General features: G+C 60.7%; 51 protein-coding genes (2 of these 51 cut by a window edge). 12 read left to right on the top strand and 39 right to left on the bottom strand.

Annotated features, from left to right (window positions below):
• From GJT30_15125 to GJT30_15175, 11 genes are all read right to left on the bottom strand, one after another.
• Positions 1-30 carry the beginning of a response regulator gene (locus GJT30_15125; protein MSM40946.1) on the bottom strand. Its footprint begins 1161 nt before the window's first position, so 30 of the gene's 1191 nt are visible here — the first part of the coding sequence; the start codon lies at positions 28-30; its stop codon lies off the left edge, out of view.
• Positions 31-149: 119 nt separating this feature from the next.
• On the bottom strand, positions 150-1331 hold the full coding sequence (locus GJT30_15130) for a serine hydrolase (GenBank protein ID MSM40947.1): 1182 nt from the start codon (positions 1329-1331) through the stop codon (positions 150-152).
• Between the two features lie 36 nt (positions 1332-1367).
• Entirely contained in the window at positions 1368-1778 is a 411-nt protein-coding gene (locus tag GJT30_15135; GenBank protein MSM40948.1) for a DUF2914 domain-containing protein, read from the bottom strand.
• Between the two features lie 48 nt (positions 1779-1826).
• Complete coding sequence (argJ, locus tag GJT30_15140) at positions 1827-3008, bottom strand: bifunctional glutamate N-acetyltransferase/amino-acid acetyltransferase ArgJ (protein ID MSM40949.1); 1182 nt, start codon at positions 3006-3008, stop codon at positions 1827-1829.
• A gap of 30 nt (positions 3009-3038) precedes the next feature.
• Positions 3039-5744, bottom strand: a complete 2706-nt coding sequence (gene secA / locus GJT30_15145; GenBank protein MSM40950.1) for a preprotein translocase subunit SecA — start codon at positions 5742-5744, stop codon at positions 3039-3041.
• A gap of 201 nt (positions 5745-5945) precedes the next feature.
• A complete protein-coding gene (locus GJT30_15150) occupies positions 5946-6806 on the bottom strand; it encodes a cytochrome C (protein ID MSM40951.1) in 861 nt (286 codons plus the stop codon).
• 500 nt (positions 6807-7306) lie between these two features.
• Positions 7307-7786 carry a hydrogenase maturation protease gene (locus GJT30_15155; protein ID MSM40952.1) on the bottom strand — a complete coding sequence of 160 codons (480 nt, stop codon included), beginning with the start codon at positions 7784-7786 and terminating at the stop codon, positions 7307-7309.
• A 9-nt stretch (positions 7787-7795) separates the two neighbouring features.
• Positions 7796-9496 carry a hydrogenase 2 large subunit gene (locus tag GJT30_15160; GenBank protein MSM40953.1) on the bottom strand — a complete coding sequence of 567 codons (1701 nt, stop codon included), beginning with the start codon at positions 9494-9496 and terminating at the stop codon, positions 7796-7798.
• Positions 9497-9554: 58 nt separating this feature from the next.
• Positions 9555-10865 carry a Ni/Fe-hydrogenase cytochrome b subunit gene (gene hybB / locus GJT30_15165; GenBank protein ID MSM40954.1) on the bottom strand — a complete coding sequence of 437 codons (1311 nt, stop codon included), beginning with the start codon at positions 10863-10865 and terminating at the stop codon, positions 9555-9557.
• Positions 10750-11832 (bottom strand): hydrogenase 2 operon protein HybA, encoded by a 1083-nt coding sequence (gene hybA / locus GJT30_15170; GenBank protein ID MSM40955.1) that lies wholly within the window; start codon positions 11830-11832, stop codon positions 10750-10752. The genes hybB and hybA overlap by 116 nt, the downstream gene beginning before the upstream one ends.
• A gap of 1 nt (position 11833) precedes the next feature.
• Positions 11834-12988 carry a hydrogenase small subunit gene (locus GJT30_15175; protein ID MSM40956.1) on the bottom strand — a complete coding sequence of 385 codons (1155 nt, stop codon included), beginning with the start codon at positions 12986-12988 and terminating at the stop codon, positions 11834-11836.
• Between the two features lie 652 nt (positions 12989-13640).
• Here GJT30_15175 and GJT30_15180 point away from each other — a divergent pair.
• Entirely contained in the window at positions 13641-14261 is a 621-nt protein-coding gene (locus tag GJT30_15180; GenBank protein MSM40957.1) for a LysE family translocator, read from the top strand.
• Between the two features lie 6 nt (positions 14262-14267).
• On the opposite strand, the gene GJT30_15185 is transcribed toward GJT30_15180, so the two are convergent.
• From GJT30_15185 to GJT30_15230, 10 genes are all read right to left on the bottom strand, one after another.
• Positions 14268-14975 carry a cyclic nucleotide-binding domain-containing protein gene (locus GJT30_15185; GenBank protein ID MSM40958.1) on the bottom strand — a complete coding sequence of 236 codons (708 nt, stop codon included), beginning with the start codon at positions 14973-14975 and terminating at the stop codon, positions 14268-14270.
• Positions 14976-15105: 130 nt separating this feature from the next.
• Positions 15106-15978, bottom strand: a complete 873-nt coding sequence (locus GJT30_15190; protein ID MSM40959.1) for an EamA family transporter — start codon at positions 15976-15978, stop codon at positions 15106-15108.
• 85 nt (positions 15979-16063) lie between these two features.
• Positions 16064-16864, bottom strand: a complete 801-nt coding sequence (locus GJT30_15195; GenBank protein MSM40960.1) for a methyltransferase domain-containing protein — start codon at positions 16862-16864, stop codon at positions 16064-16066.
• Positions 16865-16944: 80 nt separating this feature from the next.
• Entirely contained in the window at positions 16945-18228 is a 1284-nt protein-coding gene (locus tag GJT30_15200; protein ID MSM40961.1) for an HDOD domain-containing protein, read from the bottom strand.
• Between the two features lie 147 nt (positions 18229-18375).
• The gene (locus tag GJT30_15205) at positions 18376-18732 is read right to left on the bottom strand and encodes a hypothetical protein (GenBank protein MSM40962.1); all 357 of its coding nucleotides are present in this window, start codon (positions 18730-18732) and stop codon (positions 18376-18378) included.
• 46 nt (positions 18733-18778) lie between these two features.
• Positions 18779-19195 carry a tRNA (N6-threonylcarbamoyladenosine(37)-N6)-methyltransferase TrmO gene (tsaA, locus tag GJT30_15210; GenBank protein MSM40963.1) on the bottom strand — a complete coding sequence of 139 codons (417 nt, stop codon included), beginning with the start codon at positions 19193-19195 and terminating at the stop codon, positions 18779-18781.
• Between the two features lie 80 nt (positions 19196-19275).
• The gene (locus GJT30_15215; protein MSM40964.1) at positions 19276-19749 is read right to left on the bottom strand and encodes a rubrerythrin family protein; all 474 of its coding nucleotides are present in this window, start codon (positions 19747-19749) and stop codon (positions 19276-19278) included.
• 52 nt (positions 19750-19801) lie between these two features.
• Positions 19802-20239, bottom strand: coding sequence for a nucleoside deaminase (locus GJT30_15220; protein ID MSM40965.1), 438 nt, complete (start codon positions 20237-20239; stop codon positions 19802-19804).
• A gap of 164 nt (positions 20240-20403) precedes the next feature.
• The gene (locus GJT30_15225; protein MSM40966.1) at positions 20404-21711 is read right to left on the bottom strand and encodes a permease; all 1308 of its coding nucleotides are present in this window, start codon (positions 21709-21711) and stop codon (positions 20404-20406) included.
• Positions 21708-23300 (bottom strand): amidohydrolase family protein, encoded by a 1593-nt coding sequence (locus GJT30_15230; GenBank protein MSM40967.1) that lies wholly within the window; start codon positions 23298-23300, stop codon positions 21708-21710. The genes GJT30_15225 and GJT30_15230 overlap by 4 nt, the downstream gene beginning before the upstream one ends.
• 1046 nt (positions 23301-24346) lie before the next feature.
• Between GJT30_15230 and GJT30_15235 the strand changes: the two genes are divergently transcribed.
• The 4 genes from GJT30_15235 to GJT30_15250 all read left to right on the top strand — a co-directional run bounded on the left by GJT30_15235 (position 24347) and on the right by GJT30_15250 (position 27202).
• Positions 24347-24946, top strand: a complete 600-nt coding sequence (locus GJT30_15235; GenBank protein MSM40968.1) for a PEP-CTERM sorting domain-containing protein — start codon at positions 24347-24349, stop codon at positions 24944-24946.
• Positions 24947-25233: 287 nt separating this feature from the next.
• The gene (locus GJT30_15240; protein ID MSM40969.1) at positions 25234-25686 is read left to right on the top strand and encodes a MarR family transcriptional regulator; all 453 of its coding nucleotides are present in this window, start codon (positions 25234-25236) and stop codon (positions 25684-25686) included.
• 63 nt (positions 25687-25749) lie between these two features.
• On the top strand, positions 25750-26340 hold the full coding sequence (locus GJT30_15245) for a protein yceI precursor (GenBank protein ID MSM40970.1): 591 nt from the start codon (positions 25750-25752) through the stop codon (positions 26338-26340).
• Positions 26341-26425: 85 nt separating this feature from the next.
• The gene (locus GJT30_15250) at positions 26426-27202 is read left to right on the top strand and encodes a dioxygenase (protein ID MSM40971.1); all 777 of its coding nucleotides are present in this window, start codon (positions 26426-26428) and stop codon (positions 27200-27202) included.
• A gap of 66 nt (positions 27203-27268) precedes the next feature.
• On the opposite strand, the gene GJT30_15255 is transcribed toward GJT30_15250, so the two are convergent.
• The 3 genes from GJT30_15255 to GJT30_15265 all read right to left on the bottom strand — a co-directional run bounded on the left by GJT30_15255 (position 27269) and on the right by GJT30_15265 (position 29560).
• Positions 27269-28564, bottom strand: coding sequence for a type II toxin-antitoxin system HipA family toxin (locus GJT30_15255; protein MSM40972.1), 1296 nt, complete (start codon positions 28562-28564; stop codon positions 27269-27271).
• Positions 28551-28880, bottom strand: a complete 330-nt coding sequence (locus GJT30_15260) for a helix-turn-helix domain-containing protein (protein ID MSM40973.1) — start codon at positions 28878-28880, stop codon at positions 28551-28553. The genes GJT30_15255 and GJT30_15260 overlap by 14 nt, the downstream gene beginning before the upstream one ends.
• 188 nt (positions 28881-29068) lie before the next feature.
• Positions 29069-29560, bottom strand: a complete 492-nt coding sequence (locus tag GJT30_15265) for a thioesterase family protein (protein MSM40974.1) — start codon at positions 29558-29560, stop codon at positions 29069-29071.
• A gap of 354 nt (positions 29561-29914) precedes the next feature.
• Between GJT30_15265 and GJT30_15270 the strand changes: the two genes are divergently transcribed.
• Positions 29915-30670: a hypothetical protein gene (locus GJT30_15270; protein ID MSM40975.1), complete on the top strand. Its 756-nt coding sequence runs from the start codon at positions 29915-29917 to the stop codon at positions 30668-30670.
• A 74-nt stretch (positions 30671-30744) separates the two neighbouring features.
• Here GJT30_15270 and GJT30_15275 read toward each other — a convergent pair whose 3' ends face one another.
• The 7 genes from GJT30_15275 to GJT30_15305 all read right to left on the bottom strand — a co-directional run bounded on the left by GJT30_15275 (position 30745) and on the right by GJT30_15305 (position 41939).
• Positions 30745-31044, bottom strand: a complete 300-nt coding sequence (locus tag GJT30_15275) for a type II toxin-antitoxin system RelE/ParE family toxin (protein MSM40976.1) — start codon at positions 31042-31044, stop codon at positions 30745-30747.
• Positions 31045-31048: 4 nt separating this feature from the next.
• Entirely contained in the window at positions 31049-31324 is a 276-nt protein-coding gene (locus GJT30_15280; protein MSM40977.1) for a type II toxin-antitoxin system prevent-host-death family antitoxin, read from the bottom strand.
• A 188-nt stretch (positions 31325-31512) separates the two neighbouring features.
• On the bottom strand, positions 31513-33102 hold the full coding sequence (locus tag GJT30_15285; protein ID MSM40978.1) for a glucose-6-phosphate isomerase: 1590 nt from the start codon (positions 33100-33102) through the stop codon (positions 31513-31515).
• A gap of 151 nt (positions 33103-33253) precedes the next feature.
• Positions 33254-33967, bottom strand: a complete 714-nt coding sequence (locus GJT30_15290) for an outer membrane lipoprotein LolB (GenBank protein ID MSM40979.1) — start codon at positions 33965-33967, stop codon at positions 33254-33256.
• Between the two features lie 19 nt (positions 33968-33986).
• Positions 33987-36626 (bottom strand): phosphoenolpyruvate synthase, encoded by a 2640-nt coding sequence (locus GJT30_15295; GenBank protein MSM40980.1) that lies wholly within the window; start codon positions 36624-36626, stop codon positions 33987-33989.
• A complete protein-coding gene (locus GJT30_15300) occupies positions 36575-38470 on the bottom strand; it encodes a hypothetical protein (protein MSM40981.1) in 1896 nt (631 codons plus the stop codon). The genes GJT30_15295 and GJT30_15300 overlap by 52 nt, the downstream gene beginning before the upstream one ends.
• Complete coding sequence (locus GJT30_15305; protein ID MSM40982.1) at positions 38457-41939, bottom strand: alpha-amylase; 3483 nt, start codon at positions 41937-41939, stop codon at positions 38457-38459. The genes GJT30_15300 and GJT30_15305 overlap by 14 nt, the downstream gene beginning before the upstream one ends.
• A 276-nt stretch (positions 41940-42215) precedes the next feature.
• On the opposite strand from GJT30_15305, the gene GJT30_15310 reads away from it, so the two are divergent.
• The 4 genes from GJT30_15310 (at position 42216) to GJT30_15325 (ending at position 46246) form a co-directional block, all read left to right on the top strand.
• Complete coding sequence (locus GJT30_15310) at positions 42216-43634, top strand: radical SAM protein (GenBank protein MSM40983.1); 1419 nt, start codon at positions 42216-42218, stop codon at positions 43632-43634.
• A gap of 4 nt (positions 43635-43638) precedes the next feature.
• A complete protein-coding gene (locus GJT30_15315; GenBank protein MSM40984.1) occupies positions 43639-44226 on the top strand; it encodes an acyloxyacyl hydrolase in 588 nt (195 codons plus the stop codon).
• Positions 44227-44374: 148 nt separating this feature from the next.
• A complete protein-coding gene (locus tag GJT30_15320; GenBank protein MSM40985.1) occupies positions 44375-45058 on the top strand; it encodes an outer membrane beta-barrel protein in 684 nt (227 codons plus the stop codon).
• 660 nt (positions 45059-45718) lie between these two features.
• Entirely contained in the window at positions 45719-46246 is a 528-nt protein-coding gene (locus GJT30_15325) for a hypothetical protein (protein ID MSM40986.1), read from the top strand.
• Positions 46247-46407: 161 nt separating this feature from the next.
• Here GJT30_15325 and GJT30_15330 read toward each other — a convergent pair whose 3' ends face one another.
• Both GJT30_15330 and GJT30_15335 read right to left on the bottom strand, forming a co-directional pair.
• Positions 46408-47610, bottom strand: a complete 1203-nt coding sequence (locus tag GJT30_15330; protein ID MSM40987.1) for a type II toxin-antitoxin system HipA family toxin — start codon at positions 47608-47610, stop codon at positions 46408-46410.
• Entirely contained in the window at positions 47607-47846 is a 240-nt protein-coding gene (locus tag GJT30_15335) for a helix-turn-helix domain-containing protein (protein MSM40988.1), read from the bottom strand. The genes GJT30_15330 and GJT30_15335 overlap by 4 nt, the downstream gene beginning before the upstream one ends.
• A gap of 228 nt (positions 47847-48074) precedes the next feature.
• On the opposite strand from GJT30_15335, the gene GJT30_15340 reads away from it, so the two are divergent.
• Together GJT30_15340 and GJT30_15345 are read left to right on the top strand one after the other, a co-directional pair.
• Entirely contained in the window at positions 48075-48638 is a 564-nt protein-coding gene (locus GJT30_15340) for a DUF4410 domain-containing protein (protein MSM40989.1), read from the top strand.
• A gap of 266 nt (positions 48639-48904) precedes the next feature.
• Positions 48905-49987 (top strand): c-type cytochrome, encoded by a 1083-nt coding sequence (locus GJT30_15345; protein MSM40990.1) that lies wholly within the window; start codon positions 48905-48907, stop codon positions 49985-49987.
• Positions 49988-50217: 230 nt separating this feature from the next.
• Here the strand turns inward: GJT30_15345 and GJT30_15350 are convergent, their stop codons facing one another.
• The 6 genes from GJT30_15350 to GJT30_15375 form a co-directional block, all read right to left on the bottom strand.
• Positions 50218-50475: a hypothetical protein gene (locus GJT30_15350; GenBank protein ID MSM40991.1), complete on the bottom strand. Its 258-nt coding sequence runs from the start codon at positions 50473-50475 to the stop codon at positions 50218-50220.
• Between the two features lie 16 nt (positions 50476-50491).
• Positions 50492-51913 (bottom strand): radical SAM protein, encoded by a 1422-nt coding sequence (locus tag GJT30_15355; protein ID MSM40992.1) that lies wholly within the window; start codon positions 51911-51913, stop codon positions 50492-50494.
• Positions 51914-52172: 259 nt separating this feature from the next.
• Complete coding sequence (locus tag GJT30_15360) at positions 52173-53465, bottom strand: radical SAM protein (GenBank protein ID MSM40993.1); 1293 nt, start codon at positions 53463-53465, stop codon at positions 52173-52175.
• A gap of 31 nt (positions 53466-53496) precedes the next feature.
• Positions 53497-56007 (bottom strand): MMPL family transporter, encoded by a 2511-nt coding sequence (locus GJT30_15365; GenBank protein ID MSM40994.1) that lies wholly within the window; start codon positions 56005-56007, stop codon positions 53497-53499.
• A gap of 211 nt (positions 56008-56218) precedes the next feature.
• Positions 56219-56836 carry an outer membrane lipoprotein carrier protein LolA gene (locus tag GJT30_15370; GenBank protein MSM40995.1) on the bottom strand — a complete coding sequence of 206 codons (618 nt, stop codon included), beginning with the start codon at positions 56834-56836 and terminating at the stop codon, positions 56219-56221.
• A 2-nt stretch (positions 56837-56838) separates the two neighbouring features.
• Positions 56839-56876: the final stretch of a hydroxymyristoyl-ACP dehydratase gene (locus GJT30_15375; GenBank protein MSM40996.1), read on the bottom strand. Its footprint extends 349 nt past the window's final position; the window shows 38 of its 387 coding nt (coding positions 350-387); its start codon lies beyond the right edge, outside the window; it ends in the stop codon at positions 56839-56841.

Below are 56876 nucleotides of genomic sequence, written 5' to 3' on the forward strand. Positions count from 1 at the left end.
GTCATCGGCGAGGAGCAGTCTGATGCCCATTTCTTCCTCCACGGGCGGGAACGCCGACGGGGCGGCGGCCCGGAAAGCGCTTTTATGGCTGGATAATCGCGTGAAACGTTACCATGCAAGCGGCCAAGTGTCAAGTTTATTAGCGTTTTTCAACGCCCGGCAGTCACCGACTGGAGCAGCTCTGCAAGCGCTCGCTGGGGGGCGAGCTGTGCCGCGACAATGGTCGACAGATCACTCCGCAAACGGCTCAGTTCACGGGGATGCCGGTAATCGATCCGGGCAGTAAGCAGCACCACGAACACGTCGGCATTGGGATCGAGCCAGAGCGACGAGCCTGAATAACCGGTATGCCCGAAGGAGGTCTCGGAAAATCCGGTGCCCCGCGGCGCCGAGTAGGGAGATGCTATGTCCCAGCCAAGACCCCGAACCACATCGCCGCCACGAGCGAAATAGGGGGCGGTCATCTGCTCCACTGCCCGGGGGGAAAGCACCTGTTTCCCCTCCAGGTCGCCCTGGTTCAAGATCATCATGCAAAACCGTGCGAGATCGCCCGCACTGCTGAACAGTCCGGCATGGCCGGCCACCCCTCCCAGCTGGCGGGACAGATAATCCTGCACCTGCCCCGTCATCATGGTCCGCTCCCCGGTCAAGGTGGAAGAACAGCGAAGTGCCCGCTCCTGATCGGGATTGAACAGGGTATCCCGCATCCCCAGGGGGGCATAGAAATGCTGTGCGGCATACTGGTCGAGAGGAAGCCCGCTTACCCGCCGGACAATCTCCCCCAGGAGGATAAAATTGATGTCGGCATAGCGGAACCGGCTCCCCACCACCCCTTTCGGCTTCTGGCCGGCAGCGCCTGCTATGGCGCTCTGCATCGGCGCTGCGGAGCTCAAGGAAAAATCATCCAGGCCCGAGGTATGGGTCAGCAGGTTCCAGATCAGGAGATCCTTCCGGCCGGAAAACTCGGGGAGCCATTTCCCCACCTGATCGACCAGCGAGAGACGTCCTTCTTCAGCCAGCTTGAGTATTGACGGCGTAGTGGCTACCACCTTGGTCAGCGACGCAATATCGAAGAGACTCTCCACGGCCATCGGGCCGGCGCTCTGCTCCGTCGAAAGCCGCCCATAGGCCTTTTCAAACAGTACGCCCCTGCGAGTCCCTACCAGCACGACGCCACCGGCTATCAACCCCCTGGAAATCCCCTCCTCCATGAGGCGGTCGACCTGTTCGGATCTGAATGCCTGGATATTCAGGGCATTGCCGTTGCAGGCCCCAGGCACGAGCAGGATAAGCAGCACCAGACAGCATATGTGAGTAAGATATTTTTTCATGGTTGCGGTGCAAAAAAGGGGGCTGCCGCCCCCTTGTCAATTCATCCTGAATGTTACCGCCTTCAGCAGCTTGCCTTCGGCATCGAGGGCCTCCACACGCCACTCGCCGGACCACCCTTTTTCTATTGCCTTGCGGCTGTATGTCCGCCAGCGTTTTCCCTTGACCGGCAGCTCATATTCGGCGACCTTCTGGTTGTCGCGGTACCAGACATGCTTGATGGTGGTCTCGCCATCTTCCTCGGCAGTCGTGCGCGTAAAACAGAACAGCTGCTTCACCGAAGCCGATGAGATCCGGTGTACCGAATCGATGGGATTGCCGCGGACGATCTTGGTGGTGACCGCCATCTCGGTAATCCTCACATTTCCGTTTTCCGCATACCCCATTGCCACGCTAAAGGCGATAATAAGAAATATGCTCAAAACAGTTACTACGGAGAAACGCTTCATGCCCCCCCCGTACCATATTGCCGAATTCGTTTTTGTGACGAGCGACACCTAGGTTCTATAATCTGCGTTGATCTTCACATAGTCATAGGAAAAATCGCTGGTGTAGACCATAGCGCACCCTGCTCCCAGACCGAGATCAATAGTAACGCGGAATTCGGGCTTATGCAACACTGCCGAGCCGCGCGCCTCGGCATCGCCGCCGACAAAGAGGCCGCCGCTGACCATCTGGACGTCATCGAACGAGAGTGCAACCCGCGACTGGTCCACTTCCGCGCCGGAATACCCGACAGCCGCCAGAATCCTGCCCCAGTTGGCATCCTGTCCGAAAAACGCCGTTTTGACCAGCGGTGAGTTGGCAACCGCCATGCCTGCCAGGCGTGCATCCTTGTGATTCGCAGCGCCACGCACGTCAATAGTTACCAGTTTCGTTGCCCCTTCGCCATCCTTGACGATCGCCTTGGCCAGTTCCAGTGTGACCTCGCCAAGCAGGCGACGGAACATTGCAGCATCAGCATCCGCTCCGGACAAGGGGGGATTGCCTGCCAGGCCGTTTGCCATGATCAGAGCAGTGTCATTGGTGGAGGTGTCCCCGTCCACGGTGATGCAGTTGAACGAGACATCGACCGCTGCGCGAAATGCCTCCTGCAGCCAAGACTGCTCCACGGCAGCGTCGGTAACCAGGAAGGAGAGCATGGTTGCCATGTCGGGCCGGATCATCCCGGCCCCCTTGGCAACACCGGCGATGGTATAGGGAACGCCACCGGCCATTCCCTTGCGCACGGCAAGCTTGGCAAAGGTGTCGGTGGTCATGATGGCCTTGGCCACGTCTTCCAGCGAGCTGTGGCCAAGCCCTTCCAGCAGTGCGGGAACGGCATTCCTCACCCGTTCCATGGGCATCTGCACCCCGATAACTCCCGTGGACGAAGGGATGACAGCCGCTTCGTCGATGCCGAGCCCTGCAGCGACCAGCCGGGCCGTCTCCAGGGCGCTCTCCATGCCGGGCTGACCGGTGCAGGCGTTGGCATTACCGCTGTTTACCACCACAGCCCGGCAGGTGCCGCCAGCCACCCGTTCCATCCCGAGCAGCACCGGAGCCGCCTTGACCTTGTTATTGGTAAATACTGCCGCACAGGCCGCGGGAACCTGGGAAAAGATCAGCGCGAGATCCTTCCGTCCCGGTTTCTTGACGGCCGCTTCCACGACAGAGAATGTGAATCCTTTAGGCTCCATGGATGCCTCCATTAACACAACCGCAACCTCTTACTGCCCGCAGCAGCGCTTGAATTTCTTGCCGCTGCCGCAGGGACAGGGATCGTTGCGACCGGCGGTCTTCTGGCTCTTGACCGGCTGCTGCTGGACCGGCTCGGTGCTCGCCAGGTTGTAGACCATCTTCTGCCGCTTCTGGTGCTCCTCTTCCAGTCGCTCCACTTCCTCTTCCAGGTCATCCTCGCGGGCGAGCTGAATCCAGAAGATCTTCTCCACCGCCTCGGCCCGGATACGGATGATCATCTCCATGAAGAGATTGAAAGCCTCTCTCTTGTATTCGTTTTTCGGGTCTTTCTGGCCGTAGCCGCGCAGCCCGATCCCTTCCTTCAGATGGTCGATGGAAAGGAGGTGGTCCTTCCAGAGCTGGTCGATGGTCTGGAGCATGACCCACTTGATCAGGTGGTCCATCAACTCGTCGCCGAAGTTGCCCAGCTTCTCGTTGAAGCGGTTCAGCACCTCTTCCTTGAGCAGGGTCCGGAAGTTGTCCGGGGTCAGACGGGCAATGGTCTCTTCCGGCAGGTCGAGCTGCAGGTTGAAGGTCTTGTAAACGGTCTCGGTCAACCCCGGCCAGTCCCACTCGTGAGCCGGCACCTTGTCGATGGCAAATTCGTTCACCACGTCGCCGATGGACTCTTCCAGCATGTCCAGGAAGATGTTGCGGATGTCCTCGCCGGCCAGGATCTCCTTGCGCTGGGTGTAGATCACCTCGCGCTGCTTGTTCATGACATCGTCATAATCGATGAGATGCTTGCGGATCTCGAAGTTGTGCGCCTCCACCTTCTTCTGGGCATTCTCGATGGCCCGGCTGATCATGCCGTGGGTGATCGCCTCCCCCTCTTCGATCTTCAACAGGTCCATGATCTTGGAAACCCGCTCTGAGCCGAAGATCCTGAGCAGATCGTCCTCCAGCGACAGGTAGAACCGGGACGAACCGGGGTCCCCCTGCCGGCCGGAACGGCCGCGGAGCTGATTGTCGATCCGGCGCGACTCGTGCCGCTCGGTCCCGAGGATGTGCAGACCCCCCAGACTGACTACTTCTTCGTGCTCCTTGGCCCACCCTTCGCGGAACTGGGCAAGCATCGCCTGGTACTGTTCGTCGGTAGCGTCCGGGTTTGCCCTGAGCCAGTTCTTGGCCAGCCCTTCCGGGTTGCCACCGAGCACGATGTCGGTACCGCGGCCCGCCATGTTGGTGGCGATGGTCACCATCCCCTTGCGGCCCGCCTGGGCGACGATCTCGGCCTCCCGCTCGTGCTGCTTGGCATTGAGGACGTTGTGGGGGATCCCCTGCCTCTTCAGCAGTTCGGCAAGCACCTCGGACTTCTCGATGGAGATAGTGCCCACCAGCACCGGCTGCCCCTTGGCATGGAGCTCCTTGATTTCTTCGATGACCGCCTCGAACTTCTCCTTTTCGGTCTTGTAGACCACATCCGGAAAGTCGGGACGGAGCAGCGGCCGGTTCGTGGGGATGACCGTCACGTCCAGCTTGTAGATCTTGTGGAACTCCTCGGCCTCGGTATCGGCGGTACCGGTCATGCCGGAAAGCTTCTCGTACATGCGGAAGTAGTTCTGGAAGGTGATGGTGGCCAGGGTCTGGTTCTCGTTCTCGATCTTCACCCCTTCCTTGGCCTCGATGGCCTGGTGGAGGCCGTCGGACCAGCGCCGGCCCGGCATGAGCCGCCCGGTGAACTCGTCGACGATCATCACCTCGCCATCCTTCACCACGTAATCCACGTCCCGCTTGAACATGGCATGGGCACGCAACGCCTGGTTGACGTGGTGGAGGATCTCGATGTTGCGCGGGTCGTAGAGGTTGTCGATCTTCAAAAGCTTTTCGACCTTGAGGACCCCTTCCTCGGTAAGAGTGGCGGACTTGGCCTTCTCGTCGACGGTAAAGTCGCCGGTATAGGCCTTCCGCTTGCCGGAGAGGGTATTGGCCTCGACCTCCTTCACCTCACCCTTCACCAGCTTGGGGATGATCCGGTCGATGATGTAGTATTTGTCCGTGGACTCCTCGGTGGGACCGGAGATGATCAGCGGGGTCCGTGCCTCGTCGATCAGGATGGAGTCAACCTCGTCGACGATGGCAAAATGGAACGGCCGCTGGACGTACTCCTCCAGGGCGAACTTCATGTTGTCCCGCAGGTAGTCGAAACCGAACTCGTTGTTGGTGCCGTAGGTGATGTCCGCGGCATAGGATGCGCGACGCTGGTCGTCGTCCAGGCCATGGACAATGATCCCGACGGAGAGCCCGAGAAAGGTGTAGATCTGCCCCATCCACTCGGCATCGCGCTTGGCCAGGTAGTCGTTGACCGTTACCACGTGGACGCCGCGACCGGTCAGCCCGTTCAGGTAGGCTGGCAGGGTCGCAACCAGGGTCTTGCCTTCACCGGTCTTCATCTCGGCGATCTTCCCCTGGTGCAGCACCATCCCGCCGATGAGCTGGACATCGAAGTGCCGCATCCCCAGCACCCTCTTCCCTGCCTCGCGGCAGACCGCAAAGGCTTCGGGGAGAAGCGCGTCGACATGCTCGCCACGGGCGTACCGCTCCTTGAACTCAACGGTCTTATTGCGCAACTGCTCGTCGGAAAGCTTGGAGATGGCCGGTTCCATGGCATTGATCTTTTCCACCACGGGCCACATCCGCTTCAGTTCACGCTCGTTCTTGCTCCCGACGAACTTCTTTATGAGTGCACCAAACATCGACGGTTCTCCTGTAAAGAGGTAATGAATGTAACAGTGCACGCTACCACAAAGCATATTTTTGCTCAACCGAAAAGGGCGTTACAGCCGATCCCGCCGCCATCTTCCGTCCCGGCATGATCGCAGGCGCACAAAAAAAGGACCCCCGAATTTCGGGGGTCCTTGATTGCTACAGCCCTGCGTCAGTCTACAGACGGCTTGCTACTTCTTCGCTCCTACCGGCAGGTCGTGGACGTTGATATGGCAGGTCAGGCAGTTCGGGTAACGGTCCAGAATACCCTTGGCGTGCGGTGCCGGGTGGCACTCGGTGCACTTGGGCACGTACTTGTGCTTGCCATGGTGGCAGACGGCGCAGTTGACCTTGCCGTGCTTGCTGGGGGTCTTCTTCCAATCGCCGAAGGCCTTCTTGTGGCACGAACCGCAGGTAACGGCAGGGGTATCCTTCTCATAGGTGATCTGCAGCGGCCGGTGCACCGGGTGACACTTGGTGCAGGTATCGAGCTTCTGCCCCTCGTGATGCGGCTTGTGGCAGTTGAAGCAGGAGGGGATATAGCCGTGAGAGGTGTGGCACTTGGTGCAGGCAACCTTGGTATGCTTGCTCTGGAACTTGGTGAGCTGCTCCTGCGGACCGGGGTGGCACTGGACACAGGCACCGGTCAGCTTGGTGGTGATGGCGATCTTCTTCGGTGCGTGGGGGTTACTGTGGCAGCCGGCGCAATCCGTCACCTTCGGGCCGTGCGGGTCGGTGTGGCAGTTGGCGCACTTGGGCATGATCGCGTCGTAGTTCCCCTTCTTGGGGTTGTAGACGTGAAATGCGGTGTGGCATTTCTGGCAGTCGAAACGGTGCTTGCCACCATTGTCCTTGAGATTCGCGTACAGGCTCGGGTGGCACTGGCCGCACTGGCTGGCGGTCAGTGGCTGCGGCGTAGAGGCATACATCTCGGGCGCTACCGGAATCTGCACCTTCAGCTTGCCGGTCCCCTGGGCAGCGAATGCCGATCCGGCAATAACGCAGAGGGCCACCATGATCGCCGCAATGATCTGTCTTTTTGTTCCTCTCATCAAACCCTTCCTCCTCTCAGAAAATAATGTAACGCTCCATGGCTGAGCCCGGTGCGTACCATTCATCCCATTTACGAAACAGGTACTTGGCCCTGGAAGGGCTGACCGTGCACACCGGTCGTCCGATCCCAAAGTGTATACACAGGCTTAATAAATAATGCCTAAGGTGGCATCCTGTCAACCATTGATGCAGTCCTGCCCGGAAAAAAAGTGCATGCCTGCCGAACGCATCCGGGCGTACCCCCCTGCAACGCCCGGATGAACGGACGTTCAGGGAAAAATCATGTGTGATTACTAATCACAAATCAGGAGAATAAGCAACCTCTTTTATCAGTTTCGCCACCCGGCTCTTCATGCCCCTATGCTCGCACAAGACAGCCACAACCGCTGCAGCCGTCCGGGAGATGCCCGGCAGACAAAAGGCCTGCCGCATATGCAGACAGGCCATCTCATCGCAACGATCCCGAGCTGTTTTTGTGCAGGATTGCCCCAAGCCGGTCTCAGGAATACGGCTCAACCTTTACGCCGAACAGACGCAGCTCTTCAGCCACCAGGTCAGCCAGCCTGCCGATGTTGGCGGCTACCTCGTCCGATAGCGTCAGACCGGTATCCAGCGATTTCGGCTCGATGCCGAACAGCACGACCTTTTCCGGCATGGCATCGGTCATCTGGCAGACTGCGAGCAGATCGGAAATCCCCAGTTGGTGGGGCGATATCTTATCCCGGAACAGGGCCGGAACATGCTGCCCCTCGAACCGGGTAAGGGTTCCGCAGGGGTTTCCGCTTCTGATAACATCCACCAGGATCAGGAGGTCCCGCCCCTGGATGTACTGTAACAGCTCGATGCCGCTGGTGCCGCCATCCAGGATCTCAACCCCCGGCGGGACCCGGTACTTGCGCGCGAATTCCTCGACAGCCTTGCCGCCTGCCCCTTCATCCTGCAGCAGCAGGTTGCCGACCCCCATGACCAGAACATTCATGTCGGTGCCCTATAAGGCCCTGACCGAAACGATCTCTGTGTTTTCCTTGTCCACCATGTGGATGGCGCAGGCAAGGCAGGGGTCGAAGGAATGGACTGTTCTGAGCACCTCCAGCGGCTTTTCCGGCACCGCCACAGGGGTACCGACCAAGGATGCCTCGTAGGGGCCCGGAGCATCTTTTGCATTCCTGGGGCTCGAATTCCAGGTCGAGGGAACAACGGCCTGGTAGTTTTTGATCTTTTTGTCGGCAATGACGATCCAGTGGGAAAGCACGCCACGGGGAGCCTCGTGGAAACCGACCCCGCGTACCTCCCCCTTCGGAAACTCCGGCTGATTGAAGGTTCGGGTATCACCCTTGCCGATGTTGTCCATGAGGAGCTGCCACTGCCGTTCCAGGGTCTCGTACAGCACTGCCGCTCGCACCCCCCTGGCAGCATGGCGACCGATGGTCGAATGGAGCGCCTCGATGGAGACCGAAGCGCCGGACAGCCTGCCGATGGTGGCAAGCGCCTTGTCGGTATATTTCCGTGTCGCTTCATGCCCCGCGGCATAGAGGCAGAGCACATTGGCCAACGGCCCCACCTGGGCAGGGGCGTCCCTGAAGGTGGGGGCCTTTACCCAGGAGTATTTCTCGTCTTCGAGGAAATCGGTGTAGCCCGGCTCGGTCTCCTCCTCCCAGGGATGACGGTTCCAGTCCCCCTTGTACCAGGAGTGCTTGACGCTTTCCCTGACCCCCTTGACGAAGCTCTCGTCCTCGAAGTTCCTGATGGGGGAGAACCGGCCCACGTCCCCGGCGGGGATATACCCACCTGGCAGCTCGAAGACCGTCCCCTTGGTGTCGAGCGGGAATTCGGGGACGCATAAGTAGTTGGTCACACCGGCGCCGTACGCGGTCCAGTCCCGGTAACTGGCGCCAATGGCGCAGACATCGGTAAAGTAGACATTGTTCACGAAATCGCCCAGCTCGTCTATCAGGGTCTTGACGTAGTAGAGCCGCTCCAGCGACAGGGTCGACGGGCTGTCGGTATTGATCGGGTTTGCCACCCCCCCCACTGCCAGATTCTGGATGTGCGGCGTCTTGGCCCCCAGGATGGAGATGATGATGTTCGCCTTGCGTTGTATCTCAAGGGCCTGCAGGTAATGGGTACAGGCGAGCAGGTTGACTTCCGGGGAAAGCCTCATGGCAGGATGCCCCCAGTAGCCGTTGGCGAAAATCCCCAACTGGCCGCTCCCGACAAATCCCTTGAGTTTCTCCTGGACCCTGGCGAACTCCTGGGAGCTGTTGAGGCTCCAGCTGGACATTTCCTGGGCAAGGGAGGCGACCTTCCGCGGCTCCGCCTTGAGCGCGGAGGTGACATCGACCCAGTCCAGGGCCGACAGGTGGTAGAAGTGGACGATATGATCCTGGATCGCGTGGGCAGCGATCATGATATTCCTGATGTACTGGGCATTCAGGGGGATCTCCATCTTCAGGGCGCTCTCCACGGAACGGACCGAAGCGATGGCGTGCACCGTGGTGCAGACCCCGCAGATCCTCTGGGTAAAGAGCCATGCATCGCGGGGGTCCCGCCCCTTCAGGATGAGCTCGATGCCGCGCCACATCTGCCCCGAAGCCCATGCCTTGCTGACATGGCCATTGTCCAGCTCGCAATCCACCCGCAGATGACCCTCTATTCTCGTGACCGGATCAATGGTAATTCGCTTTGCCATACATCCCTCCGTTGGAATCCCCTGCTGATGGGGTCTGTCGCCTCGCTTCCGGCTCCGGTCAGTGGTCTGTTTCAGGGAAGAGATTCAGGTATTTCGCACAAACCTTGAAGCCGAGAATGGCGAAGGCGATCATACCGGTGGTGAGCACCAACTCCATCAGGGAGGGAAAATAGTCGCTCCCTGCCCTGTTTGCATATTCGGAAACCGCGAAAACCCCCACGTTCAGGCGATTCATCAGCACCCCGACGATGACGAGGATGTTCGCCGCGAATAGCACCTCAGGGTTCGACCGGTTCTTTTTCCCTGCCAGCAGCAGCAGAGGAAGCAGAACGCCGATGGCCATCTCCAGCAGCCACATGATCCCGAGGAAGCCTTCCGAGACCAGGGCGCCGACACCGGGACCGGTCAGCAGGTGGCCGATCTTCATCGCCGCATAGAGTGAGCCGATGACCAGGACCCCCCTGGCCAGCCCCTGCAGCACATCCAGGGACGGCACATGGTTGAAGACCTTGCCGGTAAGGATCGTCTCGAAGCTGACCATGGAAAGCCCCATCATGATTGCCGATACCAGGAACATGTAGGGGATGAACTTGCTGTACCAGAGGGGCGACAGCTTGCTCGGCGCTATCAGGTAGACCGCGCCGAGAGAGGACTGATGCAGGAGCGACAAGAGCACCCCGAACAGGACGATCCCGACCATGCACCTGTTCACCCATCTCAGAACCCCGGTCCAGCCGAGCTTTTCAAAGACCATGGGGCTCGACTCGGTGGCCAGGGTGGAGGTGTAGAGCACCACGTGGATAGCCACGATGAACATGATGGAGTTGACCTGCCACATCACCATCGGGTGCCAGATGACAAAGGAACGGCCGATATCCAGGCAGATGGACATGGCTGCCAGCAGGTAGCCGAAGAAGGCGTTCAGGATCGACGCACGGACGATACACTTGTACTTTTTCCAATTGAGGATATAGACCATGGCAGCGACGATGAAGCCACCTGCGGCCATTGCGACCCCGCCCAGGACATCGAAGGAGATCCAGAGCCCCCAGGGCCAGTAGTCGTTCAGATTGGTCGAGGCCCCCATCCCCAGCAGCAGCCGGTAAGCCGCGACAGCAGCCGCGGCGATGATCAGGGCAAGGAGAATCCTGGTGAACGGCGTATCCATCTTGATGCCGAGATGGTCGCTGTGCCTGTCGTCCAGGAGCCTGTTCACGACACTCCCCAGTTTCGGGCCGAGGTACCTGGTACAGTCAATCATGCTTCTCCTCCTTGTCCTTGCCATGCTTTGCCATGCGGCTCGTAATCGCATGGATCGTAGTCCCTCCCAGGAAGACCCCGGCAAAGACCCACGGGATTTTGGCAACATAGGCCCATGTCAGATCGGGCAGGGCCGAATGGGGGATATCCGTGTCGAAACCGAGGAGCTCGAAGGAAACCCCTGAAAGCATGATGTTCTGCGTCCCTCCCGCCTCGCTCAATCCATAGACCCGGTCAGCATAGCGGGAAACCTTCCTGAGCGAGGTCTCCTTGGAGTCGAGGGTCTTGATCGGGTATTCATACTCGGTGCCCGGCTTCATGGAAAACCGCTTCTTGGCCTCCTGGCGCAAATCCTCCACCCGCCCGAAGATCGTGGCGCCGGTCGGGCAGAACTCGGCGCACGCCGAATATTTCCCCTCTGCGAAACGGTGCCGGCAGAGCTGGCACTTCCGCACCTCTGGCCAGGCAGAGTCCCATTCGTAACGGGGAACATTGAAGGGGCAGGCAATCTGGCAGTAGCGGCAGCCGATGCACCGGTAGGCCTCGTAGTACACGGCTCCATTGACGGGGTCCTTCTTGAAGGCGCCGGCCGGGCAGACAGAGGCGCAGGCAGGGGTGATACAGTGCAGGCACTGCTGCTTGAAGAAGGCATGACCGTTCACGGGAGAGTCCTTCTGCTCGCCGGTTCCGTTGCGGTAGACCTTGATGATGCTGAGGGTCTTGCCGGTAAGGTCCTGGGAGGCATCCCAGATCCCTTCATTCCCCTTGATCCCACCGGTCTCATAAGGTGGGTCAGTGGCTTTCTCTTCCCCCTCGGGAGACCTGCAGAGCAGGGCATCGCAGACGCCACTCACCATGCCGTCCCTGTGAAGCGCACCGCCGGGGACGCTGTTGTGGATCTTGCAGTTGACCATGCACGACTTGCAGCCGATGCAGAGGGTTGCATCGTAGAGGATGCCCACGGCTTTCGGGGGCAGCTCCTTGGTCATCCTGGCATCAACATCCGGTACAGCCGCAGCCATGACCACTCCGCTCCCTGCGACCCCTTTCAGAAAATCCCGTCTGCTGATCGTCATGTCACTCCTCCTTCTGCCGGTCAGCCCCTTTTGCCGCGGAAGGGTCAGTGCCACCGTCCTTCTTCCTGCCCAGATTGGTCAGTAGTGCCGCGCCCGATGCTCCGACCGCGATGCCGGCGGTGCCGGCGGCAAACGACTTGATGCCCGCAGGCAATGAGTGTTTGTCCGGGAATGCCTCGCTGAAGAAGGTGGGTGGGGTGAAATCCTTGATGGTGGCCAGGGTATGCAGCGGCGCGGAAAAGCCGACCCCTTTCTCGGCACAGCCGAAGCAGGGGTGCCCGGTCCCGACCGGCCAGGCGCCGGCGCCGGCATCGCCGAACAGGATCGACGGGCAGTTGGCGTGGGTCTCCGGACCCTTGCAGCCGAGTTTGTAGAGACAGGCGCCCTTGCGATGCAGATCGTCGCCGAACTGGGTCGCAAAGCGGCCGGCATCGAAGTGCGGCCTTCGTTCGCAGTTTTCGTGAATGAGCCTGCTGTAGGCGAACAATGGCCTCCCCGCGGTATCGAGCTGGGGGAGCTTCTGGTAGGTCAGGAAGTGGAGAATGGTCGAGAGGAGGTTATAGGGGCTGGGAGGACAGCCGGGGATGGTCACCACCGCTTTCCCTGCCAGGAGCTCCGGTATTCCTTTGGCTTCCGTGGGATTCGGCGCAGCAGCGGCGACCCCGCCCCAGGAAGCGCATGAGCCCATGGCGATAATGGCCGCGGCATGGGGCGCTGTCTCCTGGAGGATGCTCAGCGCGGTCTTGCCGGCGATCTTGCAGTAGATGCCGTTGTCCCTGGTGGGGATGGCGCCGTCCACCACGAGGATGAACTTCCCCTTGTTCTCCCGTATCGATTGCTCCTTGGCTGCCTCGACCTGGTGACCGGACGCCGCGCTGAGCGTTTCGGAATAATCCAGAGAGATCATGTCGAGGATCAGGCTCTCGATGGTGGGATGATTGGCCCGCAAGAGCGATTCCACACACCCGGTGCACTCCTGGAAGGAGAGCCAGATCACCGGCGGCCGCCTGGGATTGACAATGGCCTCGGCAATCCGGGTGCCGGCACTGAGGGGAAGCCCCAGCCCCACAGCCACTACCGAGCAGTACTTCAGGAAATCCCTGCGCGATACCCCTCCAAGCTTCTGTTTGACTGCGTCAAACTCATGAGAATCCATGACGCCTCCTGTCGCTCGCAATGGCATGCCATCGGCCGCTCTGCTGCCCGGGAGGCGGCCGGCATCCGGCCTGTCGGACAACGGACCACCACCCTCTTTTAATTATTATTCGCTAATTGTATACAACAACGATGCCAAGCGTATACAAAAGGAAGGAGGCCAAAGGGGATTATTCAAAAGCAGACAAACCTTTTTATTCCAATTGGTTACACAACAAGCAGACACAAGCGGACCGCTCCGGGCCAGTCGCCATTGTATACTTTTGACCCATATCTATCCTTGATTTACGGGCAATGTGGCTACAATCGATCATTTTCTGCAATAATTACAGAATAATAGGATCACAGGCCGCAATTGTATCATTTTGTCCATGAATGTATCATTTTGTCACACCGACCGGATGTACTATCCGATATGCTGATTTCCGGGAAGGGGGCTCTGCTTGAGGAAAGGGGCTGAATTGGGATCTATGGGGAGGGGAGTTCACGCAAAGGGGAAACTCGGGGGATTACCAGTTTCCATTTCCATCGATTTTTTGCTATCGTTTCATTGCCAGCCGGATCATTAACGTACCCGACCCTACCCAAAACCGCGACTGGCAACGACTACCGATGCACCATGGCCGAAGATTCCCCACCGAAAAGGATCGCACATGACCACAGCCACCCTGCTCTATTTCCTGGGCGCATCCATCGCCCTGACCCTGGCGCCGGGCCCCGATAACATCTTCGTCATGACCCAGGGGATCGCCCGCGGCCGCAGGCCGGCCATCATCACGGCCCTGGGGATGTGCAGCGGCATCAGTGTCCACACCACAGCCGCTGCCTTCGGCATCTCGGCCCTGTTCTACTCGTCGGCGCTCGCCTTCAACCTGGTAAAGTACGCCGGCGCCGCCTATCTCCTCTACCTGGCCTTCAGGACCCTGCAGGATCGCTCGGCGGTCAGGCTCGCCACTGCCGACGACAGGCCCGCTGCCGCCCTGTTCAGGCGTGGGTTCATCATGAACGTGCTCAACCCCAAGGTGGCGCTCTTCTTCCTCGCCTTCCTCCCCCAGTTCGTCACCCCGGCCGCTGGCCACGTCCCCCTGCAGATGCTGCTCCTGGGGCTCATCTTCATGGTGCAGGCCATCGTCATCTTCTGCCTGATCGGCTATTTTGCCGGCAGCATCGGCAGCTACATCCTTGCCCGGCCGCGGGTCGCCAAGCACTTCGACTGGCTGACCGCCGGGGTCTTCGCCTCGCTGGGGATCAGGCTCGCCCTGGCGGAGCGGTGACGCCGCTCAGGCAACCCCCTTGAACTGCGCATAGAAGGACTTGTTGAGGAGGATCGCCTTGTTGTCCTGCACCTCGATCAGCCCGTCCCGCTCCAACCGGCTCAAGACCCTGGTCACCGTCTCCCTGGCAACCGCCGCGTAACTGGCCATCTGCTGGTGGGTCAGCTTGATGTTGATGATGATGCCGCGGTCGTCCACCACGCCGTAAAGCGCCTGCAGACGGTCGAGCACCGCCATGACCCGGTGCTCGGCATTGTCGAAGCTCAAGATCTTGATCATGGCCCAGGAATCGCGCAGGCGGAAACAGAGGAGATCGATGATCCTGCGGCGGATCTCTTCGTTGCTCATCAGGTGCTGGTCGAAATCCTCCTTGGAGAGAAAGCCGATCACCACGTCCTCGTGGGCGATAACCGACGCCGGCGAGGTCTTGCCGTCCAGAAGCGCCATCTCGCCGAAGAAGTCCCCTTTCTTGTGGATGCCGATGATCTGCTCCCGCCCCTCCTCGTTCATCTTCACGATCCGCACCTTGCCGGCATAGACCAGGTACATGTAGTTCGCCGTATCCTCCTCGTACAGGACAATCTGATCCTTGTTAAAGCGCTTCTTGACGATCAGCCGCTCGACCTGCTCCAGCTCCTCGTCTCCCAGACCCTTGAAGAACGGGATATTCTTGATGATATTGTCAAACCTTCGTTCATCACTCTTAAAGATCATGATCGCCCCCACGGCTTCTCTTTAGAAGCATACCGTCGTATCAAGACAACAATATCACGGATTGTGCCCGCCACAATCTCTGCGGCAGATCCGGCGAAAGATCGAAGGTTATGGAGAGGGGGGAATTGGCTCAGCCGAGACGGATCAGGGCCGCACCTGCAAGGATCAAGAGGGCTGCCGTCAGCCGGAACCGGCCGCACGGCTCATTGAGGAAGATGACGCCGATCAGCACCCCGACCATGATGCTCACCTGCCGCACCGGCACGGCATAGCTCATCGGGGCGAGTTTCAGCCCATAGCGGAAGGAGAGAAACGACCCCATCATCACCGGGCCGCTGGCCAGGATCAGCAACCGGTTCTCCCGGAACTCGGCCATGATCTGGGAGCGGTAGCAGCTGCGCATGATGTTGACGGTCATCATCGCCAGCATGGCAATCACCAAGATATGGGTGAAATAGAGGGGGGAATAGAAGCCGACACCGGTCTTGTCGACGATGGCACCCAGGGAGTAGACGAACCCGGCCCCCAGGGCGGCCCGCACCGAGGGGCTGCCAAAACTTTTGAACGGCCGCAGCAGCTCCCCCAGCGAGAGCCGCTGCAACTGCACCGAATAAGCCCCGGCAACCACCAGCAGGATGCCGGCGCCACCCACCGGCGTCAGCCGTTCCCCCAGGAGAAAGATCCCCCAGAGCGGCACATAGACCATGGCGGTCTGGGAAAGGGGATAGACCATCGAAAGGTCGCCGCCCCGGTAGGCACGCCCGTTCAGGAGATGGTAGAGGACGAAACAGACCGCACCGGCCAGGCCGAGCACCAGGACACGCAGGTCGGGAACGGGAAACGGGCCGGGCATCAAGGGGAGGGTCAGGGTGAACATGCTGCCGGAGCTGACGAACATCCACCAGATAAAGACCGTCTTGTGGCGGCTCTGCTTGACCAGCAGGTTCCAAAGGGCATGCATCACCGCAGAAACGACGATAAGGAAAAACGCCAGTGAACTCATGACCGGAGAGTATAGCGAAGATATAAATTTTTAGCGAGACTAAAATTTCTTGAGCAAAACCCTGGGCAAGCTGAAACGGCTCCGTCTACCTGCTGCCGACCCCTTTAAAAAAGGTATAGCAGAAGGTGCCGTCATCATCCGCGGCCCGCTGCAGGTCGGCAATCCCCCGTTCCCACGCCTCATCCCGCATCATGGCCGCGGCAATGGCCCGCTCCCGCACCCCCTCCACCATGGCGATGAAGGTCTTCCGGGTGAACCCCTCCACCAGGACCGGTCTGCTGGCATCCGCATAGACCATGCGGGGCGACACCCGGACCTGCCGCAAACCGGCATTTTCCAAAAGCGGATAGAGCCGGCGACCGATCAGCGCATCCCCCCCGGCCAGCTCCTGCAGCTCGACGAGACACTCGATGGTCCGGCGCGCCGCCGCGCTTTCCGGGTGAAAGCAGACCGTCCCGTGATCCCCCTCGATGACGGTAACGGTCCCTCCCGGCTTCACCACCCGCCTGAGCTCCGCCAGCGCCTCGGCCGGCCGGTGCAGGTGCTCCAGGACGAAACAGAGAAAGACATGGTCGAACGTGCCGTCGCCAAAAGGGAGGGCATAGAGGTCTGCCTGGCGGAAATCCACATTGTCGAGCCCGGCCCTGGCCGCTGCCAGGCGCGCCTCCCCCAGGGAATCGACGGAGATATCCACCGAGGTGAAGCGCGCCTCAGGGCTGTTCCTCCCCAGGATCACGGTCTGCGCCCCGACGCCGCACCCCGCCTCCAGGACATGGCAGCCGGCCGGATAGCGGGTATCGTGGTGCAGCAGCTCCTCCAGGGTCCGGGCCTGGTCCTCCAGGCGCTCGGACTCCCGCTCGTGATAGCCGTGGACATAGGATTGCATGGCGTTGACCTCCTTGAAGCAATAAATGGCCGCATCTCCCGACTGCACGCCGGAGAGTCCTGCTTTGGGCGATAATCCGTTCAGAGCGACTTGATCTGGTAGAAGGAATCCATGGCCTTGGGATAGATCTCCATGACCGTGTCGAGGGAGAGATCGATGGAGCCGAGCAGTTCGTGGTCGACCCCCTTTTCCGACCCCGCCTGGACCACCTGGTCGGCCACCTGGATCAGGGCGATCATCCGGTTCACCATGCCGCCGAAATTGCGGTTGTGGTGGTAGCGGATCAGGTTCTGGATCGATTCGGGGTAGTTCCACTTCTTGGCGATCAGTGCGCCGATCTCGGCATGGCGGGTGGCGAGCAGGTCTTCCAGGAACGACGGTTCGATATGGAAATCCTTGGCAACGCTCAGGATGACGGTCTTGCCCAGGTCGAGCAGCAGCCCGCCGAGAAAGGCCTCCTCGGGATCGAGGCGGCAGCGGCGGGCAAGCCCGCTGGCCACGAAGGCGGTCTTCAGGGCATCGTCCAGGATGACCTGCAGCCGCTCCTGGGGGATGTCGCTGCTCTGCAGGGAGTTGATCTGGATGCCGGTGACGATGTTCATGATCTCCCGCATGCCGAGCCGGACAATGGCGAAGTGGATGGAATCGACCTGGCCGCTGCCGCCGTAGAACGGGGAGTTGGCAATCTTCAGGATGCGCGAGATCAGCACCTGGTCGGTCATGATCAGCTTGGCCATGTCTTGGAAGGTGGTCTTCTCGTCCTCCATGAGAGAGATCAGCTGCATCAGCATGCCGGGAAGAACCGGCAGCTGGAACTCTTCCTTGTAGAGCCGCTGGTTGATCGCCTCGATGGCAGCGTCCCGCTCAAGGGAGTCCCGGTTCATCTCGTCGAAGACGCGGACCGCGTCGAACAGGATGCGGCCGGTTTCCAGGTGGATCGGGCCGTTCAGCACCGAATCGGGCAGCGGCGACGTGACCGACACCGAACCGTGCTTGCAGGAAAAGACCTCGATGAGGAGTTTTTCCACCAGCTGGGTAAAGACCTCGGAGAGGGCGCGGCCGGAGATCAGGCCGTTCTCCACCAGGTAGCGGGTAAAAGAGATGCCAGCAGAGCGGCTGGCGGTCAGGGCCTGGATGACCTGCATCTCGCCCAGAGCGCCCTCCTTCACCAGGAATTCCCCCAGGCGGTTCCCCTTCTTCTGGGAGGCAGCAAAGATGATCTTGCCGGTCTCCAGGTAAAAGGTCATCCCCCCCTCCCCCTCCAGCGTAATGGTTGCCACGCAGGAGAGCCGGTTCATGTCGATCCACTGGAGGATGTCATGAAGCGGCATGAAGCTGAGATCAACCTGGAACAGGACACCCATGGTGCTTCCTTCGCTCGAAGTCAGGGGAAAGTATTACACTATTTCTCTTCGGCAGCTCCATAAAATAATTGATCCAACCGGCAGAAGAATCCCCGACAGACAGAGGAATCCATCCCGCCATCACGGACAGTCGAGCCAAGGGGCAGGTCAGTCCCCGCGGTCATCGTCGCTGTGGTCCTCCTCGTCCGGCAGGAGATACCGCGCCACGAAAAAAAGCCCGCCGGACACCACCAGGGAAATGCAGGCCACGGTCCAGGCAAGCGTTCTGCCATGCCACAGGCCGTTGAACCACTGCATCAATTCGCTTGAAACCACACTCAGCTTACCGCCATAGGCCTCCAGTTCATGCCGGAACACCTTGGACTGCCGGAATTCGTCTACCAGGGTCGTGTCCGCCAGATCCCCGGCAGTAAACCAGATCGCAGCGCTGCTCCCCAGACCGAGCAGCAGGGTCAGGGCAGCGATGAGGTAGAGGCGTTTCTGCGAGGTGCTCCCCTGATTCATTGATCTCCCGTCCAACATCGTCTCCAACAGGTTGTTCAACAACCGCCTAGGTGTCCGTCGACCGGCGCAGCACCGATTTTATGTCGACCACCGGCGTGCCGTCGAGCGCTTCTAACGGACCGACCTTCAGCCGCGTGCCGTCGATCTCCCGCACCGTAACCCGGTGCAGGCCAAGCGGGTTCGGCCGGTTGGGCGAACGCGTGGCAAAGACGCCGGTCAGCGGCAGGTTCATATTCCGGCCGGGATGCACCTTCAGCGTGTCGCGCTGCGACTGGTGGAACCAGGTGATCACGACGATCTCATCGCCGACAGCAATGCCGTCGAGCCCGTCGGCAACCGCCGGGTCCAGGTCGAGCCAGGCATCGGGCGCGCCTTCATACCCCTGGCGCGGGGCATCCTCGCGGCTGGTCAACACGGAGCGGACCGTCCCGATCGGTCTGAGTAGATAGCTGGTATCGGTCATAACATGTCCCCTTTCGGCAACGGTCCTTCTATTGGGCAACGACGGCATAGTGCGCTTCTTGCCCCGGCTCTCCATGCCGATCAGCCGGGAAGCAGTTTGCGGACCTCTTGGAGCATGCGGACATGCGCCTTCTCTTCGTCAACGATTTCCGCCATGACAGCTGCATCCAAACCGGTAACGTCATATAGCAGCGTCGAATAGAAGTCTACTGCCCTGGTTTCCATCTCTATCGCCATGTCCAGCACCTTGAGGAGGTCAGGGGCCTGGACAGCCTTGTGGACTGCTTTTGCGCTCGGGATGATTTTCTTGTGCAGCACCTCGGTAGCGGCAAAAAGTTCATTGTCAGCCAGCTTCGGTCCGCGCTGGTCCGGTGGGAGCGCATTCCGCATCCGCACGAAGGTCTCGATATGCTCTTCTTCCGCCTTTGCAAGAGAGGTGGCAAGAGCCGCTATCTCCGCATGTCCGCAGCCAAGGGCCAGGGACTCGTAAAACGTCCGGCCGAGCCGTTCCATCTCGACCGCAATCTGCAAGGTGTTATTCGCCGTAGGTTTCATGAACATCATCCTCCTTCGTTTCCAGTCCCGCCCGATGGCGGCGGGGCGGTTGTCAGACGCCGATATCCTCGTTCCAGAGTTCCGGCTTCGACCGGATGAACTCCTCCATCAGGCGGATGCACCGGTCGTCCTGCAGCACGTCTACCTGTACGCCCCGCGAGCGGAGGAGCTCCTCCTCCCCGAGAAAAGTCCTGTTTTCCCCGATAACGACACGGGGAATGCCGTAGAGAAGGATGGCGCCGCTGCACATGGCGCAGGGCGAAAGGGTGGTATAGAGCACGGACTGGCGATAGACCGCTGCTGGCTGGCGGCCGGCGTTTTCCAGGGCGTCCATCTCCCCGTGCAGGATCGCGCTCCCCTTCTGCACCCGCCGGTTGTGCCCCCGGCCGATGATCCTGCCCGCATGCACAATGACCGAACCGATCGGGATGCCCCCTTCGGCCAGCCCTGCCGCCGCCTCTTCCAGTGCCGCTTTCATGAACTGATCCATGGATCTCCCTCCCTCTCTACAGGTGTGCGCTTCCCCGGTCCACGTGCCACCTGGCTTCAGATCTTCAATGCCCGACCCGGTTGCCTCCAGAGGCAGCCGCGGCAAAAATGCCAAAGGCCTCGGCAGATGATGTGGCCGTATCTCTTATGCCGAAAACATGCGTCTCAGGCAACGAGCAGGCTGTACAGGATGAGGAACGTGAGCTGGCACGCGCCGACCGTCCAGCCGTTTCTGAGCATCGATTTCATGTCCACCGACTCGGCAAATCCAAGCGAACTGGCCATGTTCGCCCCCGGAAAGACGAAATTGTTCACCCTGGTCGCCACCACCAGGGCCAGCGCCCAGGCGAGCATGGAGACGCCATGGCTGCCGAGAAGCTGACCGAACATCTCGTGCAGAAGCTTCATGGTCGTCACCGTGGCGCCGCTGATGCCGAAGGCTCCCAGGAACCCGCCGGCAACGACGATGGCCGGCTTGCCGCCGATCTCCATCATCGGCTTGATCAGCGCGGTGAGCGCCGCAAAACCGCCAGCCTTGTCGACGAAAACGATGAACGGGTCGAGCAGCAGAAAGAGGAGGAAGAGCCCCACGTTCCCCGCCATCCCCCTGGCGACGTGGCTGAGGATCTCGTCGAATCTCAGCCCCCCCACCAGCCCGGTGATGACCGACAGACCCAGCATGATCACGATGACGAACGAGGTGGGCGCCTTGACCGCGATGCCATAGACCACGGCCGCCAGGAAACAGAGGACGAAGACCGCGGTCGCGCGCCGATTTCTGGCGGTCGGCTCGAACCGCCTGGTCTCTTCCGGCGGCTGGTACGGATTGCTCTCCCTGGTGTTCCGCTGGATCCGCTGGATCATCAACCAGGTCACCGCCAGGGTGATCAACGCCACCGGGCCGGAGACATAGAGCAGCATCTCGCCATAGCCAAGCCCGGTCAGCCCCAGCAGCGTGATGACCGGCGGCGTGAACGGGCCAAGGATGAGCGCCTCCTCGCCGACGGCCTGGAAGATGACGCCGACCGTGCTGCGCGACAGCCCGACCGCCGCTGCCACCGGCAACACGATCGGGGCGATGATGGCGTTGCCGCCGGCCATGGTGCCGAGCAGGCCGACGATCACCATGCAGGCCGCCATGATCCCGAGCATCGCCTTCTTCTCGGTATCGACGCCGATGCCGTAGATGATCCGGTGGACAATGGTATGGGAGACCTTCGTGGCGTTCAGCACCTCCCCCAGGCCGCGCCCCAGCATGATGATCAGCCCCACCAGCGCCAGAAAGGAGGACATGCCGTTTGCCAGGGCAGCGCCGAAAGAAACCGGGGTCTGGTGGCTCAACAGGGCGCCGAGCACCACGCAGATGGCAGTGGCTGCCAGGATATCCACGTCCCGGAAGACCAGCACGACGTAGAGGAGCAGCGGTGCCAGCCCCAAGAGGCCCCAGGCGGTGGTGGGGGCGATTTCGATCATTGTTTCCTCAAGACCTTTCCCGGCCTGTTGCCGGTCATCTTTCCGTCCTCGATCACCGGTCTGCCGGCCACCAGCAGGTGGACGATGCCGGCGGCATAGCGGTGCGGCTCGGCATAGGTGGCGCAATCGGCGATCTGGTCAGGATCGAGGAGCACCAGGTCGGCCACCAGCCCCGGCCGCACCATCCCCCGGTCGACAAACCCCAGCCGACCGGCAGGCAGTCCGGTCATCTTCCGGATGGCCGCGGCAAGGGAAAGGAGCCGCTCCTCCCGCACATAGCGGCCCAGCACCCTGGCAAACGTGCCGTAGGAGCGGGGGTGGGTCGGCTCCGACCCGTCCTGCGCCGCATTCAGGGCATGGCCATCAGACCCGATCGCCACGCCGGGATCGGCCAGGATCGCTGCCACATCCTCTTCCGCCATGGAGAAGAAGATCGCTCCCACGTTCCCCTCTTCCTCCAGGATCAGCCTGACAACCGCCTCTTCCGGCGAACAGCCCCAACGCCCGGCGATGCGGGCAACGCTTTCTCCGGAAAGCTCGCGGTTTTGCGCCGAGTGGCAGCCGGTCACCACGATCCCCGCCGCCCCCTCCCGCCGTGCCATCTCGCGGCCGATCTGCATCCTGATTTCCGCCCCCTGCGCCGGATCTGCCAGCCTCGCCAAGAGGGCCTTGACACCGTCGGCGTGCGCCCACTGCGGCACCACGGCCGTCAGCGTCGTTGCCGAGGCATGGTAGGGATACTGGTCCGCAGCGATATCCACCCCGGCGGCGCGGGCCGTGGCCAGCCGCTCCAGCAGCTCCCCGGCCCGGCCGCGGTTGCTCCCCCCCATCGCCTTCAGGTGGGAGACCTGGACCTTGACGCCGCTCCCAGCGCCGATGGCAACCGCTTCGTCCAGCGCCGCGGCTATCTTCTCGCTCTCATTGCGGATGTGGCTGGCATACAGCGCGCCATGGCGGGCCAGGACCCGTGCCAGGGCAATCAGCTCGCCGGTCTCGGCATAGCTTCCCGGCGGGTAGATCAGGCCGGTCGACATCCCCCAGGCTCCCTGCTGCAGCGCCGTTGCCAGCAGCGCCTCCATCCGCGCCAGTTCGGCGGCAGCGGGAGGCCGGTCCTCCATCCCCATGGTGGCGATCCTGAGCGGCGCATGACCGACCAGCGGCGCCACGTTGATCCCCAGGCCGTCCCGGTCCAGCCGCGCGGCATACCCGGCAAGGTCTTCCCACTCGATGCCGTCGTCCGGCAGAGAAAAATCGTGCAGCCGGAGGTAATCGGCCAGCGCACCCCCGCCACCCGCCGCAGCCGGGAAGAGACCCAGCCCGCAGTTGCCGATCACCTCGGTGGTGACCCCCTGCCGGGCCTTGCTTTCCAGCAGCGGGTGCCGGAACAGGGTCATGTCCGAATGGCCGTGGATGTCGATGAAGCCGGGGCAGAGCACCAGGCCAGAGGCATCGACGACCTGCTCTGCGGCCCCGGCCAGATCGTGCCCGACCGCTGCGATCTTCCCTTCTGCAACGGCAACATCCGCCACTATAGGAGGGCTGCCCGAGCCGTCCACCAGCGTTGCACCCCGGAAGAGGTAGTTATACATAATTTCACCCGTGCCATCGCATGGTTGTCAGACAAATGCCTACCTTAACCGTCGCTTTCCTTTTTTATCTGCCATCATCCACGGCAAGCGGCTCCAACCAGCCAGTTACTACTGCCCTGCTCCGCTGACAATATGGAATCTGCATCCACAACGCCATAAGGAAAGACAATGGGCCTTTTGGAATTGTGCACCATCTCATTCTTGGGCACCCCCAGAGCATCGATATATGCAGCCTCCATATCCAGCGGTATCCGGGATGCCACCTGCGAATGGTCATCGGCTGGACTGACATTAAGCATGATTCCCGGTGACTCGAACACAATCCACTCCCTTTACGATTCACCTCAAAATTTTCGATAACCACTGATTTATCAAATCACAAGAAATCATTTCAACATCACGGTAAAAATATCATTACCTCCATCTACCATATCAATCCAGAAATCTTCAAGCAAAGCGTGTATCACAGTAAATAAAGAATTTCCTCGACACCGGCAGCCGGTGGGAAATTTGCCTTCTTTCGTTGGTATGACTTCACAAATTTCTATGACAGTCTCCAACATCCTCCATCAAAACGATTAGTAAAGCATGAAAGCTATTTTGTACCTGACGTAGAATAAAACATCCATTTGCTAGAACTATAGTAAAACCACATCATATTACCGAAATTGCAGTTGCAAATAGCTTTGTCATAAAATATAGCTGTGCCAATAATTATCACAATTTATTATTTGACACATAATGTCTATTTGCAATCGTAAACATTTTCGACAATTATGTCGGACATGTTTACATTCAAAAGTGAATTACAATAGCATTTTACTGTATTTAGTTGATAAAATTAGAATTAAGTAATTGGCTTATCATTTGCAATAAATGACTAAGTCACTCAGCTCAATACCATACCAACTACCAATTTAGCGCTGCTTTTATTTGCATTGAGATAATGTCATTACATTTAATGAGAGCAACAAGCTGTAACATCAATATCGAGTGCAACAAAACCAACATCTAAACTTTATTGTTCAATAGTTAAGGAGACGGTCATGAAAAGTCAACTTCTTGCAAAGTCAGTAACGGCCCTGATCATGTTTTTCGCTGCGACCCCAACATACGCTACTACTTTGACTTTTGATGAAATGAGATCTCCCAACTGTGACTGGAAGATACCCAACCCTTACATGGGCTTCAACTGGAACGGATGGAGAGCTGCAGATGTCACTGAACATGTCGGTCTTCCAACCTCGGGCCCTAATTTGATATTTTCTTTCGACACATCAAGCATCTTTACTACCAGTGGAGCAAATATCAATTTCATCGGGGCCTATCTTTGCGGATCGTACAAGGATGGTTTACATGTCGAAGTTATCGGAAAAAGAGACGGCATAACCATATATGACTCTACTGTTACCACGATTGCCCATACAGCTTCCTGGTTTGAGTTCAACTTTTTCGGCATAGATGAATTGGTATTTACAGGATTCGGAGGCATTCCAGTAGGACCATACGATAGTGATTTGAATGGAGTATCTCTGGACAATTTCACCTATGAAAACTTCGACCCGATTCCCGAACCATCCACTATCCTTCTCCTGGCGTTAGGACTATTGGGACTGGCAATTCGGAAAAGGCAAAGGCAGAATTGATGGTGCTAGACAAACCGACCAACAGAGGCCATGATTTCAGTTTTCATCTAATTCACACCAACTGAAAGAATGTAGTAGTAAATCAGAATTCAACAACTCGCAGAATAGAACAGAAAACCAGCTATTCAACTGAAATTATGTCAAATATGAAGATTTAGCCACTTAGCAATTAACCCCACCCCGACAAAGCTTCCCTGCCCTTACCCCCCCAATTTCCCATTGACAAACTGACCAACCCGTATTAGTTTAACATTAAATCATACAATATTGAACCAGGTGACCAGATCATGAACAAATCGGACAGCCCGACATACCGCTCCCTCAACACCTACACCAAGCTGATGCGTGCTGCTGAGTCCGTCACCAGCAGGGTCAATCGAGTCCTGGCGGAACCAAAACTCACCATCAGCCAGTTTGGCGTACTTGAGGCGCTCTACCACAAGGGCCCGCTCTGCCAGAAAGATATCGCCGCCAAGATCCTCAAGAGCACCGGCAACATCACTCTGGTCATTGACAACCTGGAAAAAAGCGGGCTGGTACGTCGCGAGCGCGACAACGAAGACCGGCGGTTTTTGACCATCCACCTCACCGAATCCGGATCAAAGCTTATTGCAAAGGCCTTTGCCGATGTCGAAGCAGCAATCGTCGTTGAAATGGGCTCCCTGACCGACAGCGAACAGGAAATGATGGGAATCCTCTGTAAAAAACTGGGCCTGAGAGGAGGCGCAAAGCAATCATAGAAGTGTTTTTTTGCGTATTTAGTTTAATATTAAACCATTAATCTTATATCAAGGAGAATTGTCATGAAAAAGATCATCGCCTCAATCAGCACCGTTATCGCTCTGGCGCTTCCGGTCAGCGCCCTTGCCTCAACCTGGACCATCGATCCCGACCACTCGAACATTGGGTTCAAGGTCCGTCACCTCATGGTGTCCAATGTGAAGGGTAATTTTTTGAAATACAGTGGCACCGTGGAAATCAATGACAAGGAGATCACCAAGTCCAAGGTGGAAGTCAGCATCGACACCAATTCCATCAGCACCAATGTCCAGAAGCGCGACGATCACCTGCGCAGCGCCGACTTCTTCGATGTGGCAAAGTACCCGACCATGACCTTTGTCTCGAAAAAAGTGGCAACGGCCGGCAAGGACCGGTTGAAAATGACGGGTGATCTGACCCTGCACGGCATCACCAGAGAGGTAGTGCTCGACGTCGAAGGGCCGACCAGAGAGAGTAAGGACCCCTGGGGCAATATCCGCCGCGGCGCCACCGCCACCACCAAGATCAATCGCAAAGACTTCGGCCTGCTCTGGAATGCGGTTCTCGAAACCGGTGGGGTTGCCGTAGGAGATGAAATCATGATCACACTCGAAATCGAGATGATCAAGAAATAAGGGAAGAGACCGGACAGGGCCGGGACGGACATAGGGCGTCCCGGCCCTCTCTAAAGGCCTGACGACGAACTGCAGGAGAGAACCCATGAACACTAAATTTCCGACATTATTCGTTTCACATGGTGCTCCGACCATAACGATCGATGAGAGTCCGGCGAGAGATTTCCTGAGGCAGCTGGGGAACGACATCGGCCGGCCAAAGGCGATTGTTTGCATCTCAGCCCACTGGACCACTGCGGAACCACGCGTCACCATGCATCCCCAGCCGGGGATGATCTACGACTTCGGCGGCTTTCCTGACGAGTTGTACTCGCTCAACTATCCGGCCCCCGGCGATCCGGTCCTGGCAAAGCGTGTCCTGTCGCTGCTTCGCGACCGGAACATTCTTGCTGAACGGGATCTGTCACGGGGATTCGATCACGGTGCCTGGACCCCGCTCATGCTGATCTACCCCGATGCCGGAATCCCGGTTATCCAACTGTCGGTCCAGCCGTACCAGACGACGGAACACCATCTGGCAATAGGCAAGGCACTGCAACCGCTACGGGACGAAGGCATCCTGATCCTGGCGAGCGGGTCGACGACCCATAATCTGCGGGATTTTTTCGGCAGGAGGGTGGACTCGGCACCGCTACCCTATGCGAAGGAGTTTGCCGACTGGACGAGAGACGCGATTATCGACGGCCGTACCGACGACCTGCTCGACTACCTGCATCGCGCTCCCCAGCCGCTGCGGAACCATCCGACGCCGGAGCACTTTCTGCCGTTGTTCGTTGCGATGGGGGCTGGGGCTACAGGCCGGGTCCTGCATGAGAGTTATACCTACGGTGCGATTTCCATGTCGGCGTTTGCCTGGGATTGATGCAGACGGGGCGAGAGTGCGCTTGAGCTGAGGCATCGTAGTGCCCCTGTTCAGCACGTAGCGTTATCATTTCAGCCGCACCCTTTCATGGTCATCCTTGATCCGCGCTATCTCCAGAGGGTCGACGGCCGCTTCCCCGGCCAGTATCGGCCATTCTGCCACCGCAGTTTCAACCTGCCTGATGACCTTGGCGGCGGTTCCCACACCAAACCTGTTCGCAACTTCCAGGACGTCTGCACGGGTAATATCCCTGAATCTACCGTTGACCGACATGAGGTGCTGGTGCGTCCATTCTCCATCAGGGTTATAGGCGTGGGTGACGTCATAGGCCGGCGCCAACTCCCACTTCCTCCCCTGCTTCAACAGGAATGAGATGTTTTTCGTGTGGTCATCGCAATTTGCCGCAAGGACATTAAAGACCATGCGCCGGAACGCCTCTTCTTTCGCTGCATAATCGAGCCCCAGACGGTCGATTACCATGAACAGTTGACTGTAGTCGTGTGTTGCCTTCTGCTTGTAGTCGAGATGGTCCATGGCGCACAGGGTCTGCATATGGATCTTTGTGTTGCCATGCCGGTCGAAACGCTTGGTCATGAAGTGCGCCCGGCCGCTTTCCTCCAGTAATCGGCAGGGAAACATGGTAATCCCTGCCAGACACGCCATGCGATAATAGGCATATTCGATCCGGCCATAGTCTTTTGAACTGCCAAGGGCAAGGTCAGAACCGATGCCGTCGAATTTGAGCAGCCAATGCTCAAAGCCGTCAGCCACGTTGAATTGGCCGGCCCTGATTTCATTGGTCTGCGGATGCCAGGCAATGGCGGCTTTTGCACGGGCTCCACCGGCAGAGGTGCCTACCTGGATGATCTGCTGCAGTGCCGACACTGCCAGCGAATCGCTGTTCATGTCGCCATGGATGGCCACCCTGGCACTCTCGACCAGTTTTGACAACGTGATCGCCGTGCTGCTTTCCACGTACGGAGACCTGGCCGGCCGGAATTCCAGCGCGCCCATCCCCCGTTTCCCCATGTACGCCAATCGGTCGAGAGGGGTAATGTTTTCTTTTCGGATACCGCGCCGGGCCATCCATGCATCGATCAGGCTGTTGCCGAAATCGTCCGGCAAACTGTCCGCCAGCATGGCGGGCAAACGCTTATAGGTCAGCTCCGGCAGATAGGCAAACAGATAGAGGCTAGACGGCCTCACCGGCATGGTAAGCGGCGCCGGCTCCACTCCGGACTTTATGAATTGGGGATGATAGGCAAAGACATAGTAGCCGCTCCCCGGATCTCTCATGACGGCACCGACAGGGTTCCCCCAAATCTCTACCTCTATCCGCTCAACCGGTCTATATGTCGCCATCTGCTGTGCCTTTCCGCGACTTTCTCTTCTTGAACACCCGCTGCCGTGGGCTTTTCAGATTGGCCATAGTTATCGGATTGATGGTTATGTTCGGGGAAAGGGAGGTCAGCCAGTCCGTACGCCCCAAAACTCTCAGGACGCTTATCAATGAGCGGGTCGTTGATGTCTTGCCCGACTCCAGCCGCTTGACCGCGTTAAGGGCAATCCCCGCCTGTGCGGCCAGCTCTCGCTGATCGAGATTGAGCATCAATCTCAGGGTGCGTATCTGCTCACCCAGGATCTGCTCAAATTCTTCTATTGTTTGGTACCTAGACATAAAAGACTTTCTATGGGCCAATATAATCAAAATTATGCTGTATAGCCCCTTAAAAGTCCACTCAAAAATAAGAGCCATTTACAGTAATGGCCCTTTATTGGTCTATAGCAAATTTATTACACTACTATGTACTATATATGATCTATTACATCAAGCTTACATCCGGAAACGGTTCGGCAAGGCAAAGGTCAGCTCAGGATGTAGGCACCCGCGCCGATTGCAATCAACAGGTCGGCTTCGTTTTTCAGCTCCATTTGCACAGAGGCGATACGCCCGCCCAGGCGCACGACCTTCGCACGGGCATGGAAACTGCGGCCGATACCCTGGCGCAGGTAATCCACCCGCAAATCAATGGTTCCAAAGCGGCCGAACCGCGCAACAATCTGCTCTGCCGTCTCGTTCGCATGTTTTTCGGCAATTGCCGCAGCAAGTGCAAACCCGGCAACCGTATCCAGTGCCGTTGCGATCACACCGCCATGCAGACGGTTATGCAGATAACTGCCGACCAGCTCCGGACGCATATCAAATGTTAAGCCAGACGATTCGGGGTCAAAGGTTTCGGCACGAAAACCGATAACTTCGTTAAATTTGAAGCGATGTTCAAAGATATCGATAAACAGAGCTTCAAGCTTAGCCTGCTCCTCCGGGGAGCGGCGAACGGCTGCAAAAACAGAATCCATGGATATATTCCCCTTCGGTGGGAGTAATGGTAAGAAACGGATTTGCGCCTTCCTCTCCCCGATGGAATGACTATCTTCACTTCGGCACATGGTATAAAGACCTGCAAAGGATATGTCAACAGAAGCCTGCCTCATACCCTGATGGCTCAGACGAGGGACCAGCGGGAATCCCGTGACAATCGCAACCTCACGTTTGACAGACGTTGCCAGTTGACTACAGTATATGCATGGCAGCGACCCGCAAAACCGTACCGTCTGCCGTGTGGATCGACAACCTGCGCCATAGCCGGGCTCAGGTACACATCACTGTCCGGGTGATTCACCGGAAGACAAACATGATGGAGAGGAGACCCGATGATACGTTGGTTGCCACGATGGGTATTTCCGGTTGCGGTTCTGTTCCTGCTATCCATTGGCGGCTGCTCCGCCGGCAGACAGTTCGTCTACCAGCCTAGCGCGCCCGCAGAAGCGGGGCCGAAGCTCCCGGTAAAGATTGCGGTCGTAGCGTTCACGGACGGTACGGAGAATTTCACGCAGCGCGGAAGCATCTTCGACCCGGAGAGCCTGACCTTCAACCTGGCCAAAACCGGCATCTCAGGGTGGTCGACCGCCATGGTCCCGGAGCTCTGGGCAAAGGCCTTTGCCGATGAGATGTCGGCGTCAGGCACCTTCCGGTCCGTCCGCTTCATCTACAGCGCCTCGGAATTGATGGACGAAGACGTCTATATTGAAGGAACCCTGGACAAAGCGTATGCCGTCGGCGGTTGGACCAGGCTGAACGAGTACGCTATCAGTCTCCGGGCGTTGCGGAAAACCGAAATGACACCGTTTTGGACCAAGAAAGTCGAACGTGCCTGGAAATCCCGGAAAGATCTCTTCGAAGGATGCGGGCGGGACATGGAGTGCAGCAAGGAGAAGGCCAACGCCGAGACGAACAGGATCATGCAGGGGATGTTTGCGGAAGCCGGTGCAGAGCTTAGCGGAAATCTGGCAACCCTCCTGGGGATCAAGGTTGGGGCAGACGCCCCGAAAAAACCGGAGGAGGCTTCCCTCCCCCTGTCCACTGAATCGGTGGATGACGCCATCGAGGAAATTCTCCGGGGGAAATGAGGCGGAGCACTGCCGAGCCTTCTGTTCCGCCCGGCAAGCATCACCATCAGGTCTCATCCACCTCGTTACTCCACTCACGGCAACGTGAGTAATCGCTCGCTACGCCAAACTCGAACAATACGCACGTGGGTTTTATCGAGACGATATACAATACGGAATGGTGGGTAGATGATCTCCCTCAGTTGAGCAACACCAAACTCAGGCACAGTCCGGCCGCTCTCCGGGAAATCGGCAAGTCTTTCTATCTGGGAAAACAGCTCACGCAAGAATCGCTCGCCCACGTCAGGAACCTGTTGATCCGCATACCATGCCCGCATTTCCTCAAGATCCCTGACCGACGAGACGGCAAAGGTGATTGTATGCTTGATCGGCATTCGTTCAACTCAACCCGAGATGCTTTTTGACGTCCGCCAGGTCGATTTCCCGGCCCTCTTCCAAATCCATCAACCCCCGGACGACACCACGCAGAAACGAGCACTCTTCCGTCTCCGCTTCGTAATCCTTGAGTGACTGGACTATGGCAACACCCCTCCCTCTGCTGGTTAACAGAACCGGTCGATGCGTTTTGTCAACCTGATTGACGATACGACCCGGATTAACCTTCAAATCGCTCAACGGGACAATATCCTCGGAAAACTTTGTAGATGCCTGCATTACTCCTCCCTAAAGCTCCTTTGTATGGCACCAATAATAGCACCCGTTAAACGACCTGGCAAGAGAGCGGTTTTGCAATGATGGGCCGAATCGAGCAGCCGAACGAGTTTTTTCCCATTCAGCAAGATCTTTCCCTGCCAATTTAGCCATTCTCAAATACCTCCTTCAGGCGCCTAAGCAATTTCGGGTCACCCCGCCACGCCCCTGAACCGGCTCTCCCAGAGGTTGTCCGCCCGGTCCATCATAATCCCCCGGTCCGGGTTGGCTGCCAGGTGGCGCAGGATGCGGAAGGCGGCTTCGGTCTCTTCCCCTTTTCCCAGGGCCGCAGCCAACTGGGCGGCGGTGAAAGGGATGCCGGGGTGGAGGCGCAGGTGGCCTACCAGCTCGGACTGCAACGCCAGCACCTTGCCGGCTGCCTTCTTTCCTGCTTCCACGCCCGGTTGGTGGTAGGCGTTGATGCCGACCAGGCTGGCGTAGAGACCAACAGCCCGCTCGTAGAGGGCGATGAGGATGCCGACGGTGCGGGCGTCCAGCGTCTCGACGGTGATGGTGAGCGACTGGCGGCCGTTCTCGGCCAGGGCCTTGCGGGTGCCGGCGAGGAAGCCGGCCAGGTAGTCGCCCGAGGTGACCCCCGGCTCGATCTCAAGCGAACTGCCGCTGCGGTCCGTGAGCACCTCGATGAAGGTGGCGAAGAAGTTGTTCACGCCTTCGCGCAGCTGCTGCACGTAGGCGTGCTGGTCGGTCGACCCCTTGTTGCCGTAGACCGCGATTCCCTGATTGACCCGGTTGCCGGCCAGGTCGAACTCCTTGCCGATGGACTCCATGATCAGCTGCTGCAGGTAGCGGGAGAAGAGGAGCAGCCGGTCCTTGTAGGGGAGGACCACCATGTCCTTTTCGCCGCGTCCGTTCGTGGCGTGATGCCACATCAGGGCGAGGAGCGCTGCCGGATTGGCGCGGGTCAGGCTCCTGCGGGTCGCCTCGTCGCAGGCGCGGGCTCCGTCCAGCAGCCTGTCGATGTCGATCCCCTGCAGCGCTGCCGGCAAGAGCCCCACGGCCGAGGTGACCGAGGTGCGGCCGCCAACCCAGTCCCACATGGGGAAGCGGGCCAGCCACTTCTCTGCCTCGGCGGTCCGGTCGAGGCCGCTGCCGGCGCCGGTCACTGCCACGGCGTGGCGGGCAAACTCCAGCCCGGCCCGGCAATAGGCCTCTTTTGCCTCCAGCATGCCATTTCTCGTCTCCGGGGTGGAGCCGCTCTTGGATATGACCACGGTGAGGGTCTCGGAGAGCTGCGGGCCGAGTTCCGCCAGCACCCGGTCCATGCCGTCCGGATCGGTGTTGTCGAAGAAAAAGGGGCGCATCGGGTCGCGCGAGGTGCCGAGGGCATCGGCAACGAACTGCGGCCCCAGGGCCGAGCCGCCGATCCCGACCACCAGCAGGCGGCTGAAGCGGCGCCCGCCCGGCGCAAGGATCTCGCCGCTGTGGATGGCGGCGGCAAACTCTTTCACCCCCCGCAGGGCGAACTCGATCTCGGCGGCCATGGCGGCATCCGGGGCAAGCGCAGGGTTGCGCAGCCAGTAGTGCCCCACCATCCGCTGCTCGTCCGGATTGGCGATGCTCCCCCGCTCCAGTTCGCCCATGGCGGCAAAGGCGCGCTGCATGGCCGGCTCCATGGCGGTGAAGAAGCCGTCGGAGAAATCCATGCCGCTGATGTCCAGCGCCAGCCCCAGCTCGGGGCAGTCGCAGAGGTATTCGGTATAACGCTCCCAGCTTCCGTTCATGACACCCTCCTCGATCCAGTGGAATTCAAATAAAGAATCGGCCGACAGCTTGCCGTCAATGAAATATCAGCCTCCATCCGTGTTTCGTGTTCATCAGCCTTTATCTGTGTGTATCTGCGGTTTAAATGGCCTGGTTTGCGGCCCTGCCGCCCTAAAACCCCTTGAACGCCGAGAACGGCAGCACCTTCAGCCCTTCCAGGCTGGGGACGAGCATGGAGTCCTCCACCACGGGGTTCACCTCGGGTTCGCTGAAGGTGAGCCGCACCTGTTCGCCGCCGGCAGCGATGATCTCGATGCTCTCGGCCACGGCAACGCCGTTTACGACCCGGTAGTCGGAGAAGCGGACCTCGTCCCCCTCCTCACTCTCCTTGCGGATCACCAGCCCCTGGTCGTTGTAATAGATCCGCTCCTGTAACCCCTGGCGGGTGACATGGTCGCGGAAGCGCGCCGGTCCCGGTGCGGGGGGCGCCTCCACGATCCAGCGCATCAGCCCCCAGCTCCGCAGGCCGTCCCGGTCGGGAAGCTCGTCGATCCTGCCGCTGTAGGCGACCCCCTGGGAGGGGACGATGCAGGTGAGACGATCGCCGTCGGTGAAGACCTCCAGCACCGTCAGGCCGAAGGGGGAGAGCATCACCAGGTGAAAGCGGTCGGGCTGGCGGAAGACCAGGTAGCCCCGGCCGCCGCTGCTTTTTCCGCCCGCCTGCACGGCCAGGGAAACCGCCGAACTGAGTGTTTCCAGGCTCCGGCCCGGCACTATCCCTTCCAGCGGCCTGGGCGCCGTGGCGCAGGCGGAGAGCGCCAGGAACAGGAGGAGCGCCAGCCACCTGCAGCACCCCTTCAGTCCCGGCTTTACAGATTCAATCATTCCTACCTCCCGTGCGATATTACCGCCCCCCATAACAGAGGACCTCCTGGCTGACGATATCGGCCATGAGCCTGAATTCCCCCGGCAGGTCGACCACCCGGAGCACCCCGGCCAGCCCCGCATCGTCGGGGAGCAGCTCGGCCAGCCGGTTGGGGAGGCCGGACAGAAGCGCCTGGTTGAGGATGCAGGGGGGGCGCTCCGGATAGAGCGCCACGTAGAAGACCCCCGATTCTACCAGGTCCTGGAAGAAATGGGAGCCGAAGGAGAGCTCCGGCATCAGGCTGCCGGCGACAAAGGCGACCTCGACGATGGCGGCCAGCCCGTCGATCTCGGCAAAGCGGACCGGCACCCCCATCTCGGGGGAGGTGGTGCCGATGCGGCCCGGCGCCAGCAGGAGGGTCGGCAGATCGTCACGGCCGGTATTGAGACGGTTGAGGCGGCCGATGACCCTGGCCAGCTCGTAACGGTCCACCAGCTGCAGGGCGAGAAAGGCGTCGTCGACCACCTGGATCACCCGTTGGATCGGCTGGACAATGCTCCCCCCGAGGAAATTCCCCTGCGAGCGGAACAGGAGCGCCTCTTCGACCACCTCTGCCGGCACCTCCACCCGCCGGACCTGGACCCCGCGGGTCTGCAGGGGGCGGCACTGCACCAGGTTGATTTTCAACTCCCTTTCCGGCGTCGAGGTGACGGTGAATTCCACGTCCACCGGGTAGTGGTAGGCCTTTTCCAGGGTCGTCAGCATCAGGCGCATGAGCGGGGCAAAGTCGCTGTCGGCCAGGAAGCGGTCGAAGGTGGGCAGGCGTTCGCTGCCCCGCCCCGTGCGGCCGGCCGGCTGGGGTGCCCGGCTGCCGAAGATCTCCGGGAGCTCTACCCCTTCGGCCAGCAGGCGGCTGATCGGCACGGTAGCAGGGGTGTTCTCCGCGATATCGAGCAGGTCGACCTGGCGCTGGCTGAAGCGGCGGGCGCTCTCCTGGCTGCCAAAGGGGATCACGGTCGGTTGGTCCAGGGAGACGATGCGGGTGTAGTCCCCCTCCACCCTGGCCGTGGCACGGGTGCCGAGGCCGAAGACCAGCCTGAGCATGCCGGCGCTGGGGTCGACGTTTTCGTCCCAGACAAAGGTGTTGTAGGAGAAGCCGACCCCGGCGATGTCGGGGAAGAAGTAACGGCCATGGTAGGCACCGGCCACCCGCTGCACCACCAGGGCCATCTGCTCCTCCTGGCGGTCGAGCCCCCGCTGCAGCCGGTATTCCAGGGCATCCTCGCTCATGGTGCTGGCATAGGCCATCCGCACCGCTTCCTCGAACTGGCAGAAGCGCTCTTCCGGGGTCCCCTGGTTGACGCAGAAATAGCTGCCGTACTTGCCGGCAAAGGCGTTGCCGAAGCCGTCCTCCTGCAGGCTGCTCAGCCGGACGATCAGCGGGTACTGGCCGTAATACTCCAGGAGCTTCTGGAACTCCTCGCGGATCTCAGGGGGGAAGGAGCCGAGCAGGAGGAGCTTGCGCAGCTTGGCCGCACCGCTGAAATAGCCCTTTTGTGCCTTGTGCTCCATGAAGACCCGCCACCAGCCGTTGTGCACCAGGTAGGTATGGAAGAGATCCGAGCCGAAGAAAAAGGAGTCGTGGGGTTCGAGCACCGCCTCCCAGTCGTGCGAGGTGTCGGTGCGGAGGATGGCGCGGGCCAGCAGGAGCCCGGCCGCCTTGCCGCCGACGTAGCCGGTGCCGATGAACCGCTCCTTGAGCAGGAGAAAGTCCTCCAGGGTCATGAAGCGCCGGGCCAGAGCCAGCATCCGCTCGTCGGAACCGAACAGGAGCCGGCAGAACTCGTCCACCATGGCCTGGCGGCTCCGGGCGCTCCCCTTTCCCCGCACCAGCCGGGAGGCGCGCAGAAAGAGCCGCTCCCAGTGATCGAGCGGCACATAGACCTCGGCCTTCCCGCTATGGAGCGCCATGAAGAGTCGGGAGGCCTCGTAGCTCGCCGTGATCGGCATGAAGGCGTCACCGCGGCGGCGGTGGGGAAGGAACATGGTGGGGGATGAACGGCGCCAGACCTTGAGCGGGTGGAGGTAGAGCTCCCCTTCGGTGCTGTAGAGGTCGATCAGGAGCTGGGTGGTGGAGCGGATGCGGCTGACCGTGGCAAAGGGATGGGTGTCGCGCAGCAGGGCGAAGTAGGCGACCGTCTCCAGGTCGAAGAGGAGCGGACAGGTGACGGCAAAGAAGTTGCCGATCATGGCGTCGGTGGCCCAGGCATCCAGGAGGCTCGACAGGCAGTCGAAGACGTAGAATGCCTCTGGGCCAGCCATGGCGATATGCACATGGAGCCGGACCGTGAAGGATTCGAAGCCGCGATGGGCATCCAGATCGACCACGGCAATGCGCGGGTCGTCGTCCAGAAGCGGCGGCTCGGCCGCGAAGCGGACATAGACCACCTGCCGACCCGATTCCAGGGCCGCGGCCACGAACGGGCGGACGAACTCGCGGTAATCGTCCACGCTGTCCACCCGCCAGACCACGTTGTCGCCCGGTTCCAGCCCGTCCAGCACCCTGTCGAGCCCCGGCAGGCCCGTGGTGATACACCCTTCGCGCAGACCGCTCTGTCCGTCCGACGTCACCGTTTGGCCCCTCCCCCCGGCACCGTGCCTTCCGCTGCGCGCACGCATGCCACCTTCTGGCTGACGATATCGGCCATCAGGCGAAACTCGCCGGCAAGATCGACAACCCTGACGATCGGCGCAAAGCGCGCATCGTCGGGCAGGAGATCGGCCAGCCGGTTGGGGAGCGCGGCCAGGAGCGCCCCGTTGAGAAAACAGTCGGCCCGATCCGGGTAGAGGGCGACATAGACGATGCCCGATTCCACCAGGTCCTGGAAGAAATGAGAGCCGAAGGAGAGCTCCGGCATCAGCCCGCCGGCGGAAAAGGCGACCTCGGCAAGGGCTGCCATGGCGTTGAACTCGGCAAACCTGACCGGCACCCCGAGCCCCGGCGTGGTGGTCCCCCAGCGGCCCGGCCCCAGAAGCAGGGTTGGCTGCTCCTCCCGCGACGGGATCAGCCGGTTGAGCCGGCCGACGATCCGGGCGAGCTCGTACTTGTCGGAGAGGGAGAGGGCGGTATAACCCTCCGGATCGACCGCGATGACCCGCCGGATCGGCTGCACCACGCTCCCCCCCATGAAGTTGCCCACGGAACGGAACAGGGTGGCCTCGTCGGGGCGGTCGGCGATCTCCACCCTCTGCACCTGGACGCCTCGGGTCTGCAGGGGGCGGCACTGCACCACGTTGATCTGCAGGGCGCCGTCGGCGAGGAAGTTGCCGGTGAACTCCACGTCCACCGGATAGTCGTAGGCCTGCTGGAGCGTCGCCAGCATCCGGCGCATGGTCTCGGCGAACGGGGTCCGGGTCAGGAGCTTTTCAAAGGTCACCAGCCAGTTGCTGCCGTCCCGCTGGGCAAAGAGCTCCAGGGGGATGCGATGCTCGCGCTGCACGATCTCGCGCAGCGACACGGTCCGCAAGGCGTCGGCATCGATATCCAGCAGGTCCACGTCCCGCTGAGAGAAGCGGCGCAGGTCGTCCTGATCGGCAAAGGGGAGCAGCATCGGCTGGTCCAGGGAGACGATGCGGGGGTAATCCCCCTCCACCCGGTCCACAGCCCTGGTGCCGAGCCCCACCACCAGCCGGAGCATCCCGGCCGTGGGGTCGATGGAGGGGTGCCAGACAAAGGTGTTGTAGGAGATCCCCACCCCGGCAAAGGCGGGCATGAAATAGTCCCCTTCCCTCCTGCCGGAGACCCGCTGTACCAGGACCGCCATCTGCTCCTCGCGGCGGTCGAGCCCCCTCCGCAGGCGGTACTGCAGCGCCTCGTCGCTCATGGCGCTGGCGTAGATGCGGCGCACCGCCGATTCGAACTCGGCAAGCCGCTCGTTAAGCGGCCCCTGGTTGACGCAGAAAAAGCTGTCGTACTTGCCGGCAAAGGCGTTGCCGAAACCGTCTTCCTGCAGGCTCGACGAGCGGACGATGATCGGGTACTGGCCGAAATAGTCGAGCAGACGGCGGAAATCCCGGCGGGCATCGGCGGGGAAGGTTCCCTGGAGGAAGAGTTCGTGCAGGCGGGCCGCGCCGGAGAGAAAGCCTTCCGTGCTCCGCTGTTCGCGGGAGATCTGCTCCCAGCCGTTGTGATCGATGAAGGATTGAAAGAGGTCGGTGCCGATATAGAAGGAGTCGTGCGGTTCCAGGAGGGTGTTCCAGCCGCCATCCCGGTCGGTCTGGAGAATGGCGCGCGCCAGGAGCATCCCCACGGCCTTGCCGCCGATGAAGCCGCTGCCGATACGGCGGGAATCGACGGTCCGCAGGTCGGCAAGGGTGAAGTACTGCCGCGCCAGGGCGAGCACCCGCTTGTCGGTGCCCATCAGCTCACTGCAGAGCCGGTCCAATTCGGCCTGCAGGGAAAGGGAGCCGGTCGAAGCGGTATCGATCCCGCCCGGAGCGCCCGGTTGCCTACGGTTCCCCATGTCCACCGTTTCCAAGACCGGCAAGGAAGCGATCCACCCGGTAACCGGCTGCGGCAGCCCGCGCCGTCAGGGCCTTCTGCACGGTGTCGATGGCCTTTTTCCTGGCTGCGGGCACCTTGCCGCTCTTTGCCGCGCCCGCCTCGGAGACCAGCGCCGTGAGCGCCAGCCAGGAGACCAGCAGTTCCCAGCGCTCCTTGATGAACCAGTCGAAACCGCCGCTTGCGTGCCGGCCGATAAAGGCTGCGGCCTCGCGGTCCGAGAGCAGCTCGTCCAGCCACTCCTCCTGATCCGTTGCGGGAAGTGTCAACAGTTCCTGCCAGTGGAGCAGCACCAGGAAGAGGTTCACCAGGCTCGGCACGTCGAGGGCCGCGAGCGGATCGTCCTTTCCGCCCCCTTCGGCGTAGAGCTCCTCCTGCAGCGGCCGGAACAGACCATAGGTCGTCACCAGCTCAGCCGAGGCAGCAGCCATCTCCTCCGGCCCCTCCAGCTCGCCGCAGCGGTGGAGCGAGAGCCAGGCAAAGGCGAGCAAGCGGGCCGTGTAGCCGGTAAGGGTCTCTGCCTGCGCACCCTTGGCGCTGCAGAGGCCTTCCAGAAACGAAAGCTCCTTGAGGACCGCCTGCGCAAGCGGCAACGGCGCAGCATCGGTCAGTTCGGCCTGCTCTGCCAGCGCTGCCATGAAAGCGGCCAGGTCGTCACCAAAGGCAGTGCGGGCTGCTTTCATCCCGGCAGCGTCCAGTTCGCCGAAGTCCCCGGTCAACAGCCCATGGTGCCGATCGAGCAGCCCCCGCGCCAGGTCGATCAGCGCGGCAAAGCGGACCTGCTTCACCTCTTCGTTCATGCTCGGCACTCCCCCACCCTGGAGCTGGTGGCAGAGTTTCCCCCAGGTGCCGTACTCGTCGTCCCAGATCTCCCGGAAGTCGAGATAGGCATGGTATTCGTAGGCTTCCATCGCCACGAACAGCCCCTGCTCGCAGAGTTCGCGGCCGTTGCGGATGTATTCGAGGCCGCTGGCGTAGTCGCGGAACAGGTAGTAGTGGCGGCCGTCCCCCTTGAAGCCGAGGGCGTGACCCAAGGTGGTCTGGCGCAGCTCCGTCTCTCCGGCCGCGTTCTTTGCGGCAAAGGAGGTGGAACTCCTGATCCAGCCCGAGGTGGAGGCGAACCGGTTGTGGTAGGCGATGATGCCGCGCTGGTCGCCGGAGCGGTTGGAATAGGCGAACACATCCTCGTTCACGTGCCCTTCTGACCAGAAGTCGTAGAAGACGAAGTTCTCGGCGCCGGAAAAGAGCCAGCGCCGCCGCATGAGCGGGAAGACCCGCCATTCGTGCTCCCGTACCAGGTGCTCGTCCACCGCCTCGTTCCAGTAGGCCCGCTTGTACTCCATGCCGTACTTCTCGTGGAACCCCTCCACCTGGCCATGGCCGATCATGGGGAGGCCCGGCATGGTGACCAGGAGGACACAGGCGCCGAAGTATTTGTTCTCCTTGCCGAACTGCTCCACTGCGGTCTTTTCGTCCGGGTTGTTCATGAAGTTGACGAAGCGCTGCAGCACCTGGGGGTTGAACTCCAGGACGTTCTTCACGGTCTGGCGGTACTTGGCGTTCTCCTCCATCTTCAGCATGTTCATGAAGGCGCTGTTGTAGACCCGGTGCATCCCCAGGGTCCGGACAAAGTACCCTTCCATGAGCCAGAACGCCTCGGCCAGGAGCAGGGTGTCCGACGCCTCGGCCGCCACCCGGTCCACCACCTGGCGCCAGAACTCCTCTGGCATGGCGGCGTCGAACTCTTCGCGGGTCATGCCGTGCTCGGCCCGGGACGGGATGCCGCCGTGTCCCGGCTGTGGGAACCAGAGCCGCTGGAAGTGCCGCTTGGCCAGGGTCATGGCCGCATCGAAGCGGATGATCGGGAACATCCTCGCCACGTGGAGGATGGTGTTGATCACCGCCTCCCGCACCTCGGGGTTCAGGTAGTTGAGCTGGGCCGTGTCGTTCCAGGGGGTGCTGGTGCCGTCGTTGCCGTGGTAGATGTAGCGGGTCCGGCCGTCCCGGTGGTCGTAGTGCTTGAAGACCACCGCCGCCTCGGTCCGGTCCCAGTAGCCGTCCTCGATGTGCAGGCTTACCTCGGGCGCGAAGGAGAGGTCCGGGCCGCCGAAGGAGTAGGTCGGATAGGGGGGATAGTCGAGCTGGACGAACCAGTCCGGGTGCTCCACGGTCCACTTGGAATAGATGCCGGTATGGTTGGGGACCATGTCGCTGGCAAGGCGAATCCCCCGCTTGAGCGCCCGGTCCCGCAGGTTCCAGAGGGCCGCTTCGCCCCCCAGGTCGGCAGCGATGGCGTAGTCGAAGAGCGAATAGGCCGAGGAGATCGCCTCGGGGTTGCCGGTGATCTGCTTGATCTTCTGTGAAGCGGGAGAGCGCTCCCAGAGCCCGATCAGCCAGAGGCCGGTCACCCCCCAGCGGGCCAGGCGGTCCAGCTCGGCATCGGGGATCTGGTCGAGCCGGGTGATCTCGCGGCCATACTGGAGGGAGAGCTGGCCGAGCCAGACGTAGACCATCTTGGCGATCAGGACCACGTTGGGCATCCAGTCAACATCGGCGGAAAAGAGCTCCGGTTCCGGGTAATAGTCGTTCACCCCGCCCCGGCCGGGGCCGAATTCCAGCACCGGCGCGCCCCCCGGCTCGCCGCGGGGGGCGAAGATCCTGCTCTCCTCCTGCACCACGGCAAAGGCGGACTGGATCTCCACCAGAAGCTCCTCGGGGAGGACAGCCCGCCACCGGGTCCGGATGAACTCAAGCTGATCGTAGAGGGAATCGGGTGCGGCGAGAAGCGGAAGTCGGAGCAGTTCCGGCAGGGTGAATTCGAAGGGCTCGACCGCGGGCGCCGCGGCGAGCTGCCGTTCCACCCCTCCCACCACCTGCGGATAGCTGCTGGTGGCTGCCAGCTCCCGGTCGTCCAGGATCGGGCGGAACGGATCGAGGGCGCGGTTCTCGGCAGCGAGCCGGAGCAGCAAAAGCTCCGTGGCGACCTGCCGCTTCCGGCCGTGGGCTGCATCGTCGGCAAGAAGCCAGTCAACAGGGGACTGGACGGCGCCGAAGAGGAGCTCGTTGCCGGGGAAGAAGGCGCAGAAGCGCTCCGCCACGGAGAAGAGCGCGGGCGAGCCGCAGGGAAAGCCGGCGTCGGCAAGGGCGCTCTCCAGGATGCCGGGGCACTGCTCCTCGGTGTAGCGCCTGATGATGTAGCGGAATATCCGCCCCTGCAGGGCATAGAGGTTCAGCATGCCCGCCTGTACCGGCACGCTGCCGGCGGGAAGCTGCCGGGTGAGCCGGACGGCCAGTTCGCGGAAAAACATGATGGCGGGAAGCCGCCGCTCCCGGATGGTTGCGGTGGCGGAGCCCAGCTCCAGCTCGTTCCAGAGCCTCTGTGCAACCGGAATGACGAAGGGGAAATACTCTGCCTGACTGGACCGTTTCATGCACCCCCCTGGGTGTGGATCAAATGAAAAATGCAACGTCCAGGCCGGAGTTTCCGGAAAGGACGACATATGGGAAAAGTCCCGAGCATCCTGTCTCGACGGGGAGACGGGACACTCGTGATTATGACACAGCAGGGGCGAGATACAAGCCTAAAGTGAATCCCGCGCCGCTGCCCACCCCTGGCAGAGGCAGGACAGGACTGACGTTTCCGTTTGCTTTCTCCCGGCAAACCGACTAGCATGGTCTCCCGATACGACACCCGCGAGGGAGCCCTCATGAACGTCCTGTTCGTCCATCCCTACGGCAGCAACTGGATGGGCACCGGAAAAGACATCACCACCATCTTCAACCTGATGCCCCCCCTGGGTATGATGAGCATTGCCGCCTACCTGGAGGCACGCGGCATCGCCACGGAGATCATCGACTGCTACGCCTCCCCCATGACGGCAGAGGCGCTGGTGGCCGAGATCCTGCGCCGTCGGCCGGACGTGGTCGGCTTCTCCTGCACCACCTCCTCCTTCCTGGAGGGGTACGGAGTGGCGAGCCTCCTCAAGGAGCGCGCCCCGGAGATCGTCACGGTCTTCGGCGGAGCCCATGCCTGTTCCGTGGGGGTCGGGCTGCTGGATTCGTTCCCGGCCGTGGACTACCTGGTGATCGGCGAGGGTGAGCAGAGCTTTTACGAGCTAGTGGCAGCCGGCTGCCGCAACGTGGAGACCATCCCCGGCATCGGCTTCCGCAAGGAGGGCATCGGCACCCTGTCGGCCGTCCGCGAGCATATCGCCGACCTGGACACCCTCCCCTTCCCGGCCTATCACCGGCTCCCCCGCTTCCCCGAGCGCTACACCCTGCCGCTCTTCAGCTACCCCACCTCCCCCAACACCAGCATCATCTCCAGCCGGGGCTGCCCGTACCAGTGCTCCTACTGCGACCGCTCGGTCTTCTCCCGCGGCTTCCGCTTCAACTCGCCCGAATATATCGTCGAACACCTGAAGATGCTCAACCGCGATTACGGCATCCGCCACGTCTTTTTCTACGACGATCTCTTCACCACCGACCGGAGCCGAGTGGCCCGGTTCTGCGAGTTGAAGGAAAAGGAGCGGCTGGCGGTGACCTACAACTGCATCGCCCGGCTGGAGCACGTGGATGCGGAGCTGCTCGCCCTCCTCAAGCGCTCCGGCTGCTGGCAGGTCAACTTCGGCATCGAATCGGGCGACCCGGAAGTGATCAAAAAGCACCGTACCTTCTACGGCCTGGACGACGTCCAACAGAAGCTGCAGATGGTCAGGCAAACCGGCATGCGGGTGAAGGGGCTCTTCATGGTGGGGCTGCCGGGGGAAAACGAGGTGTCGATCCGGCGGACCATCGACTACGCCCTCCAGCTCCCCCTGGACGAGATCAACGTCACCAAGTTCACCCCCTTTCCCGGCGCTCCGCTCTACGCCACCATCCGCGAGCAGGGGAGCTTCGACGAGGAGTGGCCGCTGATGAACTGCATGAACTTCGTCTTCGTCCCCCACGGCATGACCAAAGAGCAGCTGGAAGGGCTCTACGACGAATTCATCCGCCGCTTCTACCACCGGAGCCGCATCCACTGGGGCTATACCACCATGATCTGGAAATCTCCCCACAGCATCCTGACCTTCCTGCGGCATCTGCCGGAGATCCTCGCCTTCGAGATGAAGCAGAAATGGTGACCCCATGAACCTGCCACGGATCATCCTGCTCCTGGTGCTCCTCTGCACCGGGGGGACAGCGGCCAGTGCCGCCGACATCGCCTCTGCCGACGGCGAGCTGGCATTCCTGGCCGGCTACGGCATCACCCACCCGGGGTTCGGCGCCACCCGGACCGAGGTGCAGACCCTGGACGCCATCCTCCGCTACGGTCATTTCCTTTCCCCGGAAGTCGGCCGGGGGGCGTGGTGGCAGGGACGGCACGAACTGCTGCTGGAGCTGCCGCTCCACCTGGCCGTGAACCGGGACAACCGGGTGATGACCGGCGGCTACCTGCTGGGGAGCTGGAAGTTCACCGGCCTGGCCGATGAAAAGCTGCTGCCATACCTGTTTGCCGGCGGGGGTGTCCTCTTTGTCGACCTGGGGCTGCCGACCATGGGGAGCCGTCTCGACTTCTCCTACCAGGGGGGCGTCGGCGTCCAGTACCTGCTGAAAAAGGGACTGGCGGTCATGGGAGAATACCGTTACCACCACGTCTCCAATGCCGGCACAGCAGAACCGAACGAGCCGCTGAACGGGAGCAAGTTCCTGTTTGGATTGACGAAATTCTACTGATTCATTTTTCCGTGCGATCCGAGTCAACCGAATGCAACCGACTGCGTTACACCCGGTACAGAGCCGATTCCCATGAACGAGCCCCGCTGCGGGGCTCTCTGCACCGGCACGGCAGAAGCCGCGCCCAATTGAAACCAGGAGGAATACCATGAAAAGCAAACTCATCATTGCCGCGGTCGTCGCGGCCCTTTCGATCCCGGCAGTCAGCATGGCAGCCCCGTCCCGGCCGGGCGGATACGTCTCCGGCTTTCTCGGCGCCAGCATGGCCAGGGATGCCGACGCAACGACAATAGACTATGGCACCCTTACCACCTACAACGACCGGATCGAATACGACCCCGGCATCTTCGTGGGAGGCACCGGCGGTTATGACTTCGGTTATGTCCGTGTCGAGGGAGAGCTCTCCTACCGGCATGCCGAGTTGAAATCCGTCGTCGACAGGGACACTGGCGACTCTTACCACAATATGGACGGCAACCTGGGGGCGCTGGCCATGATGGGTAATGCCTTTTTCGACCTGCACAACGACACCCCGGTCACCCCCTATTTCGGTGGAGGGCTCGGCCTGGCCGTCCTGAATCTCAGCGACACCTACGGCATCAGCGCCAGTACCGGATCGCGGGATTTCCTCTACTCCGAAGGCGACGACACCGTCCTGGCCTACCAGGCAGGCGCCGGCGTGGAGATCGCCCTCAACCGGAAGCTCTCCCTGGATGTGGGTTACCGCTACTTCGGCACCTCCAAGGCCACCTTCGACAAGGATATCTCCCGCACCACCGACCTGAAGCTGGAAAGCCACAACGTGGCAGTCGGGCTCAGGGTGAAGTTCTAGCCTCGCTCTATTACCCATCGACGTAAAGAAGCCCGTCCGGAACGCCTCCGGGCGGGCTTTTTCGTAGCAGCAACTGACCAGACGTGCACAAGGCACGGAGCTACGGCTTCCGCGCCTTTTTTGCGTCCGGGCATCTTCACGCCGAGAGCGGGTGGACCGGACCGCCCGGTCCAGGCCGCGTTTTTTGGGAAGAGAACGCCATGCTGCTCATGAAAAAATGTCAGTTTGCGTGATGCAAACAATGCCATATTTGGAATCTGGGCTGATGTGCAGTCATAAGTCGCTGATATGACAGATACCGGCACGGAGCTTACCAGCATCTGACTGTATATATGATGCTTTTGCCAGAAAAACCCGTTGCCAAACAGTAGGAGGTGGTGTAGTACTTCTCAGTAAGCTGCGGGAAGCCTGTGGGGCTGGGCTTTGAAGTTGATAGTTCGAGAGTCACGTTGCCATTTTGGATGCCAGACCCCGGAGATTTGACCCAGTTCTTTGAATTGAGAAAATTCCTTTCCGTTGTCGACGGTCAGCGCCTGCCGGAGAACTTTCAAAAGGTATCACCCGACTTCTCGTTGGGATGAGTAAAACAGGAGATAGTTGATGTCTCTAGAGTTACAGGATGGAAGATGGTCTATGTTGTGGCGTTACCACGACCGGAGTATGGAGATAGCCACTCAGCTTTTGGCTTTCAGCCGTATGGCAGTAAGAGATAGGGGTGTTTTCTGGCACCTTAAGATTCGGTGGAATATCCAAATCGAAAACTTGATGCATGACTTCTGCTACGCAGTTCGAAAAGGAATCGAATTGACAGCGAAAGTTCATCCTGAAATTTCAGACGTAGCTAAAACCTGTTTTCCCCACGAAGAAGGAGGTTTTGTGAAAATACTCGGGGAAGGTAGAATTCAGCTCTGCGATAGGTCGTTTTGGTGGATCGTCAACAGAATTATTCATTCGAGAGACACATTCGTAAAAGATCAAACAATAGACGAGTACGTAAGTCCTGAACCACCTCACTACATAACAAATACATTTTCACCAAAATTTTTTGGATTTTTCTCTGATCTAGACCAAGATAAAGAATTTCGTTACGTTGAAACAGAGGAGCTATTACAGTGCTATCTTGGTGTTATTGAACCGGTGATTGCTGCAGAATTAGAAAAGTGGCGGGAGGACCCTCTTTATCTTTAGGCATTGCTGACTCCCCCCCCTCCCTAGGAAGAGCAGAGGAGTCTGCTGCCCTTGGCATGCGACAATATTATTAGTGAAGTTGCGCCGTCCCAGCCGTTAGACGCCAAGGAGATATCTTGACGGTGAATTCAGATTGCAAGTGCACCACGAAGTAGCTGAACTCATGCCGACAAGGTATCCGTCAGGCCTTCGTTCCAGACGACCTTCATCCGGTTCCCCACCTCCCGGAACTCCGGGTGCTCCTCCATATACATAGCCAGTATGCCCAGGGTATTGTTCACTCCCTCCGCCATCTCTTCGAAGATCTGGCCGATCTTTCCTACCGGCAGAGCCAGGTGTGACACCGCAAATTTCTCCAGAACCTTCCGCGGCCACCACTTCTTGGTTCCCGCCAGGGAAAGCGCGGGGACGTCCTTGGGGATGTACGCCACCGTCGTTACCATGTCATATACCGGCGCCAAGCGGACCGGTTGCCCAGGCCGCTCATACAGCACACCGAAATTTTTCAGATGGGCATCGCCATTCCGTATCATGCAGGAAAGTACGAGCGAGGCGAAAAATTGCTCGCGGGCAGCTTGCAGGAACTCTCCTGACACGTAATCCTTGATGGTCCGCGCCACCCGCTCATAGGTGCTGCCGTATTTCTGGGCTGTACCCAGGGCCTGCAAGGAACACATATCCTCAAAACCCAGGGAATATCCTTCGGCGGCCAGATCGAACCGCTTCATCACGAAAAGTCCGCCATTTTCGGAAAGATGGAATTCCGGTACCGGCAGACCGGCTCGCTTGGCAGCGGTCATACAAAAGAACTCATTTGCCGCCAGTTGCGGATAATCGGCTCCCCAGGATTTCACGATATACCGGCCAACGGCGGCGGTTCCTCGTTCAGTCGCATCCAGCATGACTTTTGGCTGCACACCGGAAACGCCGGAGCGGAGTGCATACCTCGCTACCAGATCGTGAAACAGTTCCTCGGTGTCAGGGTATGACAATAGGTCATCCAGCGATTCAGCAGTTTCCACGACGCCGGGAGCAGTATCCCCTTGCAGGGAAAAGCGATTGCGACCGATCTGGTTGCCGCCGGTAACGCGAAGAATGGTCAAATCGTCTTCACCGGCGAGCTTGGCAATGGCACGCCGGATAGCCTCAAGCAGCGCCCCTTCCGGCAGGTTCATCTGGAATATCGGGTGTAAATCCCGACTCAGCCAACTCTCCAGGCGCACCGGCATGGTAAGCGATACCTGGGCATCCGGTGTCGCTACGGACTGATCATAGACAAAGACATACTGACGCTGGTCCGGAGTCCGATCCAGAAGACCGGCCCGACAACCAGCGGCCCATACTGCCAGGAGATTAGCACTCATCTCTCGCCCCTCAACTCATCCAAGGTCGGCGGTGCTCCTGCCGACCGCACCCGGAGTTCGAGATTGAGGTACTCCATCATCCTGATCAGCTTGCGGACGCCGATTTCCTGGACGGTTCCCGATTCGATCTGGCTGATCGTAGTACGGCTCATCTCCAGGTCCTTCGCCATCTTTTCCTGGGATATCTTCCGACGCTTGCGCTCTTTTCGTATTTCTTCCCCGATCTCGAATAGCATGATTGCATTATATATGAAACAATTAGCCCTTACAACCCATTATTGTTTTATATGCAAAACAATTTAACCGGCCCAGCAACAATCATTTTTGTCCACGGGGTTGCTTGCCATTGAAAAACGGTATGGTATCCCTTACCCATAAACGATCCCGGCAATCATGCCAGCCTATTCCCGGAGGTATCCATGTTGAAAAAATCCGTCTCCAGTCTGCTTGTCCTCCTGCTCACCATGACCTGCTCCATCCTACCGGCATTGGCCGCAGACGAAAAACCGCTGCCAAAACCCGATGTGCTGACGGAAGAGACCATCTCCACCGGGACCAGGCTCTCAGCCTATGACACCCTCATCATCCGCGACTTCAAGACCGACGGGGCCGAATACACCAACATCGACGAAGAGGAAAAACCCAAGGTAGAAGCAATGAAGCCGATGCTCGTAAAAGGGCTATCTGACAGCCTGGAGATGGAGCTCAAGAAGCGTAAGCTCTTCAAGACGATCCGGAAGAACGGCGATGCCAAGGGGAAGGCCCTGATCCTGGAAGGGGAATTCGTGGAATTCAACGCCGGCAACCGGGCCGTGCGCTTCTGGGTCGGTTTCGGCGCCGGCAAGACCTACCTGAAGGTGAAAGGCCGTATCCTGGACGCCGAAACAGGGAAAGAACTCGTTGCCTTTGTCGATCGCGAAACAGGCTACAAAGGCTCCATGACCATGGAAAACTTCGAAGGCCTTTTCCCCAGCCAGGCGTTGAGTATCGGCGAAAACCTGGCCCAGTTCATCGAAAAACTCTACTGACGACAGCCAAGGTGCAGCATTTGCATCTCACGAGCAAATGCTGCACCGTTTTTTTCTTCCCCCCTTCTTTCAATACGACAAACATCAGATATTATCAATATGTTACAGTCAATAGATGCATTGGCACATGCATTGAAATTGCACTGAATGGGGGAGTATTTTCTCAAAAAGGAGGTGAGAGAGGAGGAATGTTCTTTCCGTTACTGGGAAACGGATTTAATGAAACAGGATTTCAACGCTAAGAGCGTGGAAAAAGGAGGAGTACTATGGGAAAAAATATCTGCAGGACAGCTATTGCGGCATTTTCATTGCTGGTCGCAACCGCGGGCTTCACGACTGCCAACGCAGCCGCTCCCTCAACTGAGCAACAATTGGGCCGTTTCCTCTATTTCGACAAAGGCCTCTCCAACCCCGTCGGTCAGGCCTGCGCCTCCTGCCACCTGCCGAAAGCGGGCTTTGCCGACCCTGACCAGAATCTGCCGGTTTCGGAAGGGGCGGTGACGGGGCTCTTTGGCGGCAGGAACGCACCGAGCGCAGCCTATGCCGCCTTCAGCCCGGTCTTCGGCCAGGACCCAACCACCGGCCTCTATATCGGCGGCCAGTTCTGGGACGGCCGGGCAGCGACCCTGGAAGATCAGGCCAAGGGGCCGTTCCTCAATCCGGTGGAGATGAACAACACCATGGAAGGAGTGGTCCAGGCGGTGCGTGAATCGAACTACGCCTGGCTCTTCACGAAGGTCTACGGCCCGGATTCGCTGAATGACACGGCTTCCGCCTATGACCTGATCGCCAAGGCCATCGCGACCTACGAGCGGTCGACCCAGGTCAACCATTTCACCTCGAAATACGACTATTACCTGAAAGGAAAGGTTGCCCTCTCCGCTCAGGAACTGAACGGCCTGGCACTCTTCAACAAGAACTGCTCCGCCTGCCACCCGAGCACTTCGGTCGACGGGAAAACGCCGCCGCTGTTCACGGATTTTTCCTACGATAACCTGGGAGTTCCACAAAACACGGAATACCCCTTCGACCTGACGAACCCCGACAAACTCCCCGACCTCGGCCTGGGGCCAATCGTCAGCGACCCGACGCAGAACGGCAAATTCAAGGTGATGTCGCTCAGGAACATCGCCCTGACCGCCCCCTATTCCCATAACGGCTACTTCAAGTCCCTGCAGGATATCGTCCACTTCTACAACACCCGTGATCTCCCCGGCATGTGGCCCGCGGCCGATTACCCGGATACCGTCAACATGACCGAACTGGGCAATCTCGGCCTGACCGAGCAGGAGGAGGCGGACATCGTGGCGTTCCTCCTGACCCTCACCGACGGGTATCAGTGCAAGTAGGCGGGCCTTCCGGCCTGCACCTCGCCTGCCCATTGCACAAAGGGGGGAGCGTTCCCGCTCCCCCCCAAGCTACTGAAATCTCAAGGCTGTTCAAAAGCAGTCAGATCGTCGCACCCGCAGAAAGCCCCGCGGAGGCGTAGCATCGCTACGCCGCACAAGGCGGCTTTTCGAGGACGGCGGCGAGGTGGCTGCTTTTCAACAGCCTCAGGGAGCGTTTCCGCTCCCCCCTGTCACTTGCCGGTAAAGGCCTTCTTGAAATCCTTTCCCACCTGCTTGAACCCCTCTTTGCTCTTCTTCCCCTCTTCCCTGAAACTCTTTTTCGTCTTTTTGCCCGATTCCTTTGCGTCGCGTCTGAAGTTCTTCTTCGACTCCTTTGCCGCCGCACCGATCTCCCTGACCACCTCTTTGGGGTCATCGGCCCGGACAGCCGGAGGGGCCGCGACCGCCAGCAGCAGTGCAGCCACCAGCAATGGTTTTACCTTCATCATGACTCTCCTTTCCCGGTCAGTGCCCTGTTGCTACGGGATGGGTGGCATGGTGCTCCCGCACGTAGGCTGACGGCTTCATCATCCGCTGGGTCCGCCAGAGAACCCTGGCGATATAGGGAATCTGAGCGGGCTTTACCTGCCGGACCCAGTCCATGAGGCTCTTCTCGCCGGAGGTATTGAGGATGGAGCGCCGCCAGGTCTCGGCGTAAAGCTCGAAGAACCGCTCCACCCCGATGCGCGGCTCCCAGAGCAGGTGATGCATGTCGAAGTTGGACCAGGGTTGGCGCGGAATCCTGTCTGCCACCTCGTCGTAGTAGTCGGTTCCCGGCAAGGGGGTGTGGATGGTAAAGCCGGCCCGCTGCAGCCCGTACTGCGCCACGAATTCCCAGAGCTCGTGGAACTCCTCCTCCCCCCAGTCGTGGCCGACGAGGAAGTTGCCGTTGATGCCGTAGCGGAGTTCACGGGCGATCCTGACCCCCTCGATGCTCTCTGCCAGCCCCGCATCCTTGTCCAGCCCGGAAAGACCCGCGTCGCTGGCCGCCTCCAGGCCGAGGAAGATGTCGAAGTCTTTCGCCAGGGGGCGCCAGGCCGCCATGATCTCGGCACTGCGGCAGATCAGGTCGGTGCGGGTCTGCACCAGTATCCAGCGCTTGTAGACCCCCCGCTGCTTCAGGGCCGCGGCCAGCTCCAGGCTTCGTGCCGGGTTGTACCAGAAGAGGTCGTCGGCCACGAAGACCGAATCGCCGCTCTGGGCGAAATCCTCCACCACGGTGGCGATGCTCCGCTCCCGCACCGAGCGGCCGTAGAGCTGCCAGACCGAGCAGAAAGAGCAGCGGTGGGGGCAGCCGCGCGCCGTCTCGATCAGCCAGACCGGCTTGAAGAGGAGGCAGTGGTAACCGCTGCGGTGTCGCGCCACCAGATGGCGGGCCGGCAGGGGGACCAGGTCGAGACAGGGGCGCTCGTCGAGGATGCGGGTGTCGGTCCAAGCGCCGCCGGCGCGCAGCTTTAGCCCAGGCACCTCTGCCGGGTCTCCACCCCGCTCCAGTTGCTCGACCAGCTGCGGCACGATCTCCTCGCCGTCGTCCAGGCAGATGGCGTCGATGGCGTCATCCAAGAGCGGTCCGGGGAACGCGGCTGCGGCATGCCCCCCCACCAGGATGAAGGCGTCGGGCGAGGCCCGGCGAACCTCACGGGCCGTTGCGATCACCTGGTCGTACTCCAGGGCATGGATGCAGGTAATCCCGACCAGCCCCGGCCGGCTGCGGCGGACCCAGGTCGCGGCGCCGGGCCTGAAGCGAAGGTCGGCGATGGTGACGTCGTGGCCGCGGGCCAAGAGCGCTGCCCCCAGGTATTCGAGCCCCAGCGGCTCCACCCGGAAGAAGGGGCCAAGGCCGAAGTGATCGCTCCCCGGATGGGGGCGGACCAGGAGTACGTTCATACGGACCTTTCAATCACAAAATCATTCAAACCGCAGATGAACGCAGATGAACGCAGATAAAACCTTGATAAGCCCATTCCTGATAACCCCAAGAAAATGTTTTTCGCAGTTATCTGCAGTAACCGGTTAGCATGTTATTGAAAAACTCAGGTTGTTCAAAAATGGTCAGATCGTCGCACCCGCAGAAAGCCCCGCGGAGGCGTGGCAGCGCTACGCCGCACAAGGCGGCTTTCGAGGACGGCGGCGAGATGGCCGTTTTTCAACAACCGTCACGCGGCCGGTCGATGCCGCCGCGGCGGAGCAGGTTATAGAGCAGATGCACCGGCTTGCCCGGCCCCAGCATCACCCGGCGGGCAATGGCCGGGAGCCGGTAGGACTCCCAGCGTGCCTCCTGCCAGCCGCGCAACAACCGCTCCGGCGTCATCAGCCGGGGCCTGTAGACCACCTGGCCATGGTCGTACCGGCTCCAGTCCTTGTGCAACAGCCGCCCCTCCCGGTCGAACTGGTCGAAGAGCGCCGTGCCGGGATAGGGTGTGAGGATATGGAAGGTGGGGAGGCTCACCCGGCTCTCCTCCAGGAAGCGGACCGTCCGCTCGAAGACCGATTCGTCGTGGTCGTCGAAGCCGAAGATCACCGAGGCCTCCACCACCACGCCGGTGTCGCGGATCCGCTTGATCAGGTCTGCCTGGGAGAAACGGCTGCCGGTCTTGGGATGGTTGGCGTGGCTTCCCGCCACCGACTCGATGCCGACGAAGATGCCGATACAGCCCGATGCGGCCAGAAGTTGCACCAGCTCCGGGTCTTCGGCAAAGCGGAGGTTGGCCTGCCCCCCCCATTTCAGCCCCATGCCGGCCATCCCCTTGAGGATCGGCCGGGCCCGGAGCGGATCGCCCAGGATGTTGTCGTCGAGAAAGACCGTGAGTCCCTTCCCGAAGCTGCGCAGCTCTGCCAGCACCTCCTCGGGATCGCGGTAGCGGAAACTCTTGCCGAAGAAGTTGGTGGTGATGCAGAAGGGGCAGTCGTAGGGGCAGCCGCGGCTCGCCTGCAGGGTCCGGGTGGTCAGGTACTGCTTGCCGGCAAAGACGTCGCGGCGCCCCCAGGGGATGCGCAGCAGGTCCCCCTCGGGCACTGGCGCGCGGTAGAGCCGCTTGAGCCGACCGGCCAGGAAATCGTCCAGAAGTAGCGGCCAGACCGGCTCCGCCTCCCCCACCACCACGGCATCGGCATGCTGCAGCGCCTCTTCCGGCAGCACCGACGGATGGATGCCACCGAGCACCACCGCTACCCCGCGGCTGCGGAAGCGGTCGGCAATCTCGTAGGCGCGATGGGCCTGGTGGGTCATGGCGGTGATGCCGACCAGGTCGAAGGCGCCGTCGAACGGCACATCCTCGTGCACCTCGTCGGCCAGCACCACCTCCCACTCCTCCGGGGTCGCGGCGGCAACCTGCTTGAGCGACAGCGAGGGGAGTTGAAACCGCTTGACCCACCCCAGCTTGTGGGTGGCGGGATAGACGAGGAGCAGCCGGGGTTTTTTCGGGTCGGTATCTGGCATGGCGATACCTAACACTTTCCTTCTCCTGCTGTCAACGTCGAACACCCGGCAGAAACGCCGGCAGGGAGGCAAGCGCAAAGAGCGCGGTAGCGCCCACCCCGAAATTGGTGGCCCAGCCGATGGAGGCGAGCGCCCCGTAGTCGGCAAAGGCGAGCGAGCCGAACCCGGCTATGGTGGTCAGGGCCGAAAGGAGCACCGGCCGGCCCGCCGCGGCAAAGGCGCTCTCCGGGTCGCTCCCCCCCTCCAGCCGGTGGGCGATGTGCATGCCGTAGTCGCTCCCCATGCCGAGGATGGTGACCAGGACCATGGCGTTCATGAAATTGATCCGCATGCCAGTGGCGGCCATGATCCCGAGCATCGCCACAACCCCGGCCAGGACCGGGTAAAGGGTAGCGAAGATCCCGCTTACGGAGCTGAAATGGGACACCAGCAGGAAGAACACCAGCAGCCCGCCGATGATGCCGGCCCAGGTAAAGCTCTGCCGCACCTCGTCGGCCAGCTGGCGGCTCACCAGGTCGACACTGGTGGTCCGCGCCGCCGGGTCGAGGGCTGCCAGATCACGCAGGAAGGCATCCTGCCCGAACTCGGCACCGCGGTAATAGAGATAGGTGAGCAGGTGAAAGCCCTGGGCATCCTGCACCAGGTGGCGGTCGAGCGCCCCCTTGAGCGGCGACGCGGCCAGCCGCGCGATGGCGTCGGCTGCGGTCGCCGGTTTTCCCCTCCCCAGGAGCGACAGCCCGGCTATGGAACCGGCAAAGGGCTCCCGGCTGAACCCCTGGCGGTCGAGTGCCTGCCCGAGCACAGCTCCAACGTCCCTCCCTGCCAAAAGGCCGCCAAGCTCCCGCTCCACCGCCTCCTGTGCCGCAGTGCCGTTCACCAGCTGGCCGAGGCTCGACAGGGCCGCCAGTTCCCCCCGCTGCTGGTACGCCCCGGCAAGGCGGGCCACCGCCTCTCCCCGCTCCATGACCCGGCCCAGATCCCTCCCCTCCACCGCCACCAGCATCTGCCGCGGCGCCAGGCTCAGGTGGCGCTCGATCTTCTCCTGGGTCAGGAATGCCTCGGAATGGCGCGGCTGGAGGTTCTTCAGTTCCCCCTCGAAGGAGACGGAAAAGGCCAGGCTCCCCAGGATGCCGAGCAGCGCGACCGAGACGATCCGCGTGATCCGGGGAAAGCGGCGGCCTCCCCGCCAGAGCGCTGCCAGGCCGAAACCGGGGAGCTGCCGGTAGACGAACCCGCTGTTGCGGCGCTCCATGGAGAGGAGGAGCGGCGGCAGGAAGAAGAAGGTGGCGTACATGGTGAAGAGGACGCCGAGCCCGACCAGCAGGCCGAGCTCGAAGAGCGCCCGCACGTCGGCGATCGTCAGGGCGAGAAACGGCAGCGCTGTGGTGGTGGCCGCCGTGAAGATGCCGTAGCCGGTATCGGTGATGGCCAGTTCCAGGGCATCCTCGGGGGAGAGCCCGGCGCACCGCTCCAGGTGGTAGCGGTCGTAGAGGTGGATGGAGTAGTCGGTGCCGAGCCCGATGATCAGCGCCATGAAGGCAAAGGAGATGATGTGGATGGAGGGGAGGAGCACTCCGGCAAGCCCGAGGGCCAGCGCCACCCCGACGACGATGATGACCGGCAGGAGCAGGGTGGGGAGCAGGCGGCGGTAGGTGATGTAGAAGAGGAGGAGCACCACCACCAGGGACGAGAGGATGCAGGAGAGGATGTTCCCCTTCATGGACGCCTCGTCGATGACCGCCGACAGGTGGGCCCCGGCGCAGGAGATCTTTACCGTGGCGCCGCTGCGCGCCGCGTCGATGCCGGCGGCGAGCCGGCGGGCAAAGGCCATGTCCTGCACTGGCCTGGCCGGTTCGGCAATGATGATCAGCGCCTTGCCGTCCCGGGAGAGGAAATAGGGAGAGGTCTGGTCCAGGTCGAGGGCCTGGGTCCCCTGTTTCAGGCGGGGGACGACGAAATCACGCAACGCCAGGGGATCGGCGACGATCAGGTCGCGCAGCCCGCTCCCCGCCTGGCTGGCAAGCTCGGCCCCTGCCCGCTGCAGCGCGGCGTCCATGGCCGAAGGGGCGAGCCGGGCGGCATAGGCGGGGACTGCGACGGGGTCGAGGAACAGGCTGGGCTGCAGCACCGCATAGCCGACGAACGCAGCAAACGCCGCTGCCTCGGTCTGGTCGTAGACCCGGTAGGTGACCCGGCGAAACGCTGGCGCACCGTCGATCCGCATCGCCTTGAGCCTGCCGGCAAAGGCCTCGGCCTCAGGGACGATGCGGCCCGGCTCCCCTTCCAGGACGAAATAGGCCTCGTTGGCGCTGCCGGTCCAGCGAAGGGTGTCGAGCAGCAGCCTGAGCGGGCCCTGCCGGGTCGGGAAGAGCTTGAAGATATCCGCCTCGAAGCGGGTGGTGGCGATGGAGAGGGCGGAGAGGAGAATCAGCGCCCCGACAACGAGCATGACCGGGCCGGGGCGGGTGGAGGTGATCCGGAAGATCCAGGCCAGATGGCTTCTGATGAGGCGCTGGGTTGCACCGGTTATTCCGAGCGGCATTATCTAACGGACTCCTGGGATCTGGCGTTGCGGTCATCCGTGAAAAAGCAATGTAACCGCAGATAAACGCAGATACTTCAAAGAAATATGCTAAAACCCTTCCGGTGAATGTCTTTCGGATGAAAGGTTTGTTTTTATCCGTAGTTATCTGCGGTTGACTGCCGTTAGCGGGGTCATGCGGAGAGACACCCCCGTACGGCAGTGGGACGGTTCACGGGAGCTTGAAGTCCCTGTCGGTGAGGCCGGTGTTTCTCCGCATCCGGGAGAAGGTGATCACGGTCCGGTCGCCGCCCCGCTCCACGATGACCAGCTTCCTGAGAATGCCGTCCTCCTGCAGGGTAACGCTGAACTCGCGCACCTGTCCGCTCCCCTTCGGCGTCACTGCCACGGTCAGGAGCCCCCCCTGGCGGTCGGCCCGCACATCGACCCCCTCGGGCAGGGCGGTCAGCGGCCTGGCCAGGAGACCGAACCAGCGCGAAAGGCCCTGATCCGGCGGCAGCGCTACCTGGCTGGAGCTTTTCTCCCTGGGGAGATAGAGGGTCAGCTGGGCATCGTTCAGGAGCAGCCGGCTGGCATGGGGCGGGTTCAGTTCCATGAAAAAGAGGGAGGGCTTGCGGAAGCGGACAATGCCGGTACTGACCAGTTTGCGCTTCATGAGGGAGAGCTGCTTCTCCTGGACGATGTCGGCGGAAAAATCGCTGACGCCGGCAAAGCTTGTGCGCAGCGCCTCCAGCCCCTCCAGGGGGGGGATCTGCCGCGCTTCGGCCTTGCCTGCCAGAAGCCAGACGATCAACAGGGATGCAACCGTAACCTGCTGAAAAAATCCCACGTTCAGAGCCTCCCCATCCCGAGGGTCAGACCGGCCCTGG

The sequence above is a fragment of the Geobacter sp. genome (assembly GCA_009684525.1).
In the GTDB taxonomy this organism is placed as follows: domain Bacteria; phylum Desulfobacterota; class Desulfuromonadia; order Geobacterales; family DSM-12255; genus Geoanaerobacter.

What these genes read in the sequence shown, in the direction of transcription:
- GJT30_15350 (MSM40991.1), bottom strand. Translation starts at nt 50,475, where the DNA reads ATGATGAAGGTAAAACCATTGCTGGTGGCTGCACTGCTGCTGGCGGTC.
- GJT30_15315 (MSM40984.1), top strand. Translation starts at nt 43,639, where the DNA reads ATGAACCTGCCACGGATCATCCTGCTCCTGGTGCTCCTCTGCACCGGG.
- tsaA (MSM40963.1), bottom strand. Translation starts at nt 19,195, where the DNA reads ATGACCGATACCAGCTATCTACTCAGACCGATCGGGACGGTCCGCTCC.
- GJT30_15230 (MSM40967.1), bottom strand. Translation starts at nt 23,300, where the DNA reads ATGTATAACTACCTCTTCCGGGGTGCAACGCTGGTGGACGGCTCGGGC.
- GJT30_15200 (MSM40961.1), bottom strand. Translation starts at nt 18,228, where the DNA reads ATGGGTGTCCTGTTCCAGGTTGATCTCAGCTTCATGCCGCTTCATGAC.
- GJT30_15135 (MSM40948.1), bottom strand. Translation starts at nt 1,778, where the DNA reads ATGAAGCGTTTCTCCGTAGTAACTGTTTTGAGCATATTTCTTATTATC.
- GJT30_15225 (MSM40966.1), bottom strand. Translation starts at nt 21,711, where the DNA reads ATGATCGAAATCGCCCCCACCACCGCCTGGGGCCTCTTGGGGCTGGCA.
- GJT30_15250 (MSM40971.1), top strand. Translation starts at nt 26,426, where the DNA reads ATGAACACTAAATTTCCGACATTATTCGTTTCACATGGTGCTCCGACC.
- GJT30_15325 (MSM40986.1), top strand. Translation starts at nt 45,719, where the DNA reads ATGGAGATAGCCACTCAGCTTTTGGCTTTCAGCCGTATGGCAGTAAGA.
- GJT30_15160 (MSM40953.1), bottom strand. Translation starts at nt 9,496, where the DNA reads ATGGCAAAGCGAATTACCATTGATCCGGTCACGAGAATAGAGGGTCAT.
- secA (MSM40950.1), bottom strand. Translation starts at nt 5,744, where the DNA reads ATGTTTGGTGCACTCATAAAGAAGTTCGTCGGGAGCAAGAACGAGCGT.
- GJT30_15365 (MSM40994.1), bottom strand. Translation starts at nt 56,007, where the DNA reads ATGCCGCTCGGAATAACCGGTGCAACCCAGCGCCTCATCAGAAGCCAT.
- GJT30_15180 (MSM40957.1), top strand. Translation starts at nt 13,641, where the DNA reads ATGACCACAGCCACCCTGCTCTATTTCCTGGGCGCATCCATCGCCCTG.
- GJT30_15295 (MSM40980.1), bottom strand. Translation starts at nt 36,626, where the DNA reads ATGCGTGCGCGCAGCGGAAGGCACGGTGCCGGGGGGAGGGGCCAAACG.
- GJT30_15240 (MSM40969.1), top strand. Translation starts at nt 25,234, where the DNA reads ATGAACAAATCGGACAGCCCGACATACCGCTCCCTCAACACCTACACC.
- GJT30_15205 (MSM40962.1), bottom strand. Translation starts at nt 18,732, where the DNA reads ATGAATCAGGGGAGCACCTCGCAGAAACGCCTCTACCTCATCGCTGCC.
- hybA (MSM40955.1), bottom strand. Translation starts at nt 11,832, where the DNA reads ATGACGATCAGCAGACGGGATTTTCTGAAAGGGGTCGCAGGGAGCGGA.
- GJT30_15195 (MSM40960.1), bottom strand. Translation starts at nt 16,864, where the DNA reads ATGCAATCCTATGTCCACGGCTATCACGAGCGGGAGTCCGAGCGCCTG.
- GJT30_15245 (MSM40970.1), top strand. Translation starts at nt 25,750, where the DNA reads ATGAAAAAGATCATCGCCTCAATCAGCACCGTTATCGCTCTGGCGCTT.
- GJT30_15305 (MSM40982.1), bottom strand. Translation starts at nt 41,939, where the DNA reads ATGAAACGGTCCAGTCAGGCAGAGTATTTCCCCTTCGTCATTCCGGTT.
- GJT30_15280 (MSM40977.1), bottom strand. Translation starts at nt 31,324, where the DNA reads ATGCAGGCATCTACAAAGTTTTCCGAGGATATTGTCCCGTTGAGCGAT.
- GJT30_15155 (MSM40952.1), bottom strand. Translation starts at nt 7,786, where the DNA reads ATGAATGTTCTGGTCATGGGGGTCGGCAACCTGCTGCTGCAGGATGAA.
- GJT30_15260 (MSM40973.1), bottom strand. Translation starts at nt 28,880, where the DNA reads ATGTCTAGGTACCAAACAATAGAAGAATTTGAGCAGATCCTGGGTGAG.
- GJT30_15355 (MSM40992.1), bottom strand. Translation starts at nt 51,913, where the DNA reads ATGAACGTACTCCTGGTCCGCCCCCATCCGGGGAGCGATCACTTCGGC.
- GJT30_15360 (MSM40993.1), bottom strand. Translation starts at nt 53,465, where the DNA reads ATGCCAGATACCGACCCGAAAAAACCCCGGCTGCTCCTCGTCTATCCC.
- GJT30_15345 (MSM40990.1), top strand. Translation starts at nt 48,905, where the DNA reads ATGGGAAAAAATATCTGCAGGACAGCTATTGCGGCATTTTCATTGCTG.
- GJT30_15235 (MSM40968.1), top strand. Translation starts at nt 24,347, where the DNA reads ATGAAAAGTCAACTTCTTGCAAAGTCAGTAACGGCCCTGATCATGTTT.
- GJT30_15220 (MSM40965.1), bottom strand. Translation starts at nt 20,239, where the DNA reads ATGGATCAGTTCATGAAAGCGGCACTGGAAGAGGCGGCGGCAGGGCTG.
- GJT30_15290 (MSM40979.1), bottom strand. Translation starts at nt 33,967, where the DNA reads ATGATTGAATCTGTAAAGCCGGGACTGAAGGGGTGCTGCAGGTGGCTG.
- GJT30_15190 (MSM40959.1), bottom strand. Translation starts at nt 15,978, where the DNA reads ATGAGTTCACTGGCGTTTTTCCTTATCGTCGTTTCTGCGGTGATGCAT.
- GJT30_15270 (MSM40975.1), top strand. Translation starts at nt 29,915, where the DNA reads ATGATACGTTGGTTGCCACGATGGGTATTTCCGGTTGCGGTTCTGTTC.
- GJT30_15175 (MSM40956.1), bottom strand. Translation starts at nt 12,988, where the DNA reads ATGGATTCTCATGAGTTTGACGCAGTCAAACAGAAGCTTGGAGGGGTA.
- argJ (MSM40949.1), bottom strand. Translation starts at nt 3,008, where the DNA reads ATGGAGCCTAAAGGATTCACATTCTCTGTCGTGGAAGCGGCCGTCAAG.
- GJT30_15215 (MSM40964.1), bottom strand. Translation starts at nt 19,749, where the DNA reads ATGAAACCTACGGCGAATAACACCTTGCAGATTGCGGTCGAGATGGAA.
- GJT30_15320 (MSM40985.1), top strand. Translation starts at nt 44,375, where the DNA reads ATGAAAAGCAAACTCATCATTGCCGCGGTCGTCGCGGCCCTTTCGATC.
- GJT30_15340 (MSM40989.1), top strand. Translation starts at nt 48,075, where the DNA reads ATGACCTGCTCCATCCTACCGGCATTGGCCGCAGACGAAAAACCGCTG.
- GJT30_15330 (MSM40987.1), bottom strand. Translation starts at nt 47,610, where the DNA reads ATGAGTGCTAATCTCCTGGCAGTATGGGCCGCTGGTTGTCGGGCCGGT.
- GJT30_15150 (MSM40951.1), bottom strand. Translation starts at nt 6,806, where the DNA reads ATGAGAGGAACAAAAAGACAGATCATTGCGGCGATCATGGTGGCCCTC.
- GJT30_15130 (MSM40947.1), bottom strand. Translation starts at nt 1,331, where the DNA reads ATGAAAAAATATCTTACTCACATATGCTGTCTGGTGCTGCTTATCCTG.
- GJT30_15275 (MSM40976.1), bottom strand. Translation starts at nt 31,044, where the DNA reads ATGCCGATCAAGCATACAATCACCTTTGCCGTCTCGTCGGTCAGGGAT.
- GJT30_15255 (MSM40972.1), bottom strand. Translation starts at nt 28,564, where the DNA reads ATGGCGACATATAGACCGGTTGAGCGGATAGAGGTAGAGATTTGGGGG.
- GJT30_15310 (MSM40983.1), top strand. Translation starts at nt 42,216, where the DNA reads ATGAACGTCCTGTTCGTCCATCCCTACGGCAGCAACTGGATGGGCACC.
- GJT30_15335 (MSM40988.1), bottom strand. Translation starts at nt 47,846, where the DNA reads ATGCTATTCGAGATCGGGGAAGAAATACGAAAAGAGCGCAAGCGTCGG.
- GJT30_15265 (MSM40974.1), bottom strand. Translation starts at nt 29,560, where the DNA reads ATGGATTCTGTTTTTGCAGCCGTTCGCCGCTCCCCGGAGGAGCAGGCT.
- GJT30_15185 (MSM40958.1), bottom strand. Translation starts at nt 14,975, where the DNA reads ATGATCTTTAAGAGTGATGAACGAAGGTTTGACAATATCATCAAGAAT.
- GJT30_15285 (MSM40978.1), bottom strand. Translation starts at nt 33,102, where the DNA reads ATGAACGGAAGCTGGGAGCGTTATACCGAATACCTCTGCGACTGCCCC.
- hybB (MSM40954.1), bottom strand. Translation starts at nt 10,865, where the DNA reads ATGTTGCCAAAATCCCGTGGGTCTTTGCCGGGGTCTTCCTGGGAGGGA.
- GJT30_15300 (MSM40981.1), bottom strand. Translation starts at nt 38,470, where the DNA reads ATGGGGAACCGTAGGCAACCGGGCGCTCCGGGCGGGATCGATACCGCT.